The 55110-nt window shown below is 67.3% G+C and carries 57 protein-coding genes and 1 pseudogene (1 of these 58 only partly in view); 30 read left to right on the top strand and 28 right to left on the bottom strand.

Annotated elements, in window-relative coordinates:
• Positions 1–44, bottom strand: partial view of a glutamate racemase gene (locus GBO37_RS07960; RefSeq protein ID WP_252928293.1) — the beginning only. 769 nt of this gene lie to the left of the window's left edge; 44 of the gene's 813 nt are visible here — the first part of the coding sequence; its start codon is at positions 42–44; its stop codon lies beyond the left edge, outside the window.
• 67 nt (positions 45–111) lie between these two features.
• Positions 112–3501: an indolepyruvate ferredoxin oxidoreductase family protein gene (locus tag GBO37_RS07955; protein ID WP_252928292.1), complete on the bottom strand. Its 3390-nt coding sequence runs from the start codon at positions 3499–3501 to the stop codon at positions 112–114.
• 161 nt (positions 3502–3662) lie between these two features.
• Here GBO37_RS07955 and GBO37_RS07950 point away from each other — a divergent pair, with 161 nt between their 5' ends.
• From GBO37_RS07950 to GBO37_RS07930, 5 genes are all read left to right on the top strand, one after another.
• Complete coding sequence (locus GBO37_RS07950) at positions 3663–4568, top strand: LysR family transcriptional regulator (RefSeq protein ID WP_045999125.1); 906 nt, start codon at positions 3663–3665, stop codon at positions 4566–4568.
• Positions 4569–4871: 303 nt separating this feature from the next.
• Entirely contained in the window at positions 4872–7052 is a 2181-nt protein-coding gene (gene purL, locus GBO37_RS07945; RefSeq protein WP_252928290.1) for a phosphoribosylformylglycinamidine synthase subunit PurL, read from the top strand.
• The gene (locus GBO37_RS07940) at positions 7049–8191 is read left to right on the top strand and encodes a bifunctional 2-C-methyl-D-erythritol 4-phosphate cytidylyltransferase/2-C-methyl-D-erythritol 2,4-cyclodiphosphate synthase (protein WP_252928288.1); all 1143 of its coding nucleotides are present in this window, start codon (positions 7049–7051) and stop codon (positions 8189–8191) included. The genes purL and GBO37_RS07940 overlap by 4 nt, the downstream gene beginning before the upstream one ends.
• Positions 8188–8685 (top strand): phosphatidylglycerophosphatase A, encoded by a 498-nt coding sequence (locus GBO37_RS07935; RefSeq protein WP_252928286.1) that lies wholly within the window; start codon positions 8188–8190, stop codon positions 8683–8685. The genes GBO37_RS07940 and GBO37_RS07935 overlap by 4 nt, the downstream gene beginning before the upstream one ends.
• Positions 8682–9152, top strand: a complete 471-nt coding sequence (locus tag GBO37_RS07930; protein ID WP_139599035.1) for a CinA family protein — start codon at positions 8682–8684, stop codon at positions 9150–9152. The genes GBO37_RS07935 and GBO37_RS07930 overlap by 4 nt, the downstream gene beginning before the upstream one ends.
• Here GBO37_RS07930 and GBO37_RS07925 read toward each other — a convergent pair.
• The 12 genes from GBO37_RS07925 to GBO37_RS07870 form a co-directional block, all read right to left on the bottom strand.
• Positions 9149–9484 carry a hypothetical protein gene (locus GBO37_RS07925; RefSeq protein WP_252928285.1) on the bottom strand — a complete coding sequence of 112 codons (336 nt, stop codon included), beginning with the start codon at positions 9482–9484 and terminating at the stop codon, positions 9149–9151. The two genes, GBO37_RS07930 and GBO37_RS07925, sit on opposite strands and share 4 nt — an antisense overlap.
• Positions 9484–10035: a low specificity L-threonine aldolase gene (locus GBO37_RS07920; protein WP_252928283.1), complete on the bottom strand. Its 552-nt coding sequence runs from the start codon at positions 10033–10035 to the stop codon at positions 9484–9486. The genes GBO37_RS07925 and GBO37_RS07920 overlap by 1 nt, the downstream gene beginning before the upstream one ends.
• The gene (locus tag GBO37_RS07915; protein ID WP_045984124.1) at positions 10032–10472 is read right to left on the bottom strand and encodes a YcgN family cysteine cluster protein; all 441 of its coding nucleotides are present in this window, start codon (positions 10470–10472) and stop codon (positions 10032–10034) included. The genes GBO37_RS07920 and GBO37_RS07915 overlap by 4 nt, the downstream gene beginning before the upstream one ends.
• Entirely contained in the window at positions 10472–11401 is a 930-nt protein-coding gene (locus GBO37_RS07910) for a bifunctional riboflavin kinase/FAD synthetase (RefSeq protein ID WP_045999121.1), read from the bottom strand. Before GBO37_RS07910 ends, GBO37_RS07915 begins: the two co-directional genes overlap by 1 nt.
• Positions 11402–11430: 29 nt before the next feature.
• Positions 11431–11874 carry a MaoC family dehydratase gene (locus GBO37_RS07905; RefSeq protein ID WP_127898588.1) on the bottom strand — a complete coding sequence of 148 codons (444 nt, stop codon included), beginning with the start codon at positions 11872–11874 and terminating at the stop codon, positions 11431–11433.
• A 141-nt stretch (positions 11875–12015) separates the two neighbouring features.
• On the bottom strand, positions 12016–12885 hold the full coding sequence (locus tag GBO37_RS07900) for a TIGR01459 family HAD-type hydrolase (protein WP_217846154.1): 870 nt from the start codon (positions 12883–12885) through the stop codon (positions 12016–12018).
• Positions 12885–13802, bottom strand: a complete 918-nt coding sequence (locus GBO37_RS07895) for a manganese-dependent inorganic pyrophosphatase (RefSeq protein WP_252928281.1) — start codon at positions 13800–13802, stop codon at positions 12885–12887. The genes GBO37_RS07900 and GBO37_RS07895 overlap by 1 nt, the downstream gene beginning before the upstream one ends.
• A 138-nt stretch (positions 13803–13940) precedes the next feature.
• The gene (locus tag GBO37_RS07890; protein WP_042246772.1) at positions 13941–14450 is read right to left on the bottom strand and encodes a CarD family transcriptional regulator; all 510 of its coding nucleotides are present in this window, start codon (positions 14448–14450) and stop codon (positions 13941–13943) included.
• A 292-nt stretch (positions 14451–14742) separates the two neighbouring features.
• Positions 14743–15081: a ferredoxin FdxA gene (gene fdxA / locus GBO37_RS07885; RefSeq protein ID WP_045999118.1), complete on the bottom strand. Its 339-nt coding sequence runs from the start codon at positions 15079–15081 to the stop codon at positions 14743–14745.
• Between the two features lie 31 nt (positions 15082–15112).
• Positions 15113–15406 carry an RNA-binding S4 domain-containing protein gene (locus tag GBO37_RS07880; protein WP_045999117.1) on the bottom strand — a complete coding sequence of 98 codons (294 nt, stop codon included), beginning with the start codon at positions 15404–15406 and terminating at the stop codon, positions 15113–15115.
• Position 15407: 1 nt separating this feature from the next.
• Positions 15408–18338 carry a helicase-related protein gene (locus tag GBO37_RS07875; RefSeq protein WP_252928269.1) on the bottom strand — a complete coding sequence of 977 codons (2931 nt, stop codon included), beginning with the start codon at positions 18336–18338 and terminating at the stop codon, positions 15408–15410.
• A 9-nt stretch (positions 18339–18347) separates the two neighbouring features.
• Entirely contained in the window at positions 18348–18860 is a 513-nt protein-coding gene (locus GBO37_RS07870) for a tetratricopeptide repeat protein (RefSeq protein WP_252928268.1), read from the bottom strand.
• Positions 18861–18990: 130 nt separating this feature from the next.
• Here GBO37_RS07870 and GBO37_RS07865 point away from each other — a divergent pair, with 130 nt between their 5' ends.
• Entirely contained in the window at positions 18991–19275 is a 285-nt protein-coding gene (locus GBO37_RS07865; RefSeq protein ID WP_042246766.1) for an SCP2 sterol-binding domain-containing protein, read from the top strand.
• Between the two features lie 8 nt (positions 19276–19283).
• Entirely contained in the window at positions 19284–20222 is a 939-nt protein-coding gene (locus GBO37_RS07860; protein WP_252928267.1) for an alpha/beta fold hydrolase, read from the top strand.
• 37 nt (positions 20223–20259) lie between these two features.
• Here GBO37_RS07860 and GBO37_RS07855 read toward each other — a convergent pair whose 3' ends face one another.
• From GBO37_RS07855 to alr, 6 genes are all read right to left on the bottom strand, one after another.
• Complete coding sequence (locus GBO37_RS07855; protein WP_084693645.1) at positions 20260–21189, bottom strand: hemolysin family protein; 930 nt, start codon at positions 21187–21189, stop codon at positions 20260–20262.
• Positions 21186–21683, bottom strand: a complete 498-nt coding sequence (ybeY, locus tag GBO37_RS07850; protein ID WP_252928266.1) for an rRNA maturation RNase YbeY — start codon at positions 21681–21683, stop codon at positions 21186–21188. The genes GBO37_RS07855 and ybeY overlap by 4 nt, the downstream gene beginning before the upstream one ends.
• The gene (locus GBO37_RS07845) at positions 21676–22752 is read right to left on the bottom strand and encodes a PhoH family protein (protein WP_252928265.1); all 1077 of its coding nucleotides are present in this window, start codon (positions 22750–22752) and stop codon (positions 21676–21678) included. The genes ybeY and GBO37_RS07845 overlap by 8 nt, the downstream gene beginning before the upstream one ends.
• 135 nt (positions 22753–22887) lie before the next feature.
• A complete protein-coding gene (locus GBO37_RS07840; protein WP_252928264.1) occupies positions 22888–23610 on the bottom strand; it encodes an ABC transporter ATP-binding protein in 723 nt (240 codons plus the stop codon).
• Positions 23607–24365, bottom strand: coding sequence for an MlaE family lipid ABC transporter permease subunit (locus GBO37_RS07835; RefSeq protein ID WP_252928263.1), 759 nt, complete (start codon positions 24363–24365; stop codon positions 23607–23609). Before GBO37_RS07835 ends, GBO37_RS07840 begins: the two co-directional genes overlap by 4 nt.
• Positions 24362–25378, bottom strand: a complete 1017-nt coding sequence (alr, locus tag GBO37_RS07830) for an alanine racemase (RefSeq protein WP_252928261.1) — start codon at positions 25376–25378, stop codon at positions 24362–24364. The genes GBO37_RS07835 and alr overlap by 4 nt, the downstream gene beginning before the upstream one ends.
• Positions 25379–25548: 170 nt before the next feature.
• On the opposite strand from alr, the gene GBO37_RS07825 reads away from it, so the two are divergent.
• The 7 genes from GBO37_RS07825 (at position 25549) to GBO37_RS07795 (ending at position 31111) form a co-directional block, all read left to right on the top strand.
• The gene (locus GBO37_RS07825; RefSeq protein WP_252928260.1) at positions 25549–27081 is read left to right on the top strand and encodes an acyl-CoA carboxylase subunit beta; all 1533 of its coding nucleotides are present in this window, start codon (positions 25549–25551) and stop codon (positions 27079–27081) included.
• Between the two features lie 205 nt (positions 27082–27286).
• Positions 27287–27442 (top strand): hypothetical protein, encoded by a 156-nt coding sequence (locus GBO37_RS07820; RefSeq protein ID WP_252928258.1) that lies wholly within the window; start codon positions 27287–27289, stop codon positions 27440–27442.
• Positions 27443–27529: 87 nt separating this feature from the next.
• Positions 27530–27943: a hypothetical protein gene (locus tag GBO37_RS07815; protein WP_045983965.1), complete on the top strand. Its 414-nt coding sequence runs from the start codon at positions 27530–27532 to the stop codon at positions 27941–27943.
• Positions 27944–28070: 127 nt separating this feature from the next.
• Entirely contained in the window at positions 28071–28313 is a 243-nt protein-coding gene (locus GBO37_RS07810; RefSeq protein ID WP_045999109.1) for a hypothetical protein, read from the top strand.
• A 75-nt stretch (positions 28314–28388) separates the two neighbouring features.
• Complete coding sequence (locus tag GBO37_RS07805) at positions 28389–28601, top strand: hypothetical protein (protein WP_042246739.1); 213 nt, start codon at positions 28389–28391, stop codon at positions 28599–28601.
• Between the two features lie 99 nt (positions 28602–28700).
• The gene (locus tag GBO37_RS07800) at positions 28701–30746 is read left to right on the top strand and encodes an acetyl/propionyl/methylcrotonyl-CoA carboxylase subunit alpha (protein ID WP_252928256.1); all 2046 of its coding nucleotides are present in this window, start codon (positions 28701–28703) and stop codon (positions 30744–30746) included.
• Complete coding sequence (locus GBO37_RS07795; RefSeq protein ID WP_252928254.1) at positions 30743–31111, top strand: hypothetical protein; 369 nt, start codon at positions 30743–30745, stop codon at positions 31109–31111. Before GBO37_RS07800 ends, GBO37_RS07795 begins: the two co-directional genes overlap by 4 nt.
• A gap of 10 nt (positions 31112–31121) precedes the next feature.
• Here the strand turns inward: GBO37_RS07795 and GBO37_RS07790 are convergent, their stop codons facing one another.
• The gene (locus tag GBO37_RS07790; protein WP_252928252.1) at positions 31122–31508 is read right to left on the bottom strand and encodes a DUF4174 domain-containing protein; all 387 of its coding nucleotides are present in this window, start codon (positions 31506–31508) and stop codon (positions 31122–31124) included.
• A 47-nt stretch (positions 31509–31555) separates the two neighbouring features.
• Between GBO37_RS07790 and GBO37_RS07785 the strand changes: the two genes are divergently transcribed.
• Complete coding sequence (locus GBO37_RS07785; protein WP_252928250.1) at positions 31556–32233, top strand: hypothetical protein; 678 nt, start codon at positions 31556–31558, stop codon at positions 32231–32233.
• Here the strand turns inward: GBO37_RS07785 and GBO37_RS07780 are convergent.
• Positions 32199–32390 carry a hypothetical protein gene (locus tag GBO37_RS07780; RefSeq protein ID WP_045984253.1) on the bottom strand — a complete coding sequence of 64 codons (192 nt, stop codon included), beginning with the start codon at positions 32388–32390 and terminating at the stop codon, positions 32199–32201. The genes GBO37_RS07785 and GBO37_RS07780 overlap by 35 nt on opposite strands.
• A gap of 93 nt (positions 32391–32483) precedes the next feature.
• A complete protein-coding gene (locus GBO37_RS07775; protein WP_252928248.1) occupies positions 32484–33071 on the bottom strand; it encodes a DUF4174 domain-containing protein in 588 nt (195 codons plus the stop codon).
• Positions 33072–33128: 57 nt separating this feature from the next.
• Here GBO37_RS07775 and scpA point away from each other — a divergent pair, with 57 nt between their 5' ends.
• The 4 genes from scpA (at position 33129) to GBO37_RS07755 (ending at position 38124) form a co-directional block, all read left to right on the top strand.
• A complete protein-coding gene (scpA, locus tag GBO37_RS07770; RefSeq protein ID WP_252928246.1) occupies positions 33129–35261 on the top strand; it encodes a methylmalonyl-CoA mutase in 2133 nt (710 codons plus the stop codon).
• Between the two features lie 126 nt (positions 35262–35387).
• On the top strand, positions 35388–36212 hold the full coding sequence (locus tag GBO37_RS07765; RefSeq protein ID WP_045999103.1) for a hypothetical protein: 825 nt from the start codon (positions 35388–35390) through the stop codon (positions 36210–36212).
• Positions 36209–36727 (top strand): hypothetical protein, encoded by a 519-nt coding sequence (locus GBO37_RS07760; RefSeq protein WP_252928244.1) that lies wholly within the window; start codon positions 36209–36211, stop codon positions 36725–36727. The genes GBO37_RS07765 and GBO37_RS07760 overlap by 4 nt, the downstream gene beginning before the upstream one ends.
• Positions 36728–36834: 107 nt before the next feature.
• Positions 36835–38124 (top strand): homoserine dehydrogenase, encoded by a 1290-nt coding sequence (locus GBO37_RS07755; protein WP_127898606.1) that lies wholly within the window; start codon positions 36835–36837, stop codon positions 38122–38124.
• 82 nt (positions 38125–38206) lie between these two features.
• On the opposite strand, the gene GBO37_RS07750 is transcribed toward GBO37_RS07755, so the two are convergent.
• Positions 38207–39139 carry a class I fructose-bisphosphate aldolase gene (locus GBO37_RS07750; protein WP_045999101.1) on the bottom strand — a complete coding sequence of 311 codons (933 nt, stop codon included), beginning with the start codon at positions 39137–39139 and terminating at the stop codon, positions 38207–38209.
• Between the two features lie 204 nt (positions 39140–39343).
• Here GBO37_RS07750 and GBO37_RS07745 point away from each other — a divergent pair, with 204 nt between their 5' ends.
• Entirely contained in the window at positions 39344–39604 is a 261-nt protein-coding gene (locus tag GBO37_RS07745) for a hypothetical protein (protein ID WP_252928242.1), read from the top strand.
• 28 nt (positions 39605–39632) lie between these two features.
• Here the strand turns inward: GBO37_RS07745 and pgk are convergent, their stop codons facing one another.
• Positions 39633–40835 (bottom strand): phosphoglycerate kinase, encoded by a 1203-nt coding sequence (pgk, locus tag GBO37_RS07740; RefSeq protein WP_139085664.1) that lies wholly within the window; start codon positions 40833–40835, stop codon positions 39633–39635.
• A 176-nt stretch (positions 40836–41011) separates the two neighbouring features.
• Between pgk and GBO37_RS07735 the strand changes: the two genes are divergently transcribed.
• The 7 genes from GBO37_RS07735 to glmM all read left to right on the top strand — a co-directional run bounded on the left by GBO37_RS07735 (position 41012) and on the right by glmM (position 49005).
• Complete coding sequence (locus tag GBO37_RS07735; RefSeq protein ID WP_042251774.1) at positions 41012–41518, top strand: peptidylprolyl isomerase; 507 nt, start codon at positions 41012–41014, stop codon at positions 41516–41518.
• Complete coding sequence (locus GBO37_RS07730; RefSeq protein ID WP_252928240.1) at positions 41511–42188, top strand: peptidylprolyl isomerase; 678 nt, start codon at positions 41511–41513, stop codon at positions 42186–42188. The genes GBO37_RS07735 and GBO37_RS07730 overlap by 8 nt, the downstream gene beginning before the upstream one ends.
• A 174-nt stretch (positions 42189–42362) precedes the next feature.
• A complete protein-coding gene (locus tag GBO37_RS07725) occupies positions 42363–44906 on the top strand; it encodes a putative PEP-binding protein (RefSeq protein WP_252928238.1) in 2544 nt (847 codons plus the stop codon).
• 324 nt (positions 44907–45230) lie between these two features.
• Positions 45231–45827: a cell wall hydrolase gene (locus GBO37_RS07720; RefSeq protein WP_252928236.1), complete on the top strand. Its 597-nt coding sequence runs from the start codon at positions 45231–45233 to the stop codon at positions 45825–45827.
• A 41-nt stretch (positions 45828–45868) separates the two neighbouring features.
• Positions 45869–46666, top strand: a complete 798-nt coding sequence (locus GBO37_RS07715) for a dihydroneopterin aldolase (RefSeq protein WP_252928234.1) — start codon at positions 45869–45871, stop codon at positions 46664–46666.
• Positions 46667–46675: 9 nt separating this feature from the next.
• Entirely contained in the window at positions 46676–47665 is a 990-nt protein-coding gene (gene folP / locus GBO37_RS07710) for a dihydropteroate synthase (protein WP_252928303.1), read from the top strand.
• Positions 47662–49005: a phosphoglucosamine mutase gene (glmM, locus tag GBO37_RS07705; RefSeq protein ID WP_252928230.1), complete on the top strand. Its 1344-nt coding sequence runs from the start codon at positions 47662–47664 to the stop codon at positions 49003–49005. Before folP ends, glmM begins: the two co-directional genes overlap by 4 nt.
• A 73-nt stretch (positions 49006–49078) precedes the next feature.
• Here the strand turns inward: glmM and GBO37_RS07700 are convergent, their stop codons facing one another.
• On the bottom strand, positions 49079–50197 hold the full coding sequence (locus GBO37_RS07700) for an FAD-dependent oxidoreductase (protein WP_252928228.1): 1119 nt from the start codon (positions 50195–50197) through the stop codon (positions 49079–49081).
• A gap of 72 nt (positions 50198–50269) precedes the next feature.
• Positions 50270–50692 (bottom strand): RNA polymerase-binding protein DksA, encoded by a 423-nt coding sequence (gene dksA, locus GBO37_RS07695; protein ID WP_045984066.1) that lies wholly within the window; start codon positions 50690–50692, stop codon positions 50270–50272.
• Positions 50693–50866: 174 nt separating this feature from the next.
• On the opposite strand from dksA, the gene GBO37_RS07690 reads away from it, so the two are divergent.
• On the top strand, positions 50867–51709 hold the full coding sequence (locus GBO37_RS07690) for a MoxR family ATPase (RefSeq protein ID WP_252928226.1): 843 nt from the start codon (positions 50867–50869) through the stop codon (positions 51707–51709).
• A gap of 105 nt (positions 51710–51814) precedes the next feature.
• A complete protein-coding gene (locus tag GBO37_RS07685) occupies positions 51815–53101 on the top strand; it encodes an O-acetylhomoserine aminocarboxypropyltransferase/cysteine synthase family protein (RefSeq protein ID WP_252928224.1) in 1287 nt (428 codons plus the stop codon).
• Positions 53102–53151: 50 nt separating this feature from the next.
• Here GBO37_RS07685 and GBO37_RS07680 read toward each other — a convergent pair whose 3' ends face one another.
• Positions 53152–54132 (bottom strand): SIMPL domain-containing protein, encoded by a 981-nt coding sequence (locus GBO37_RS07680; RefSeq protein WP_252928223.1) that lies wholly within the window; start codon positions 54130–54132, stop codon positions 53152–53154.
• A 201-nt stretch (positions 54133–54333) separates the two neighbouring features.
• On the opposite strand from GBO37_RS07680, the pseudogene GBO37_RS07675 reads away from it, so the two are divergent.
• Positions 54334–55110: pseudogene (locus tag GBO37_RS07675) on the top strand (hypothetical protein); the annotation flags it as partial.

The raw sequence follows: 55110 nt of genomic DNA, 5'->3' as shown, positions 1-55110 counted from the left end.
ACCGTCAGCCCGCCCAGACCCGAATCGAACACCCCAATCGCCATCCCAGAACCTCCCGCGTCGCGTGCCGCCCTTCATAGGGCGACACGCCGCTTTTGGAAATGACCTGGATCATTCCGCCGCTTCACGGATGGGTGGGTGCCCCGCCTGCAGCTGCGCCAGCAGCTCGGCCCGCCGGGTCGCGGCAAGATCCGCGGCCTTGTCCTTGACGGGACCAAAGCCGCGTACGCCCAGGGGCAGTTCCGCCAGTTCAATCGCCACCGGCATCATCGCATCCGTGACCGAGGCGAAGACGCGGGTCATGTCAGTCTCGTATTCGCGAATCATCGCCCGCTCGCGCCTGCGTTCGGCGCTGTAGCCGAAGGGGTCCAGCGGCGTCCCCCGCAGCCCCTTCATTCCGGCTAGAACCCGAAACGCGCGCAGCATCCACGGACCGAACTCCCGCTTTCTGGGGCGGCCATTCGCGTCCTTGCCGGTCAGCATCGGCGGCGCCAGATGAAGGGACAGGGTCACGTCCCCCTCCCACCGCGCCGCAACCTGTTCGGCGGTGGTCAGATGCAACCGTGCAACCTCGTATTCATCCTTATACGCCAACAGCTTGTAATAGCTTCTTGCGACGCTGTCGCGAAGCTGTGCGGGCGCGGCATCGACCAGCTTGCGGTACCGGGCGGCAAGCCGCTTGTTCTGATAGCCGACCAACCGTTCAGCGCGATAGGCTACGGGATCGACCGGCAACTGCGTGACCTCGGCGGGCTTGCGCATCTGTTCGGGATAGACAACCGCCCAACGGCCGATCTGGAATGCCCGCTGGTTGGCGTCGACCTGCGCGCCGTTCAGGCGGATCGCCTCCATGATCGCCTCCAGCGACAACGGGATCAGTCCACGCTGCCAGCACGCACCCAGCACCAGCATGTTCGAATAGATCGAATCCCCCAGCAGCCGCAGCGCCAGATCGTTCGCATCGAAGAACGCCACCCGGTCGCCCAAACGGGCCTGCAGCGACAGGCGCAGCCGGTCCGACGGTACCTGGAAATCGCGGAACCGGGTAAAGTCGCCGGTGATGATCTCGTGGTCGTTCACGACCGCGCCGGTGCGGCCCTGGGTCATCAGGCCCACGGTCTTGGCCCCCGCCGTCACCACCAGATCGCCGCCGATGACACAGTCCGCCTCGCCCACGGCAACGCGGATCGCGCTGATGTCGGCGGGGCGTTCAGCCAGGCGCAGGTGGATATGCACCGCGCCGCCCTTCTGCGCCAGGCCCGCCATCTCCATCATGCCGGCGCCTTTGCCGTCCATGTGGGCGGCCTGCGCCAGCACGGCGCCGATTGTCACGACACCGGTGCCGCCGACGCCCGTGATGACGACGTTATGCGTCCCGTTGATCGTGGGCAGCATGGGCTGCGGCAGATCGGGCAGGTCGAACGCCTCGGCCTTGGGCTTGCGCAGGTTGCCGCCCTTGACCGACACGAAGCTGGGGCAGAACCCGTTGACGCAGCTGTAATCCTTGTTGCAGCTCGACTGGTCGATCTGCCGCTTGCGGCCCAGTTCCGTGTCCAACGGCACGATCGAGACGCAGTTCGACTGGACCGAACAATCCCCGCAGCCCTCGCAGACGTCGGGATTGATGAAGATCCGGCGGTCCGGGTCGGGGAACTGTCCCTTCTTGCGCCGCCTGCGCTTCTCGGCCGCGCAGGTCTGGACGTACAGGATGGCGCTGACGCCCGCGACCTTTTCCAGATCGCGCTGGACGGCCATCATCTGCGCACGTTCCTCGAACCGCAGGCCCTTGGGGAACTGCGCCTGGTCGACGTCCTCCTTTTCGTCGTGAACCACGACGACCGTGCCGACGCCCATCGCCACCAGTTCGCGGGCGATCTGCGGGGCGGTCAGGCCGCCCTCGTTCGGCTGTCCGCCGGTCATGGCGACGGCATCGTTGTACAGGATCTTGTAGGTGATGTTGGTCCCCGCAGCCAAGGCCGCGCGGATCGCCAAAGACCCGGAATGATTATAGGTTCCGTCGCCAAGGTTTTGAAAAACATGGCCTCTTTTGCTGAACGGCGCCTCTCCGATCCAATTCGCACCCTCGCCGCCCATATGGGTGAAACCCTCGGTCTCACGGCCCATCCACTGCACCATGTAATGGCAACCGATCCCGGCATAGGCGCGGCTGCCTTCGGGCAGCCTGGTCGAGCTGTTATGCGGACAACCCGAACAGAACCAAGGGGTTCTGGTCGCAATCTCGGGGGCGTTGTCGTTGCGGCGCACCTCGTTCAGCCGCTCCAGCCCGGCGCGCAGACGCTCGGTGCCGCGACCCTCCTCGATCAGGATGCCGCCGATCTTCTGGGCAATCATCACAGGGTCCAGCGCATAGCGGGTCGGGAACAGCTCCTCTCCGGTGCGGTCGTGCTTCCAGCCGTGGACGCGACGCCCATGGCGGTTGTCAAAGATCGCCTCCTTCAGCTGCACCTCGATCAGCTTGCGCTTCTCCTCGACGCAGATGATCAGTTCCAGGCTCTCGGACCATTCCTGGATCGACTTCATGTCCATGGGCCATGTCTGCCCGACCTTGTAGGTGGTCAGGCCTAACCGCTCGGCCTCGGCCTCGTCGATGCCCAGCAGGGACAGGGCGTGGACCAGATCCAGCCAGTTCTTGCCCGCGGCGACAAAGCCGATCCGCGCGCCGGACTTGCCCCAGACCTTGCGGTCGATGCGGTTCGCACGGCTGAACGCCTCGGCCGCCCACCGCTTGTGGTCGATCATCCGGGCTTCCTGTGCGACGGGCGTGTCGCCAAGGCGAATGTTCAGCCCCCCCTCGGGCAGCATGCGATCCGGAAGGGTGAACGCCATTCGATGCGGATCGCCGTCGACCACCGATGTCGCCTCGACCGTGTCCTTCATCGTCTTCAGACCCGTCCAAACCCCTGCATAGCGCGACAGCGCGAACCCATACAGGCCGTAATCCAGGATCTCCTGCACCCCGGCAGGCGACAGCACGGGGATATAGGCGTCGATCATCGCCCAGTCCGACTGGTGCAGCACGGTCGAGCTTTCGCCCGTGTGATCGTCGCCCATCGCCATTACGACGCCGCCGTGGCGCGACGATCCGGCCATGTTGCCGTGGCGCATGACGTCGCCCGACCGGTCCACCCCCGGACCCTTGCCGTACCACAGCGCAAACACTCCGTCGTGACGCCCCTCGCCGCGCAGTTCGGCCTGCTGGCTGCCCCAGATGGCGGTTGCGGCCAGATCCTCGTTCAGACCGGGCTGGAACAGGACCTGCGCCGCCGCCAGGCGCTTGGCCTCGCGCGTCATCTGCAGATCGACACTGCCCAGGGGAGAGCCGCGATACCCGGTGACCAGTCCCGCCGTATCAAGCCCCGCGGCTTTGTCGCGTGCTGATTGCATCAGCATCAGCCGAACAAGTGCCTGCGTCCCGTTCAACAACACGTGACGTTTCGACAGATCGAACCGATCGGCTAGCGAAAATTCCTGCTTGCTCATCACCCTCTCCTCCCATGACCAAAGGCCTCCGCGGTCATTATAGGTCAGAAATGCTGACCAACGAAGCGGAAATTCTTTCCTTGACGTGACCTTGCCGGAATCGCAGGGGAAGGTTAGGTCTGCAAAAATCGCATGGCTGTCATGACAGGATTATAACAGGGATGGACTGGGACAAGCTTAGAATATTTCACGCTGTGGCCGATGCCGGCAGCCTGACGCATGCGGGCGACGTGCTGCACCTGTCGCAATCGGCGGTCAGCCGCCAGATCCGCGCGCTGGAGGAGTCGCTTGGCACGACGCTGTTCCACCGGCACGCGCGGGGGTTGATTCTGACCGAACAGGGAGAGCTGCTGTTCGAGGCGACCTCGTCCATGTCGCGCAAGCTGGACAGCGCCTCGGCCCGCATCCGCGACAGCGAGGAAAACGTCTTCGGCGAACTCAAGGTGACGGCCACCGTGGGCTTTGGCACGCTGTGGCTGGCACCCCGCCTGGTCAAGCTGTACGAAAAGTATCCTGACCTGCGCATCGACCTGCTGCTGGAGGAGCGCGTCCTTGACCTGCCCATGCGCGAGGCCGACGTGGCCATCCGCATGAAGGAGCCGAGCCAGTCCGACCTGATCCGCCGCCGGCTGCTGAACATCCGGATGCGCCTGTACGCCAGCCCGGATTACATCGCGGCGCATGGCGCGCCGGAATCGCTGGCCGACCTGTCCAATCACCGTCTGATCTGCCAGAAACCCGACCAGCCTCAGGTGGCGGCCGGCGCGCGCCTAGTGCAGGAGCTGATGTCCCAGAACGTCGGATCGACCCTGACGGTGAACAACTATTTCGGCGTGCTGCAGGCAGTGCTGGCCAATCTGGGCATCGGCGTCCTGCCCGACTATCTGACCGCCGACCACCCGAACCTGATCCGCGTGTTCCCGGACACCGAGTCGGGAGAGGTGCCGGTCTTCCTTGCCTATCCCGAGGAAATGCGCCAGACGCGCCGCGTCGCGGTGTTCCGCGACTTTGTCCTGGAAGAGATCCAGGCCTATCGGCGCCATCAAAGCGAGGCCGGGCAGGTCTGACCTGCCCAAACCGTAGGCAAAACCGGGATAATGCACGCGCAGCGTGCAGCCATTACGCCAGCGCATGGCGGCTATGCTGCAGCTGCAGCGCCATTTGTCTTGAAGAGTTCACAGACTGCACATAGATCGGGCTTAGAAGGCGATGATCAGCGTAATCGCTCATCACCTTCTACCTCCCTGTTGGACTTAGGCCGGGCCTTGTGCCCGGCTTTTTTTTGTCCCGCGCCCGGGTTCTGCGGCCTTTCCATGGACGCCGCCAGCGCCTAGAAGACGCGTGATTTCATGCGCAGGAAGGGTCGTGTCATGCAGGAACCACAGCTTACCCCGGAACTGATTGCGGCCCATGGGCTGAAGCCGGACGAGTATGCCAGCATCCTGCAGATCATCGGGCGCGAACCGACCTTCACCGAACTGGGCATCTTCAGCGCCATGTGGAACGAGCACTGTTCCTACAAGTCGTCCAAGAAATGGCTGCGTACCCTGCCCGTCGACGGCCCCCAGGTGATCTGCGGTCCCGGAGAGAACGCGGGCGTGGTCGATATCGGCGACGGTCAGGCGGTGGTCTTCAAGATGGAGAGCCACAACCATCCCAGCTATATCGAACCCCATCAGGGGGCCGCGACCGGCGTGGGCGGCATCCTGCGTGACGTCTTCACCATGGGCGCGCGCCCGATCGCGGCGATGGACGCGTTGTCCTTCGGGCGCACCGATCACCCCAAGACCCCGCATCTGGTCAAGGGCGTGGTCGAGGGGATCGGCGCCTATGGCAACGCCTTCGGCGTGCCGAACGTCGGCGGAGAGGTTCGTTTCCACCCGAGCTATGACGGCAACTGCCTGGTCAACGCCTTTGCGGCGGGCCTGGCCGATGCCGACAAGATCTTCTATTCGGCGGCCTCGGGCGTGGGCATGCCCGTCGTCTATCTGGGCGCCAAGACCGGGCGCGACGGCGTCGGCGGCGCGACCATGGCCAGCGCCGAGTTCGATGACACGATCGAGGACAAGCGTCCCACCGTGCAGGTCGGCGATCCGTTTACCGAGAAATGCCTGCTGGAGGCGTGCCTTGAGCTGATGGCGTCGGGGTCGGTGATCTCGATCCAGGACATGGGGGCCGCGGGCCTGACCTGTTCGGCGGTCGAGATGGGCGACAAGGGCGGCCTGGGGATCAAGCTGATCCTGGACAGCGTGCCCCAACGCGAAACCAATATGACCGCCTATGAGATGATGCTGTCGGAATCCCAAGAGCGGATGCTGATGGTGCTGAAGCCCGAGAAGGAGGCCGAGGCACGGGCGATCTTCCAGAAATGGGACCTGGACTTCGCCATCGTCGGAGAGACCATCGCCGAAGATCGCTTCCTGATCGTCCATCGCGACGTGGTCATGGCCGACCTGCCGCTGTCCAAGCTGTCCTCCAGCGCGCCGGAATATGACCGCCCCTGGGTCGAGACGCCTGCGGCCACGCCCGCGCCGGCCCTGCCCCCGATCGCGCCCATCGCCGGCCTGCGCGCGCTTGTCGGCAGCGCGAACCACGCGCACCGTGCTTGGGTCTGGGAACAGTACGACACGCAGGTCGGGGCCGACACGATCCGCCGTCCCGGAATGGGCGCGGGCGTCGTTCGCGTGCACGGGACCCGCAAGGCGCTGGCCTTCACCAGCGACGTCACCCCGCGATATGTCAAGGCGAACCCGTTCGAGGGCGGCAAGCAGGCCGTGGCCGAGGCCTATCGCAACCTGACCGCGGTGGGCGCCCTGCCCCTGGCCACGACCGACAACCTGAACTTCGGCAACCCCGAAAAGCCCGAGATCATGGGCCAGCTGGTCGGTGCCATCAAGGGCATCGGAGAGGCCTGCCGCGCACTGGACTTTCCCATCGTGTCGGGCAACGTGTCGCTTTACAACGAAACCGACGGCAAGGGCATCCTGCCGACGCCGACCATCGGCGGCGTCGGCCTGATCGCCGATCTGGACGATCTGATCGCGGGCCTGCCCGCGCAGGGTGACCTGGCCCTGGTGATCGGTGCCACGCGCGGCCACCTTGAACAGTCGGCCCTGGCGTGGGAGGCGTTCCGCATCGAATCCGGCGACGCGCCGCATGTCGATCTGGACGACGAACGCCGCAACGGCGAATTCCTGCGCGCCAACCGGGGCCACCTGGCATCGGCGACCGACCTGTCGGACGGCGGCCTGGCGCTTGCCGCCTTCGAGATGGCCGAGGCCGCGGGCCTGGGCGTCACGCTGGACAGCGGTGACATCGCCCAACTGTTCGGCGAGGATCAGGCCCGCTATCTTGTCGCCTGCCGCCCCGACGCCGCAGGCGCCCTGACCGCCGCGGCCCAGGCCGCAGGCGTCCCCATCGCCACCGTTGGCCGCTTTGGCGGCGACAGCGTGACCTTGGGCGACGACAGTGCGCCGCTGGCCGAACTGTCGAGCCTGTATCGGACGGCCTTTGCGGCTGCGATCCAGGGCGACATGCCCGATCACGCATGATCCGCGCGCCTGCGGGCTTTGCCGCGCTGATCACGGCGGCGGGACGGGGCACGCGGGCCGGGGACGGCCTGCCCAAGCAGTGGCGCGATCTTGCCGGGCGTCCTGTCCTGGACCGAACCCTGGCGGCCTTTGCGGGCTTTGAACGGATCGTTCTGGTCGTTCACCCCGATGACATGGGGCAGGCCATCGCCCGATATGCTGGCGGCATCACCATCGTCGCGGGCGCCGAGACCCGCGCCGCCAGTGTCCGCGCCGGCCTGACCGCCCTGCAGGGCCAAGCCAGTCATGTCCTGATCCATGACGGGGCACGCCCGCTGGTCGCACCATCGGTCATCGACGACGTGATCCGGGCGCTGCAAGAGGGCGCGGACGCCGCCGCACCCGCGTTGCCCGTGTCGGACGCGCTGTGGCGGGGGGACGGCGCGCGTGTCGCGGCCATCGCGCCGCGTGACGGGCTGTTCCGGGCGCAGACGCCGCAGGGTTTCGTTCTGGACAGGATCCTGCAGGCGCATCGCGATCATCCGGGGGATGCGGCCGACGACGTCCAGCTGGCACTTGCCGCGGGGATGGAGGTTGCCATCACCCAAGGTTCGGAAGACAATCTGAAGATCACCTTTCCCGCCGATTTCGCGCGGGCCGAACGCATTCTGGGGACCGACATGGATATCCGCCTTGGCAATGGCTACGACGTGCACGCCTTTGGACCCGGGGACCACGTCACCCTGTGCGGCGTGCAGGTGCCGCATGACGCGGGCCTGCTGGGCCATTCCGATGCCGATGTTGGCATGCACGCGCTGACCGACGCCATCTATGGCGCCTTGGCGCAGGGCGACATCGGGCGGCATTTTCCGCCCTCGGACCCGCAATGGAAGGGTGCCGACAGCGCGATCTTTCTGGCCCATGCGGCCAGCATGGCCCGCGACAAGGGGTTCCGCATCGGCAATGCAGACGTGACTCTGATCTGCGAGGCGCCCAAGATCGGGCCCCATGCGCTGGCGATGGCCCACCGCCTGTCCGAAATCATGGGCGTTGAGGAAGCGCGCATCAGCGTCAAGGCCACTACGTCCGAACGCCTTGGCTTTACCGGCCGACGCGAGGGGATCGCCGCCATCGCGACCGCCACCCTGATCAAGGAATGACCATGGATCGCATGCTGGCCACCTGGTTCGGCGCAGGCCTGCTTCGCCCCGCCCCCGGCACCTGGGGGTCGGCGGTCGCCGTTGCGATGGGGTTGATCCTGCACCGCATCGGGCATTTCCCGCTTCTGGCGCTGGCCMCGGGGCTGGTGATCCTGCTGGGGTTCTGGGTCGTGCCGCGCTACACCGTCGGCATGGACGACCCCGATCGCAGCGAGATCGTCATCGACGAGGTCGCTGGCCAGTGGCTGGCGCTGATGGCGCCGTCCTTCGGGTTCTGGCACGCGGGGCTGCCCGCCGACAGCTTTCCCTATCCGGGTTGGGTCGCGGCCTTCCTGTTCTTCCGGCTGTTCGACATCTGGAAGCCATGGCTGGTCGGCCGCGCCGATCGCCGCCATGACAGTGCCGGCGTGATGCTGGACGATCTGTGGGCGGGGATCTTTGCGGCGCTGGCCACGATGGCCGCCGCGGCCTTTGCCCATACGGTGCTGATGTGAGCCAGGCGGCGCAGGTCCTTGACGCCGCCCGCGCCCGGCGCGTGATGATCGCGACGGCCGAAAGCTGCACCGGCGGCCTGATCGCCGGCGCCCTGACAGAGGTTCCGGGATCGTCCGACGGATTCGACCGGGGCTTTGTCACCTATTCGAACGCGGCCAAGATGCAGATGCTGGGCGTGCGGGCCGAAACCCTGGATACGCATGGCGCGGTCAGCGAACAGGTCGCGGCCGAGATGGCCCAGGGTGCGCTACGCCAGTCCGATGCCGGGATCGCCGTCTCGGTCACCGGCATCGCGGGCCCCGGCGGATCCGAGCACAAGCCCGAAGGGCGGGTCTGCTTTGGCATCAGCCAGCCCTTTGGCACCTTCACCCAAACCGTCGAATTCGGTGCGATCGGCCGTCACCGCGTGCGTGCGGCAACCATCGAACATGCGCTGCAACTGTTGCTGGACGCGCTGCGAAACTAGCCGCGCAGGATCGCGGACATCGCCGCGACGTCCGCATCGGGCGTATCCCACGCGGTGACCAGGCGCAGCGGCACGGGGTCGGCACCCTGCACCGTCTTGTCGGGCCACAGGTGATACAGCACGCCAGCCGCCTGCGCCCGGTCATGGGCCGCCTTCGGGATCGCGGCAAAGACGCCGTTCGACTGGACCGGCTGCAACAGCCGACCCCCGCCATCGACGACCGCCTGTCCCAGGACCTGCGCCTTGGTGTTCGCGCGATGCGCGAGGTCCAGCCACAATCCATCGGTCGCCAGGGCCAGCATCTGCGCTGCAAGATAGCGGTTCTTGGACATCACGTGGCCGGACTGCTTGCGACGGTAATCGAACCCTCCATGTGCAGCGGCAATCCCGCCGCATGGGCGACGGAGGCCAGCGCCGCGACCTGGTCCGGGTCATAAACCGTGCCCCATTCGGTGGCATTCGTGATCGACACCAGCGCGCTGCGCCCGCCGTTCAGGCCCACCCCGGCACCGACCTGCAGCGTCTGCGCCAAGGTGGCCGCATCGATCCGACCGCCCTCGCCCGGCAGGGTCACCAGCTTTGCCCCGTGAGAGAAGAACTCGGGCGCGGCACATTCACTGGTCTCGATATGCGCGTCGTCGTGGCAGTAGATGCGCCCGAAGGACGGCGACAGCTGCGCACAGACAAGCGCATTCGCCGCCGTCCCGGTGGCGACAAAGCGGACGACGGCCTCGGGTGCCTCCAGCAGTTCGCGGATCGCGGCCTCGGCCCGCGCGGTGACCGGGTCGGCGCCATAGCCCATGACGGCGCCGGAATTGGCGTCGGCCATCGCGGTCAGGACGGCGGGATGCGCAGCATACGAATTGTCCGAGGCGAAATTCATGACAGATCCTCGATGATGTGGTCCTCCCAATCGTCCTCGGTGACCGACAGCTCGCTGACGGTCCAGCCACGGACGCTGACGCCTGCTTCGTGCACCGTCTCGGTCGAGCCCGAGATCAGGTGGTGCCAGTCATACAGCGGCCGCCCCTCATGGCGCAGGCGATAGGCGCAGGTGACGGGCAGCCACCAGGCGACCTCCTTGATCTTGGCGGGGGTCAGCACGACGCAGTCCGGGACATAGTCGTGGCGGTTCGGGTAGCTGCTGCACCGGCAGGCATCCCCGTCCAGCAGCTTGCAGGCGACGCGCGTGAAGGCCAGCTCGTTCGTGTCCTCGAACTCGATCTTGTTCAGGCAGCACTTGCCGCAGCCGTCGCACAGCGCCTCCCACTCGTCGGGGGCCAGGCGGGGCAGCGGCAGTTCCCAGAAACGCTCGCGCATCAGCGGCCCGACAGCAGGGCGCGGGCCTGCGCGCCGTCCTGCTCCATCTGGTCGATCAGCGCCTGCAGGCTGTCGAACCTGGCCTCGTCGCGCAGGAAGTCGACCAGGGCGACCGACAGGTGCTGTCCGTACAGATCGCCCGAAAAATCGAACAGGTTCACCTCAAGATTCGGGGTGTTCACCCCGAACATCGGCCGCACCCCAAGCGAGGCGACGCCCTTGCACGGGCCGCGGTCCGGGCCGGTCAGGATGTCGACCAACACCGCATAGACGCCAAGGCGCGGCAGGTGCAGCCCGTCCATCGCCAAGTTCGCGGTGGGCCAGCCCAGTTCCCGGCCCCGCTTTTCGCCGTGGATGACCTCACCCTCGATGCGGTGCCAATGGCCCAGCATGCGCTCGGCCTCGTGGGTCAGTCCCTGCGCCAGCGCCGTGCGGATCGCGGTCGAGCTGTATTCGGCCTCTCCCGCGCCGATCAGCGGCACGATGGTCACGCCGAAGCCGTATGTCCGGCCCAGATCCTGCAGCGTCTGCGCCGTACCCGCGCGGTTCTTGCCGAAACAGAAATCCGCACCCACGGTGACATGCGCGATGCCCAGCCCGTCGGCCAGGACCTCCTGCGCGAAGGCCTGCGGGGTCAGGCCCGCCAGCACCGGGCCAAAGGGCAGTTCGTAGAGGTGCTGAACACCAAGGCGGGACAGGCGGTTGGCCCGTGCCTCGGAGTTCATGAGGCGAAAGGGCGGCGCATCGGGGGCGAAATACTCCCGCGGGTGCGGCTCGAAGGTCAGGATGCCCAAGGGCGCGTCGCTGGCGGCGCGGGCGGCGTCGATGACCGCGCGGTGACCCTTGTGGACGCCATCGAAATTGCCCATGGCAACCGATGCGCCGCGTGCCTCGGCCTTCAGCCCGGTCCAGTCGCGATGGATCTGCAATGCGCCCCCAACAGGGCGCCACGCACCCCTCAGTCGAACTTGCGGCTTGGGGCCAGCACGACCGCCTCGCCTTTCAAGACGACCGTATCGCCGACGAGGCAGCGGGTTGCAAGCGTGACCCGCCGTTTCGCATGGTCGATGGCCTGAACCTCGACCTCGGCGCGAACCATGTCGCCGGGACGCACGGGGGCCATGAACTTCAGCGTCTGGCCCAGATAGACGGTACCGTGACCGGGCAGCTGTTCGCCGATCACCGCAGAAATCAGTCCCGCGGTCAGCATGCCGTGGGCGATCCGGCCTTCAAAGATCGTATCCTGCGCATAAGCGTCGTCCAGATGGACCGGGTTCCGGTCGGTCGACACCTCGGCGAACAGCTCGATGTCGCGATCGGTCACCTGCTTTTGCAGGTGCCGGACCATGCCGATCTCCAGATCCTCGATGACGATGGTTCCGCGTGGAAGATTGTCCAACATCTTGCTGCTCATCCGGAATGCCATGATCCATGCCTCATGCTGCATAGCAGCACAAAGCATGGATGGCAACAATATTTCCGAATGCCTTCGGTATGCGTTCCATTGTTGCGCCGCGGCCCGCGCATCGCGGGCCGCGTCGCCTCAGCGCAGCCGCCCGATCGCGAAGGTCGGCGCCCGTCCCTGCGATCCCAGCCATTCAGGCAGCATCCCGGCATCGGGCTGTTCGACGTCCGGGCCAAAGGCATCCGCGGCCAGACCGCCGGTGACGAAGATCGAATCGATCCCCTGCGCCTCGGCACCCGCGATGTCGGTGGCGATGCCATCGCCCACCGCAAGATACCGCGCGTCGGGGCCCAACCCCATCAGCGCCCGCGCCCGGTCATAGATCGGCGCATGCGGCTTGCCGTAATACAGCGCCGTCCCGCCAAGCGACTGATAGAAATCGGCCAATGCGCCCGCGCAATAGATGCGGGTCTCGCCCATGTCGACGACGATGTCGGGGTTCGCGCACAGCATCGGCAGACCACGGTCGACCGCCCCCTGGAACCGGTCGCGGTAATCTTCGGGCGTCTCGTTCAGCTCGTCGAACGGACCCGAGGCGATGATCCCCTCGGCCTGCTCCAGCGGGACGCGCCGGATGGGCGCCGCATTGCGATGGGCGTCAGGAATGTCGGTAAAGAACCCATGGTCCTTCTCGATCCCGATATGCCAGACGTTCCGCCCGACGGCGCCTGCGAACATCGCGTCCTGCGCCGCGTCGCCGGAACTGACGACCAGATCCCAGGCATCGCGCGGCACGCCCATGCGGTCCAGCTGAGCGATCACGTACTGGTTCGGGCGCGGGGCGTTGGTCATCAGGCAGACTTGGCCACCCTGCGCGCGGAACGCCTGCAGCGCCGCGACCGCAGCCGGAAAGGGCTGCTTGCCGTTGTGCAGGCAGCCCCACAGATCGCAGAACAGCGCGTCATAGCTGGCCGATACCTCGGCCAGCGACGAAATGATGCGGGTCATCAGACGGCCAGGACCGGGATGATCTGCTTCTTGCGGCTCATGACGCCTGGCAGGACGACGGTATCACCGGTGACCGTGACGCCAAAGCTGCGCTCGGCCACGAACTTGACATAGTCGTTGGGCACCAGCAGCGTCGCCTGTTCGCGCAGGATGTCGACCACGAACAGCATGACCTCGTCCGCACCATCTTCGGCAGCAACGGCAGGCATGGCGGCGATCAGGGCATCCTTGCGGTCCAGGATCACCTGCGGCGCGGTCGTCTCCAGGACCGAGATGCGCAGCTGCTTGCCGCCCAGTTCGTATTCCTTGCTGTCCATCTTCAGCAGCGCGGCCTCGCTGAAGGCGCTGACATCGGATTTCGCGGCGAACATCTCGGCGGCGAACTCGGCGATGTCGACGCCCAGGTCGGCGGCCAGCTTCTCGGCCACGGCGCGGTCATGCGGGGTCGTAGTCGGGCTGCGGAATTCCAGCGTGTCCGACAGGATGCAGGTCAGCATCGCGCCCTTGATCCCTTCGGGGGCCTGCGCCAGATCGTCGCCGATCAGGTCATGCATGATCGTCGCGGTGCAGGCCAGCGGGCGGATCGTGATGTTGATCGGTGCACGGGTCTTGATGCCGCCGGCCAGCAGGTGGTGGTCGATGATCTCGATCACCTCGGCATGCTCCAGGTTGGCGGGCAGTTCGGCGGGGTTGTTGGTGTCAACGATCACGCAGACGTCGTCGGCGGCCACGTCGTCGATGATGCGCGGCTTGGACAGGTTCCAGCGGTCCAGCATCCACAACGCCTCGGTATTCGGCTCTCCCTGCAGCACGGCCTCGGCCGGGGTCTTGCGGCACTCGTTCAGATACCAGGCCCAGATGATGGGCGAGCCGGTGGAATCCGTGTCGGGGGAAGTGTGGCCGAAGACCTTGATCATGATGCGCCTCGAAGGGTGTTGGGTATGGATGGCCGCCTTATAGGCAGGCGGGGCAGCGTTGTCCACGTTCGGCACAACGGTCCACCAAAGCGAAAGGGCGCCCGGTCGGGGCGCCCTTGGGGTTGTCGTGGTCAGCGCTCAGGCGGCGCGTGTCAGCAGAACCTCGCCCACCCGCTTCTGCGCACCGCCTTCGTCCAGACCGCCGACGGCCGCGACTTCGCGGGTCAGGCGGTCGAGGGCGGCCTCGTACAGCTGACGCTCGGAATAGGACTGTTCGCGCTGATCGTCGCAGCGGTGCAGGTCGCGCACGACCTCGGCGATGGACAGCAGGTCGCCGGAATGGATCTTCTGCTCATACTCCTGCGCCCGGCGCGACCACATCGCGCGCTTGACGCGGGCCTTGCCCTTCAGGGTCTCCAGCGCGCGGTCGATCAGGTCAGGGGTCGACAGGCTGCGCATGCCGATCTCGCTGGCGCGGGCAGTGGGCACGCGCAGGGTCATCTTGTCCTTGTCGAACGAGATCACGAACATCTCCAGCCGCAGGCCCGCGACCTCCTGTTCCTCGATCGAGACGATACGACCGACCCCATGGGCCGGATAGACAACAAAGTCATCGGGGCGGAATTCGTTCTTCTTCGATTTCGACATCTGGCTTCCTCTGACATGCGCCCGCGAGACGGGCACAAAGGGCCGCAGGGGGGCAAGGCCACCCTCGGTCCGTTTTCGATCATGTTTGACGACCCCTGCCTGCAGTCGGCACGGATCCGGCAGTTTGGGATGCGACACAGTCCTGTTGACAAGCAGCAGCACAAGGCGCGACATAAGGAACTATAACACAAAAATGACGCCAAAAAAAGCACCGCCTTTCGGGCGGCGCATCGGCATTGTCTAGGCCTTTAATGACGGCGAAACAGGACCTTGCAGGCCCTGCCCGGTCGAATCAATCGCCTTCGCCGGGCGTTTCCGAGAAATACTTTTCCAGCTTGCCTTCCTGACCGTCCATCTCGGCGGCGGTCGGCAGGGGGTCCTTCTTCCGGGTGATAACCGGCCACAGCTCGGAATATTTGCGGTTGAACTCAACCCAGCTTTCCATCGCCGGCTCGGTATCCGGGCGGATCGCGTCTGCGGGGCATTCCGGTTCGCAGACGCCACAGTCGATGCATTCGTCGGGATGGATGACCAACGTGTTCTCGCCTTCGTAGAAGCAGTCCACGGGGCACACTTCGACGCAATCAGTGTATTTGCACATGATGCAGTTGTCAGTCACGACATAGGTCATCGGGGCGCTTTCGTCTGGTCTGTTCGGGCTGTCACCTAGACATTCCCGGGGGATCAATCAAGTCTTCGCGATACAGCAGCTGCGCCTCGGGGGCCGGGCCGCGCCGGTCCGACAGGCCCAGCACGGTCAGCACCCGCACACGCTGATAGGCGGATACCGTCAGCACGTCGCCGGGCCGCACGGCGCGCCCCGGCTTGCGGCAGGGCTGGCCGTTGACCCGGATGCCGCCCGCCTCGATGCGGGCGGCGGCCAGGCCGCGCGTCTTGAAGATCCGCGCATGGCACAGCCATTTGTCCAGCCGAAGGCCGGCGGCGGCCTCGGTCAAGTCAGGTCTTGTCCTTCAGCTGGGCCAGGATGGCAAAGGGGCTGTCCGGATCGGCCTTCTTCTCGGGGCGCGAGGAGAAGGTCTGGGGAGCCTGATGCGACGGCTTGCCGCCCTTCTTGGGGCCACCGAACTTGCCGCCGGGCTTGCCGTTGCGATCGCGACGTTCGCCCTGTGGGCGATCCCCTGCCGGGGCCGCATCCTTGGACTGACCGTCGCGCGGGACGCCATCGCGGCGCGGGCCGCGGCGCTGGCCCTGCGGGCGATCACCCTGGGGACGCTCGGCCTGGCCGCGGTCACCCTGCGGGCGACGGTTGCCGCGCGGCTTGGGCGCCCATTTGAAGGTATAGTACACCTCCATCTCAGGGGGTGCGACCTCGGCGGCGGTCTCGGGCTCCGCGTCGACAGCATCGGCCTCGGGGGCGTCTGCCTTGCGCTTCTCGGCCTGCTCGGCCTCCCACTTGGCGCGGGTCTCGGCGGCCAGGACCGATTCCTCCTCGGTCATCGGCGCGTCAGAGCCGTCAGCCTCGGGCGTGGACACGACGGCCGGGGTCTCGGTCGCCTTGACCTTGGCACGCTCGCCCTTGTCGGCGGAATAGCCCAGGCCCTGCATCAGGCCCGAAAACTGCTCCAGCGTCATGCCGGTGATCGACAGCATGTCGGGATTGGCCTCGAACCCGCCGCGGGTGTCCTGCGCGCGCAGCAGATCGGCCAGCCGCTCCAGCATGTCGATGCGGATCGCCCGGTCGCCCGCGGGGCGATAGCCCGACAACGCATAGACCTGATCGGGCACGACCGGAAGATGCGGGATGGTGACCAGACCCGGCGGCGGGCTTTCCGGGAATTCGGACAGCCCCTCGTGCAGCGACCACAGGACCAGGCGCAGGCGCGTCGGCGCGGGCTTCAGCAGCGCGGGCAGGAAGATGGTGAACTGGCCAAAGCGGACGCCATGCTTGCGCAGCATGCCCCGGGATTCCTGGTCCAGTTCCTTGACCTCGGCGGCGATGCCGTCGCGGGGCAGGATCCCAAGCGCCTCGACCAGCCGGAAGGCAAAGCCACGGGCCAGACCGGTCAGCGCCTCGTCCTTCTGCAGGGTCAGCAGCGGCTCGTACAGCGCGGCGATCTTGCGGTCGATGAAATGCTGGGCCCGGCGGCGGACCTTGTCGGCGATCTCGGGACCGGCCTCCTCGTCGACGAAGACCTCGACGCCGGGATGCAGCGGATCGGCGCCCTTGACCAGCTTGCCGACCGCCTGGCTGCCCCACATCAGGCCGCCCTGTTCGGTATAATCCATCTCGGTGTCGGGCGCGTTGTAGAAACGGTCCGCACGCAGATGGAATTCGGGCTTGAGCGCGTCATAGCTGGCGCGGCTCAGCATCCTGGCCTCGTCCGCCGATGCGGTCTGGTCGGGGCGGAAGCGGAAGCCCTCCAGGCGGCCGGCGAATTCGCCCTCGACCGTCACTTCGCCCTTGTCATTCACTTCGGCCACCAGGCTCTCCTTCTGCTTGAGCCGGCGCAGAAGCACGGATGTGCGCCGGTCCACAAATCGTTGGGTCAGGGCCGCGTGCAGCGCGTCCGACAGGCGGTCTTCTACAGCGCGCGTTTCCCCGCGCCAATGCTTTTCGTCCGCCACCCAGCCCGTTCTTTGCGCGACATAGGTCCAGGTGCGGATATATGCCAACCGCTTCGAAATGGCGTCGATGTCGCCAGCGGTCCGGTCGATGCGTTCGATGGCCCGGCCAAGCCAATCCGCCGGGATATGTCCATCCTGCAGGAAACCGAAGATCCGCGCCAGCAAAGTCGCGTGTTCCATGGTCGAGATCCCGCGGAAATCGGGCACTCGGCACACGTCCCACAGCAGGCGCACGTCCTTGCCGCCGCGGATGCGGTCCTTGATCTCGGGGAAGTCGCGCAGGATCTTCAGCGTCGCCACGTCGTCGGCCTCGCGCCCGCGGGCCAGCAGTTCGTGGCCGGGGCCGGTCTCCAGGCTTTCGACCAGCCGGTCCATGCTGCCGAAATCCAGCTTGCCGTTACGCCAGACCAGCCGGCTGATGGGGGCGAACCGATGGTTCTCCAGCGCGTCGATCAGCCCCTCGTCCAGGGGCTCGGCCTCTCCAGTGACACCGAAGGTCCCGGATTCGGTGTGCCGCCCTGCCCGGCCGGCGATCTGTCCCATCTCATGGGGAAACAGCGGGCGGACCCGCTTGCCGTCGAACTTGTGCGTGGCGCTGAAGGCCACATGCTTGATGTCCAGGTTCAGGCCCATGCCGATGGCGTCGGTGGCCACTAGGTAATCGACCTCGCCGTTCTGGTACATCTCGACCTGGGCATTGCGCGTGCGCGGCGACAGCGCCCCCATCACGACCGCACAACCCCCCTTCTGCCGACGGATCAGCTCAGCCATCGCATAGACGTCGTCGACGCTGAAGCCCACGATCGCGCTGCGTGGCGGCATCCGGGACAGCTTCTTCGATCCTGCCCATGACAGGGTCGAGAACCGCTCCTTGCGCTCGAACTGGGTTTCGGGAACCAGGGCCGCGATGGTCGGGCGCATGGTGCTGCTGCCCAGGAACAGAGTCTCGACGGTGCCGCGCATGTGCAGCAGTCGGTCGGTGAAGACGTGCCCGCGCCCGGGATCGGCACACAGCTGGATCTCGTCGATGGCCACGAAATCCGTGGCGATGTCGGGCATCGCCTCGGTGGTGGCGACCCAGTACTGGACGCGGTCGGGAACGATCCGCTCCTCTCCGGTGACCAGGGCCACGACCGAGGGGCCACGCGCGGCCACGATCCGGTCATAGACCTCGCGCGCCAGCAGGCGCAGTGGCAGGCCGATCACCCCCGACCGGTGGTTCAGCATCCGCTGGATGGCGTAGTGGGTCTTGCCCGTATTGGTCGGGCCCAGGATGGCGGTGATCCGCCCGCGCGTCGTCATGTTCATGCCTTAGATATCGGTGCCGATGCGCTTGTGTTCCAGACGTGCCTGGCCATCGATGGCTTCCTGCTGGTGGGGATGGATCGCCAGGCTGGCGCGATAGGCCGCCAGGGCGCGGACGTCGTCGCCCATCTCCTCCAGCATGGCGCCCAGCTGGGTCAGCGCCGCAAAATGGCGCGGCTCCAACTCCAGCGTGCGGCGCAGGTCGGCCAGCGCGGGCCCGAACTGGCCCGCCGTCGCATAGGCCGCGGCCCGCATCTGGAAGCCTGCCGCAAAGTCGGGGGCATGGTCGGTCAACGCGGTCAGATGACCGATGGCCGAGGGGATGTCCCCCATGTCCAGCGCCGCCTCTCCCCGCTGCAGCAGCAGGTCCATCGCCGGGGATCCGGACCGCGACCATTCGCGCAGGATGTCGCTTTCCGCGATGCGCCAGCCTTCGCCCTCGGGCTGGGCCAGGCGCGCGAAGGCGTCGTCCAGCCCCTGGCCTGCGGCCGCGATCGGTACCACGCTTGCAATAACCACGAAAATCGTCAGAACTTTGTGACGCAATGCCGTGACGGCAGAGTGGAAATTCAAGCGGACCGCGTTCATATGTCTGGTGTAGCCCAGGCCGCAGGTCGGGCGCCAGACAAAGCGCACCAGGAGACGTGAAATGAGCGAAGTCGTGACCAAGGCCGTCCAGAAGCTGGGCGAAAAGATCGACAGCTTCGATTCTGTCGCAAAGTTCGTCATCACCGGCGAAGGCGCGATCATGATCGACGAAGACGGCGTGCGCGCCGGCGACGAGGATGCCGAGGTGACCCTGACGGCAAGCCGCGAGACATTCGAAGGCATCCTGAACGGCGACGTGAACCCCGCGACCGCCTTCATGATGGGCAAGCTGAAGATCGACGGCTCGATGGGCGTCGCGATGCAGCTGGGCCAGAAGCTGTCCTAAGCGCCCGCGTGCAGCAGGCACCCTTCCATCAGCTTCCGGACGACCGGTCGCAGCCCGCCCGCGCCTTCTGGGCGCAGGCCGGCGATGGGGTCCGCCTGCGCATGGCGCATTGGCCCGCGGATGCGGCACGCGGCAGCGTGCTGCTGTTCCCCGGGCGGACCGAATACGTCGAGAAATACGCCCCCGTCGCCCATCGCCTGATGGCCGAGGGTTACGACGTCCTGTCGATCGACTGGCGCGGTCAGGGCATGTCGGACCGCCTGCAGCCCAATCCCCGCCCCGGCCATATCCGCGATTTCGCGGATTACCAGCACGACGTGGTCGAGATGATCGTGGCGGCGGAACAGCTTGACCTGCCCCGTCCGTGGCATCTGCTGGCGCATTCGATGGGCGGCTGCATCGGGTTGGCCGCGCTGGAGGGCGGCATGGCCGTGCAGAGCGCGGTGTTCTCCGCACCCATGTGGGGCATCAATCTTCGCCGGATGCAGCAGGGCGTGGCCTTGGGCATCGCCTATCTGGCCGGACGCGTGGGGCGTGGCGGCCTGACGGCACCGGGCAGCGGCGGGGCGGCGACGACCTATCCTCTGGACGAGAGCTTCAACGCCAACCTGCTGACCGGCAACGGTGACGAATGGGCGCGGCTGGTGCGCGAGGCCGTGGCCTGGCCCGACCTGACCATCGGCGGTGCCACCTTCGATTGGGTTGGCAGGGCACTGAACGAATGCGCCCGCCTGTCGCGCATTCCATCGCCCGACATGCCGATGCTGGTGTCTGTCGGCAGCGAGGAAAAGGTCGTGTCGTCGCAGGCCATCCGGGACCGTGCCGCGCGCTGGCCGCAATCGGAGCTGCTGACCATTCCGGGGGCCAAGCACGAAATCCTGATGGAAACGGATGCGCTGCGCGATTTGTTCTATGAGGCGATGCTGGCCCGGTTCGAGGCCAGCTGACGCGACACGGAGCGGGGGCTGTACGCCCCCCGCCCCGTCAGGACTGGGCGCTTTTCCGATCGGACGGCGTGCTGATGCTGGGCATGCGCAGGCGGATCCGCTTCAGGCGACGCGGATCGGCATCCACGACCTCGAACTCGGCGCCCGAGGGATGGGCGATCACCTCTCCACGCAGCGGCACGCGCCCCGCCAGCATGAAGATCAGACCGCCAAGCGTGTCGATATCCTCGTCCTCGTCGCCGATCAGGCGCAGGCCGGTCTCAGCCTCGACATCGTCCAGCGCGGCACGGGCCTGGATCAGCCACTGGCCGGTCTTCTCGTGCACCCACAGGCCGCCCTCGACCTCGTCATGCTCGTCCTCGATCTCGCCGATCACCTGTTCGATCAGGTCTTCGATGGTGACCAACCCGTCGACGCCCCCGTATTCGTCGATGACCAGCGCCATGTGGATGCGCTTGGTCTGCATCTGCTGCAACAGCACCCCGATGGGCATCGAGGGCGGAACGTACAGCAACGGCCGCAGCATCGGGCGCATGGTGAACTTGCCCCCCGCGCCGAACCCGTGCTTCAGCGCCAGGTCCTTGAGATGGATCAGGCCAAGCGGACTGTCCAGCGTGCCGCGAAAGACCGGCATCCGTGAAAACCCGTGCTCACGGAACATCTCGACCAGATCCTCCAGCGACAGGTTCGCAGGGGCGGCCACGATCTCGACCTTGGGGATGGCGACGTCATCGACCCGCATGCGGCGCAGATTGACCAGGCCGGGGGTGCCCACGACATGGCGGTCCTGATGATCGTCGTCCGCGCCGCTTTCGGACCCTGTCAGGGCCGAGAGCACGCGGCCAAAAAATCCTTTGCCATTACCGGCCTCCTTCTCCTCGGTGGCGCCACCGTCGACGGCGATCGCCGTGACCTCCTCGATGGCCGGCTGAGGAGCGGGCTCGGATAATCGGCTTTCGGAATTCATCGGTCTTTCTCCTGGTAAGGGTCTGGAATGCCAAGCCGGGACAGGATGGCGCGCTCCGTCGCCTCCATCAGTTCGGCATCGGGATCGTTCAGATGGTCGTAACCCAGCAGATGCAGGGTCGCATGGACCAGCAGGTGCTGGACGTGATGGTCGAAGGGCGTGCCCTGATCCTCAGCCTCGGCCGCGCAGGTATCATAGGCGATCGCGATGTCGCCCAGTTCCTCCTCGTCCGGCATCTCGGGCGCCTGACCGGGATCATGCGGCAGATGCTCGACCGACGGCCATGACAGCACGTTCGTGGCCCGGGGCTTGCCGCGGAAATCGGCGTTCAGCGCGGAGATGCGGGCGTCGTCGCAGCCCATGACGACCACCTCCCCGCCCAAGCGGTGGTGGTCCAGCGCGGCGGTGACGGCAAGGGCCGCCAGGTTCTCTAGACCGGCGGCCTGCCATCGGTCATCCTCGATGACGCAGTCGACGGAAATCTCGTCAGGCATCGTTTCTGAATGCGCGGCGGGGAACGTACTGGCCGCGCGGCTCCTCTGTTTCACCGCGGGCAAGGGCGGCGTTGTCCTCGACCTCATACGCCTTGATGATGCGCGCGACAAGCGGGTGGCGCACGACGTCATCGGCGGTGAAATAGCTGAAGCTGATGCCCTTGACGTCCTTCAGGATGCGCTCGGCGTCCATCAGGCCCGACATCATGCCGCGCGGCAGGTCGATCTGGGTGCGGTCGCCGGTGATGACCATCCTCGAGCCTTCGCCAAGACGGGTCAGGAACATCTTCATCTGCATGCTGCTGGCGTTCTGCGCCTCGTCCAGCACGACGAAGGCGCGCGACAGGGTGCGCCCGCGCATGAAGGCCAGGGGCGCGATCTCGATGCGCTTCTCTTCCATCAGCTTCTGCATCTGCTTTCCGGGAAGAAAGTCGTTCAGCGCATCGTAAAGCGGCTGCATGTACGGATCGACCTTCTCCTTCATGTCGCCCGGAAGGAAGCCCAACCGCTCCCCTGCCTCGACGGCGGGGCGCGACAGGATGATCTTGTCAACATGGCCGCCAATCAGCATCGTCACACCCACGGCCACCGCCAGATAGGTCTTGCCGGTGCCCGCAGGCCCGATGCCAAAGGCCAGCTCGTTCTGGAACAGCGACCGGACATACGCCTTCTGCGCATCCGTACGCGGCTCGACCGATTTCTTGCGGGTTCGCAGTTCGTAGTTGCCCTGCGCGAACATCTCCAGCTGTTCGGCCGGGGTCACGTCGGCGGCAGGTTCGACCCCCATGCGCAATGCGGCCTCGACCTCATCGGGGCCGACGGGGCGGTGCTGTTCCAGCCGCGCATATAGGCCACGAAGCAGGTTCGCGGCCTCGGACTGGGCCTCGGGGCCGCCGACCACGGCAATCTGGTTGCCGCGACGCAGGATATGGACGCCAAGTGCCTCCTCGATCCGGGCCAGATGGCGGTCGTTGGGACCGCACAGGTCGATCAACAGCCGGTTGTCGGGGAATTCAAGCAGGGTTTCGGCAGTAGCCGCGGTGACGGGTGGCGTCGGGGTCAGGCCCAAATGTCTCTCCTGGTCAATCTGGTCGGTCCATGGTGGCAAGCCAGTCGGATTCGCACAAGTTCATGTTCGAGGTAAATGGGGCGCAACTGCCCCCGTTTGTGGCAGAACGGCCAAGCCTGTGCAAAAGTTGCATCCTTATCGCGCATGATCACCGGCCCCGGCGGACGGGATGCCCAGAAAACCGGCCAAGGCGGGCGCGCGGTCCATGTCCGCCATTGGGCCGTCATGCGCGATGCGACCATCCGCCAACAGCGCGACACGGTCGCCGATGATCCGGCAGCTGGCCATGTCATGCGTGATGGTGATCGCGGTGGCCCCTGTTTCGGTCACGATGCCGCGGATCAGCGCATCGATGGCCCGCGCGCGGATCGGGTCCAACCCGGTGGTCGGTTCGTCGAAGAAGATCACCGCCGGGTCGTCGGCGATGGCGCGGGCCAGGCCGACGCGTTTGGCCATGCCGCCCGACAGCTGCGCGGGCATCAGATTGGCGATGTCCGAAGCCAGCCCTACGCGCGCCAGCTTGTCCAGCGCGATGGCACGGGCGCGGCGGTCGTCCATCCGCTGGCGCAGGCGGAATGCGACGTTCTGCCAGACCGACAGGCTGTCGAACAGGGCCGCCCCTTGGAACAGCATCCCGAACCGCGCCATGAAGCGTGCCCGGTCCAGCGGCTGGCCGTTCCACAGCACCTGCCCCGCATCGGGGCGCTCCAGCCCCAGGATGCATTTCAGCAGGACCGACTTGCCGGTGCCGGACTGGCCGATCACGCACAGGCTCTCGCCCGTGGCAACGCTCAGATCGACGCCGTCAAGAACCTGCTTGGCGCCAAAGGATTTGCTGAGGTTGCAGGTCCGGATCATTCGAAGAACAGCCCGGTCAATGCAAAGTTCGCAGCCAGGATGCCGACGGCGGCGGCGACGACCGCATTGGTCGTGGCCCGTCCGACGCCTGCCGCGCCGCGCCCCGACCGCATGCCGAACCAGCATCCCGACAACGCGATGACCAGTCCGAAGACCGCCCCCTTGATCAGGCCAGAGGTGACGTCCCAAGGCTCTAGGTACGCCCAGCTGTTCGCGATGTAGCTGGCCGAATTGAACCCAAGCGACATCGTGCCCACCAGCCAGCCGCCCATGATGCCGATGATGTCGCCCGTGGCCACCAGCACTGGCATGCACAGGATCGCCGCCCACAGCCGGGGCGTGACCAGCCAGCGGACCGGGTCGGTCGACAGAGTCACCAACGCGTCGATCTGTTCGGTGACGCGCATGGTCCCGATCTCGGCGGCGATGCTGCTGGCGACGCGGGCGGCGACCATCAGGCCGCCCAGGACGGGCCCCAGTTCGCGAACCATGCCGATGGCCACGATTGCCGGGACGACGTCGCCGGCCTGAAACCGCTCTCCGCCCGAATGGATCTGCAGGGCCAGCGCCGCTCCGGTGAACAACGCCGTCAGCCCTACGACCGGCAGCGACAGCCAGCCGATCTGCATCACCTGGCGCAGGATTGCACGGGGTGTCCCGAACCCCGACAGCCCCCGCATCGCGAACAGCGCCACCGCCCCGATGGTCCGGGTGGCGCGTAGGGCGGGTCGTCCGATCGCCCGGATGGGCGTCACAGATAGGTCCGCTGGTAGCGCAGCCCAAGCGAGGTCAGCACCTCGTATCCGATGGTGCCGGCGATGTCAGCCAAGCGGTCGATGGGTTGATGCGCACAGATCAGGTCAAGCCGGTCGGGTACCGCATCCAGATCGGTGACGTCCACCGTGATCAGGTCCATCGACACGCGCCCGACGACCGGACAGGCCACATCGGCGGCGAACAGCTGCGCGCCCTTGCCCGACAGCGAACGCAGGATGCCGTCGGCATATCCCGCATCGACGGTGGCGATGCGACAGTCGCGCGTCGCGTGCCAACTGGCGCCATAGCCGACCATCTCTTCCCTCCGCACGTCACGGGTCTGGATCACGCGCAGCGACAGCGTGACGACGCCGCGGGCCTGCGCAAAGGGCAGCCCGCCGTACAGACCCACGCCGGGGCGCACCATGTCGAAGTGATAATCCGGTCCCAGCAGAATACCCCCGGTCGCGGCCAGCGACCGCGGCACTTCACAGCCATCGGTCATTGCGCGGAACGTGGACAGCTGCGCCGCATTGGCGGGGTGGTCGGGCTCGTCCGCGCAGGCCAGGTGCGACATGATGAAGGCCGGTCCGGCGGCCAGCGCCTCGTCCCGGATGGCGCCCCATTCGGCGGCCTCCATGCCAAGGCGGTTCATCCCGGTGTCCAGCTGGATGGCGAAGGGCTGGCCGGGGCGCATGGCGCGATCACGAAAGAACTGTGCAGGACTGTTCAGGACCGGGGTCAGCCCGGTCAGGTCCGCGCCCTCCATGTGCCCCGACAGCACGTTGATGCGCGCGTCCCGCGGCAGCAGCGGCCGGATCGCCCGTCCCTCAKGCGCCAAGGCCACGAAGAAATCGCGCACGCCGGCGGCATAGAGGGCCGGGGCGACGCGGTCGGCGCCCAGGCCATAGGCGTCAGCTTTGACCACGGCGGCGGCACGCGCGCCGGGGGCCAGTGCGGCCAGTGCCGCGTGATTGGCCACGATGGCCGCGATGTCGATCTGCAATCCCATATGCGTGGCTTGCCCCCCTGTCCGGCCCGCGTCAAGAGGCTGCCGCAGCATGTGTTTGCACATATGCACTTAGCATGAAAGCTCGCATCTGTATTTTGCAAATTCCCCCGAATTGTCTTTGCCGCACCTGCATCGCAGTCTAGCCTGGGACACCGGATCAGGAGGGCGCGATGAAGGACATTCTGCAGCAGCTGGAAGAACGCCGACAGCAGGCCCGGCTTGGCGGCGGCCAGCGGCGCATCGACGCCCAGCACGCCCGCGGCAAACTTACGGCCCGCGAACGCATCGACCTGCTGCTGGACGAGGACAGCTTCGAGGAATTCGACATGTTTGTCGCCCATCGCAGCACCGATTTCGGCATGCAGGACGACCGCCCGGCAGGCGACGGGGTGGTGACCGGATGGGGCACCATCAACGGCCGCATGGTCTATGTCTTCTCTCAGGACTTCACCGTCTTCGGCGGATCGCTGTCGGAAACCCACGCCCAGAAGATCTGCAAGGTCATGGACATGGCGATGCAGAACGGCGCGCCGGTGATCGGGCTGAACGATTCGGGGGGCGCGCGCATCCAGGAGGGCGTGGCCAGCCTTGCGGGTTATGCCGACGTGTTCCAGCGCAACGTGCTGGCATCGGGCGTCGTGCCGCAGATCAGCGTGATCATGGGTCCCTGTGCAGGTGGCGCGGTCTATTCGCCCGCGATGACCGACTTCATCTTCATGGTGCGCGACACGTCCTACATGTTCGTGACCGGGCCCGACGTCGTCAAGACGGTCACGAACGAGGTCGTGACCGCCGAACAGCTGGGCGGTGCGTCCACGCATACCCGGAAATCCTCCGTCGCGGACGGCGCGTTCCAAGACGACGTCGAGGCGCTGTCGGAGATCCGCCGGCTGTTCGACTTCCTGCCGCTGAACAACCGCGAAAAGGCCCCGACCCGGCCCTTCTTCGACGACCCCGCGCGGATCGAGCCCAGCCTGGACACGCTGATCCCCGATAACCCGAACCAGCCCTATGACATGAAGGAGCTGATCGCCAAGGTCGCGGACGAGGGCGACTTCTACGAGATCCAGAAGGATTTCGCGGGCAACATCATCATCGGCTTTATCCGCATCGAGGGACAAACGGTGGGGGTCGTCGCCAACCAGCCGATGGTGCTGGCCGGTTGCCTGGACATCGACAGCTCGCGCAAGGCCGCGCGCTTCGTGCGGTTCTGCGACGCGTTCGAGATCCCGATCCTGACGCTGGTCGACGTTCCGGGCTTTCTGCCGGGGACCGGCCAGGAATATGGCGGCGTCATCAAGCATGGGGCGAAACTGCTGTTCGCCTATGGCGAGGCGACGGTGCCCAAGGTCACGGTCATCACCCGCAAGGCCTATGGCGGCGCCTATGACGTGATGGCGTCGAAGCATCTGCGCGGCGATTTCAACTATGCCTGGCCCACAGCCGAGATCGCGGTGATGGGCGCCAAGGGCGCGGTCGAGATCCTGTATCGCAGCGAACTGGGCGATGCCGACAAGATCGCCGCCCGCACCAAGGATTACGAGGACCGCTTTGCCAACCCCTTCGTGGCCGCCGAAAAGGGCTTCATCGACGAGGTGATCCAGCCCCGGTCGACGCGTCGCCGGGTGGCCCGCGCCTTTGCCAGCCTGCGCGGCAAGCGGCTGACGAACCCGTGGAAAAAGCACGACAACATTCCGCTGTGACTGACGGGGACGGGCGCGCGATGCACAAGGTCGTGAATGATGCAGCCGAGCCACAGGGGGGCGGCGCTTTGGCGCCCGCCTTCCCGCGTCCCTGTCTGATCGCGGCGGGCTTCTCTATCATGCCGCGCAGGCCGGCAGATCAACAAGCCGACCACAACCCGAGCAGCCGGGCGCAACACCGCCCGCCCTACAGGAGCATGTTTCCATGTCGAAAAAGATCATCCTCGGCCTCGTGCTGGTTTCCGCCTTCGCCGCGTGCCAGCGCCAGCAGCCTGCCGACGTCTATGTCCCGACCGCCCCAGCCGCGCCCATGGTCAACCCCGTCACGACCGAGCCTGTCTACAACAGCAAATTCAGCTAAGACGAGACGTCCGACAATTGCGCGCGGGCGGCCAGCCTGCCCGTGCGCAGCGATCCGGCCCGCGCGCCCCAGCACAGGGGCCCTGCCATGCTGAAGCATCGCGGCTTTCCCGGGCGTCTGCCCGGCACCGATTTCCAGTTCGTCATCCGGCGCGAGAATCGCAAGAAGGGCGCCACGCCCATCACGCGCCGCGAACGGTTCAAGGACCGCAGGCCCGCCGACAAGCGCGCCGATGCGGGCTTTCTTTCGGCGCTGATCGCGCATTTCGGCGACGAACCCTTTCCCCGCGGCAATCTTGATGCCGGTCGGCTGTCCTGGCTGATCGGCCGCGAGGTCAAGCCGGTGGGCCAGTTCGACCCTGCCGATTACGACCAATTGCTGCAGGTCGACATGGCCGAGGCGGAGGCCGCCTTCCCCGAGCTGTTCGTCAAGGATGCGCCCCAGGAGTTCGACTGGGACGACCAGGACGGCTGGGACGACGACGAGGCCGACGACGACTGATGCGCAGGTTGATGCTGAACCCCTTGAAGTCACACGCAGGTCAGTTTGACGCAGGCATCAGCTATGCGATAACCCCTTACCACCTCCCATCGGCCCCCGACGGGCCCATTACGACAGGTTTCTTATCATGCAGAAATTCTTCTCGCTTCGCGTTGCCGGCCTGGCCCTGGTTGCCGCCGGTCTTTCGGCTTGCGCCCCCGGCTATCAGGGCGGCGGCATCTCGCCCGACGCGCAGCGCGCCGCAGGCGGTGCCGTTGCCGGTGCCGTCATCGCGAAGGCCCTGGACGAAGACCTGGCAACCGGCGCCGCGATCGGTGCCGTCGGCGGCGCGCTGTGCGACGACGCCGGTGTCTGCCAGCGTCGCTACTGATCGCTGCGGCAACCTCTCACCCTATCGGCAGCCCGCGCCTGACGCGGCTGCCGCCCAACCCACGGGATCTTCACCATGTCCAAATTCCTTGCCATCGCTGCCCTGGTCGGCACCACGGCCATCGCCGGCTGCACCCAAGGCATCAACCCGACCGACACTGACCGCGCGCTCATCGGCGCCGGCGTCGGCGCGACCGTCGCATCGGTCGGCGGTACCAACGTCGTCAAGGGCGCGGCCATCGGCGGCGCCGCTGGCGCGCTGTGCAACGACTTCCGTCTGTGCCAGTGACCTGCTGATCGGCGCGCCCGTCGCGCCGACCGTCTGCAAAGCCGTCCGAAGCCCCGCGCTTCGGGCGGCTTTTTCACGTTCCGTCCTGGGGGGGAGCCCATGTTCAAGAAGATCCTGATCGCCAACCGGGGCGAGATCGCCTGCCGTGTCATCAAGACCGCCCGCAAGATGGGCATCGCCACCGTCGCCGTCTATTCCGACGCCGACCGCAATGCGCTGCATGTGCGCATGGCGGACGAGGCCGTCCATATCGGCCCGGCCCCCGCCAACCAGTCCTATATCGTGATCGACAAGATCATGGACGCGATCCGCCGGACCGGCGCCGAGGCCGTCCATCCCGGATACGGCTTTTTGTCCGAGAACATGAAGTTCGCCGAGGCGCTGGAGGCCGAGGGCGTCGTCTTCATCGGCCCCCCGTCCGGCGCGATCGAGCAGATGGGCGACAAGATCACATCGAAGAAGCTGGCGCAGGCCGCGGGGGTCAGCACGGTTCCGGGTCACATGGGCCTGATCGCGGATGCGGACGAGGCCGCGGCCATCAGTGCCCAGATCGGCTATCCGGTGATGATCAAGGCCAGCGCGGGCGGCGGCGGCAAGGGCATGCGCATCGCCTGGTCCGACGAGGAGGCGCGCGAGGGTTTCCAGTCCTCCAGGAACGAGGCCGCCAACAGCTTCGGCGACGACCGGATCTTCATCGAGAAATTCGTGACGCAGCCGCGCCACATCGAGATCCAGGTCCTGGCCGATCAGCACGGCAACGCAGTCTATCTGCACGAGCGCGAATGCTCGATCCAGCGCCGCAACCAGAAGGTCATCGAGGAGGCGCCGTCGCCCTTCCTGGACGAGGCCACCCGCGCCGCGATGGGTCAGCAGGCCGTGGCCCTGGCCAAGGCCGTCGGATACACCAGCGCGGGCACGGTCGAGTTCATCGTGGACGGAAGCCGCAACTTCTATTTCCTGGAGATGAACACCCGCCTGCAGGTGGAACACCCTGTGACCGAGCTGATCACCGGCGTCGACCTGGTCGAGCAGATGATCCGCGTCGCGGCCGGAGAGCCGCTGCCCTTCGCGCAGTCCGACCTGACGATCACCGGGTGGGCGATGGAGAGCCGGCTGTACGCCGAGGACCCCTATCGCGGTTTCCTGCCCTCCATCGGACGTCTGACCCGTTACCGCCCACCGGTCGAGGTGGCGGCGGGGCCGATGCTGACCGGGGGCAAGTGGCTGGCCCATGGCGCGCCGACGGGTCCGGCCGCGGTCAGGAACGACACCGGCGTCTATGAGGGCGGCGAGATCAGCATGTTCTATGACCCGATGATCGCAAAGCTGTGCACCTGGGCACCGACCCGCGGTGAGGCGATCGAGGCGATGCGCACCGCGCTGGACGCCTTCGAGGTCGAAGGGATCGGGCACAACCTGCCCTTCCTGTCGGCGGTGATGGATCACCCGAAATTCGTCGCGGGCGACATCACCACCGCCTTCATCGCCGAGGAATATCCAGACGGGTTCCACGGCGCGGCCCTGCCCGAGGACGAGATGCATCGCATCGCCGCCGCCGCCGCCGCCATGCACCGCGTGGCCGAGATCCGGCGCACCCGTATCAGCGGCCGCCTGAACAACCACGAACGCCATGTGGGCGACGATTGGGTGGTGTTCGCGGACAAGCAGGACTGGCCCGTCCGCATCACCGCCGATGCCCATGGCGCAAATGTCGCCATCGCGGGGCGCACGATCCGGGTCGAGGGCGATTGGCGCCCCGGCCAGTCGCTGGCGCGGCTGGAGGTGGACGGACGCCCCCTGGTGCTGAAGGTGGACAAGATCGCCGCCGGGCTGCGCCTGCGTGCGCGCGGGGCGGACCTGCGCGTGCATGTGCGTCGGCCCCGTGCGGCGGAGCTGGCACGTCTGATGCCCGAAAAGCTGCCGCCCGACACGTCCAAGTTCCTGCTGTGCCCGATGCCCGGCCTGATCGTGACGATCAATGTCGCCCAGGGGGACGAGGTTCAGGAGGGTCAGGCGCTGGCCACCGTCGAGGCCATGAAGATGGAGAACATCCTGCGCGCCGAACGCCGGGGCATCGTGAAATCCGTCAATGCTACGCCGGGCGAAAGCCTGAAGGTCGACGACGTGATCATGGAGTTCGAATGATCCCCGCCCTGCCCGCCTATCTGCTGTCGGCCGGACTTGGGCTGGCGGGCGCGGCGGGCATCCTGTCGGCGGTGGCGGCGCAGACCGTGCCCTTGCTCGGCACGCAGGTGCCGCTGGCCTATCTGCTGCCGCCGATCGTCGGGCTGGCGTTCTTCCAGCTGGTTTTCGGGGCATGCACCGGACGCTGGCGCGGGTGGCGGTTCTGGGCGGCGGCCATCCCGCTGTCGGCGGTCATCTGGGGCGCGGCATTGATGGCGCTGCTGGGCGGTCATGCGTCGTGGCAGGCCGCGCTTGGCGTGGCGGCTGCGGGTCATGTCGCCGCAGGTCTGGCGGCGCTGTCGCTGACACGGGGGCGCGTGGCATGATGCGCGGGCGCTATCGCATCTCCTGCTGGCGCATCGGCATGCTGTCGATCAGGGACAGGATGTCCTCTGCCGCGACGGGCATGGCCGACCGCATCTTGATCCCGCCATCCTTGCCGATCAGCAGAACCTGGAACCCCTGCCCATCGCGCAGTGCGTCTGCACCGGATCCGTCGGTCAGGATGACTACCTCGCGTTCTGCCAACTGCTCCGCATGTGCCTGCAGGTCGGCGATCTGCCGTGCGACCTGCGCCTCGGGTCCGAGGACGACGACAGGGCGCGCCTGCCAACGCAGCGCGGCAAGCGTGTCCGCCTGCAGCGGCGCGGGGCCGCGGGCGGTGTCGGCGGGTGCCATGACAGGCCACAGGGCCAGGACGGTAGACAGGCAGAATCGGTGCATGATCGCTCCTTTCGAAACAGGACGCGCTTGGCGCGGGACGGGTTCCCATGGCTCCGCTTGACCAATGGCTCAGCCCGCAGCTGCAGCAGGCGGTCGTCACCGGCCTTTTTGTGGCCATCGGTTGGATCGTCGTCGCGTCCCAGACCCGCCGCCGCGACGCCACGCTGCGCCGCGCGCGCGAGACCGACCTGCAGCGCGCCCTGCTGGCAGAGATCCGGGCGCATGTCTTTGCCCTGGAGCAGCAGGTGCCGTCGCCGCAGGACGCCGCCCTGCTGGTGTCGCGCATCGAGTCGGGAGATTTCGTGCCGACCCTGCCGCAGCAAGCCAACGACCGCATCTTTGCAGCCGTGATTTCCGACATACACATCCTGCCCGCGCCGGTCATCGACCCGATCGTGCTCTACTATCGGCTGCTCTCGATCATGGGCGCGCTGGCCACCGACCTGCGCCGGATCGCGCGCAGCGACGGCAAGCGGGCGGCGCAGATGATGGCCGATTATCTGGAGCTGATGGAAGAAACCCGCGATACCGGCCTGCAGGCGATGCGGGTGCTGACCGAATGCCTGCGCGGCGGTGCCGACGCGGTCGAGGCGATGCTGGACGAGGACGAGGCGCAGGCCGCGGCACAGATCGGTGCGCGCCTGCCGCAGGAACTGGCGCAGATGCGCGAACGGCTGTCGGCGACCGAGGTCAGTAGCCGATCTTCGGACCCGAGAGACCGGTGATGGGACGCAATCCGATGGCGCGCACGATTTCGTTCGCACGGCTGACGGCGGTCGGTTTCGGCTTTGCTTCGCTGCGCAGCACGGGTGCGTCGGGTCGGGCGGACGCCTTGGGCGCGCGCGGTTGCGACAGGCTGCGGTCGGAACGCGAATTGGCCATGATCAACCCTCCTGCTGATCCGGCAACCGTGCCGGATACCGGTCATGATATAGGGAACGCGCCGCAAATCCACAAGTTTCGCGGCCCTGCGCCTTACCGCATCACGCTGCCGCGCCCGATCTCCTGCCGGCGCAGGGGCAGACGGTCGATGGCGCGGCCGATCTCTCGGGCATCCCATGGGACGGGGCGGCGGATCTTGACCTGTCCGTCCTTGTCGATCAGCACCACCGAGAACCCCTGCGGGCGCAGCTGCTGTCGCCACGCGCTGTTGGCCGACGGGTCGCTGTCGAGGACAAGCACCACGTCGCGCGACGCCAGCGCCCGACCGTCACGGCGCAGCGATGCCACCTGGTCGACAAAGGCCGGGTCGTCCGCAGTGTCGGCAAAGATCACCACGGGGCGCGCCGTCCACAGGAACTGGTCCGGGTTGACCGTCGCGGCGTCCAGCACCTGCGGAGAGCCGTCGTCCAGGGGGGACGCGTCCGGCAACGGGTCGGGCTCGACGCGCTGCGCGACTGGGGGCAGACGGGCGGGGTTGCGTTGCGGCACCGTGTCGCGCGGCCGCGTCGTGGCCGCCGCCCCGTCTGGTGTCCGGACGGCGGCGCCATCCGGCGGGGGGGCGTCGCGCGCGGGGCCCATCGCCGCAAGCGCCATCACGAATATCATAAATTTCAACTTCATCGGCACCTCGTCATGTCTTGAATATAGGGCAGGACCGTCGGCAGGAAAGGATGGATCATGACAAAACCCACGCTGGAGGACTGGCGCAAGCTGGCACAGGGCGAACTGAAGGGGCGCGACCCCGACAGCCTGACCTGGGACACGCTGGAGGGGATCGCCGTCAAGCCGGTCTATACCCGCGACGACCTGGAGGGGATGGACCACCTGGACGGCCTGCCCGGCATCGCGCCGTTCACCCGCGGCCCGCGCGCCACGATGTATGCAGGCCGCCCCTGGACCATCCGGCAATATGCTGGATTTTCCACGGCCGAGGAATCGAACGCCTTCTATCGCCGCGCGCTGGCCGCGGGGCAGCAGGGCGTGTCGGTGGCCTTCGATCTGGCCACCCACAGGGGCTATGACAGCGACCATCCGCGGGTCGAGGGCGATGTGGGCAAGGCCGGCGTCGCCATCGATTCGGTCGAGGACATGAAGATCCTGTTCGACGGCATCCCGTTGGACCGCGTTTCGGTGTCGATGACCATGAACGGCGCGGTCATCCCGATCCTCGCGAACTTCATCGTCACCGGAGAGGAGCAGGGCCATTCCCGTGCCGTGCTGTCCGGGACCATCCAGAACGACATCCTCAAGGAGTTCATGGTCCGCAACACATATATCTATCCGCCCGAACCCAGCATGCGGATAATCGCGGACATCATAGAATACACCTCGGCCGAGATGCCCAAGTTCAACTCGATCTCGATCTCGGGCTATCACATGCAGGAGGCCGGGGCGAACCTGGTCCAGGAACTGGCCTATACCCTGGCCGACGGACGTGAATATGTGCGCGCGGCCATCGCGGCGGGGATGGACGTCGATGCCTTCGCGGGGCGGTTGTCGTTCTTCTTTGCCATCGGCATGAACTTCTTCATGGAGATCGCCAAGCTGCGCGCGGCGCGCCTGCTGTGGCACCGGATCATGTCGGAATTTGAGCCCAAGAAACAGGGCAGCCTGATGCTGCGCACGCATTGCCAGACGTCCGGCGTGTCCCTGCAGGAGCAGGACCCTTACAACAACGTCATCCGCACCGCCTATGAGGCGATGTCGGCGGCGCTTGGAGGCACACAATCGCTGCACACGAACGCGCTGGACGAGGCGATCGCCCTGCCTACGGATTTCAGCGCCCGTATCGCGCGGAACACCCAGCTGATCCTGCAGGAGGAGACGGGCATCACCCATGTCGTCGATCCGCTGGCCGGGTCCTATTACATCGAGAGCCTGACGGCGGAACTGGCGGAAAAGGCCTGGGCGCTGATCGAGGAGGTCGAGGAAATGGGCGGCATGACCAAGGCCGTGGCCAGCGGCATGCCCAAGCTGCGCATCGAGGAGACCGCGGCCCGGCGTCAGGCCCTGATCGACCGGGGCGAGGACGTGATCGTCGGCGTCAACAAGTACCGCAAGGAGGCCGAGGATCCGATCGATATCCTGGACATCGACAACGTCGCCGTCCGGGACAGCCAGATCGCCCGCCTGACCCGCATCCGCGCCACGCGGGACGAGGGCCGCGTCACCGGGACGCTGGCCGAACTGACCCGCCGCGCCCGGGAGGGCGGCAACCTGCTGGAGGCCGCCGTCGAGGCCGCCCGTGCCCGCGCCACCGTCGGAGAGATCAGCATGGCCATGGAAGACGAATTCGGACGCCACCGCGCCGAGGTGCGCACCCTGGCCGGCGTCTATGGCGCGGCCTATGAGGGGGACGAGGGCTTTGCCCAGATCCAGCGCGACGTCGAGGCATTCGCCGTGGAGGAAGGCCGCCGCCCACGCATGCTGGTTGTCAAGATGGGCCAGGACGGTCACGACCGCGGCGCCAAGGTGATCGCCACGGCCTTTGCCGATATCGGGTTCGACGTGGACGTGGGACCGCTGTTCCAGACGCCCGAAGAGGCCGCCCAGGACGCCATCGACAACGACGTCCACGTGATCGGAATCAGCAGCCAAGCCGCCGGCCACAAGACACTGGCACCCAAGCTGATCCAGGCCCTGAAGGATGCTGGCGCCGGCGATATCCTGGTCATCTGCGGCGGCGTGATCCCGCAGCAGGATTACGACTTCCTGCGCCGTGCGGGGGTCAAGGCGATCTTCGGCCCCGGCACGAACATCCCATCCGCAGCCGCGGACATCCTGCGGCTGATCCGCGAGACGCGACCCTGAGATTTGCGTCCCGCGACGGCGGGGGGCCAGCCCCCCGCACCCCCCGTGGCCTGCGCGGAACCGTGAGGTCTGCTTGCCTCGCGGTGCGCGCTGTGAAACCCTGCACCCAAAGCGAATGGGTGAGACATGGACGACGGGCGCAACGGATCGGTCAAGCAGATCATCTGCATCAAGTGGGGTGCCAAGTTCGGTCCCGAATATGTCAACCGCCTGCATGCGATGATCGCCCGCAACATCACGCCGCCCTTCCGGCTGTTCTGTTTCACCGATGACGGGACCGGCCTGCATCCGGATGTCGCTGTGCGCCCGCTGCCCGATTTCGCCTATCAGGCCCCGGTCAACACCCGCGGAAAGTGGCCCAAGTCGCGGTTGTGGGGGGACCTGGGCGACGTCACGGGGGTGGTGCTGTTCCTGGACCTGGACGTGATCGTCACCGGCAGCCTTGACGCGTTCTTCGAACATGGCGATCCGGACGACACGATCCTGGGCCTGAACCCCAACACGCCGTTCGAGAAGATGGGCCAGACCTCGGTATATCGGATGCGGGTCGGCAACCTGGCCCCGCTGCAGAAGATCTTTGCCGCAGACCCACAGGCCGCCGCTGACAAGTACAAGTACGAACAGCGCTTTGTCACCCGCAACGCCCCGGGCGGGGTCAAGTTCTGGCCGCGCGGATGGCTGGCCCATTTCCGCTTTCACTGCGTGCCGACATTCCCCCTGAACTATCTGCGCGATCCCAAGATTCCGCGCGGGACGCGCATCGTGATGTTCCCCGGCAGCCTGAACCCGCCCGACGCGATCCTTGGCCGATGGGACGAGGCCGACGAGGCCCGCGCCCCGCTGGATCACCTGCGCGCGGCCTTCACCGGCCAGCGGCGCGAGGGTTTCCTAAAGCATCTGCGCCATTATGTCCGGCCGACCCCGTGGGTGGCGCAGCTTTGGCGTGAATGATGCCCCTGCCCCGCGCGCCCGATCGTCTGCCCGATGAGATGGCCGCGGCATTGGGCCATGCCGTCGCGGCCTTCGGCTTTCTTGAGGAGGCGCTGAAGCGCGCGATCTTTTCACTGACCCGCAAGGGTCTGGGCCAAGATGCGCAGGACCACGCCCTGGAGGCCTGGCTGCGCCGCATGGAGGAGATTGCCGACGACACCCTGGGCACGCTGATCGACAGCTTTCTGGCCGCCGCCCGCCGCAGCGAGGGGGTCGAGCTGGGTGCGCTGCCACCGACGCTGACCGACCTGCGGCGGATGCGCAATCTGCTGTGCCATGCGTCTTGGCGGCCGGGGGCACGGCCCGGCATGTGGCACCCGACCTTCATCAACACCCGCGGGGAACGCCATCCTCATGACATGGGCGCGGAAGACGTCCTGCAGGTCCGCGACCTGACCCTGCAGGCGGCGCGCCAGGTCGTGTCGGTGATGCGGCGGACCGGGATCGATGGGGAATGGGCGGGCGCCGACCCGTGATCGGTTCGTCGGCACGCATGCCACAGGACCGCGCCGCGACCGCATCGCGCGTTGCAACACGCGGACCGGCGCGCTAACACCCGCAAAATCAAGGATGAGAGGCACTCATGTCGTCCCCCCTCCGCCTCGGCATCGCCGGGCTTGGCACCGTCGGGATCGGTGTCGTCAAGATCGTTCAGAAACACGCCGACCTGCTGGCGATGCGGTCGGGTCGCCCGGTGGCGATCACCGCCGTCAGCGCACGCGACCGCATGAAGAACCGTGACGCGGACCTGTCGTCCTATCGGTGGGAGGCGGACCCGATGGCGGTCGCCACCGCCGATGACGTTGATGTTTTCATCGAACTGGTCGGCGGGGATGCGGGCGTCGCGCGCGACAGCATCGAGGCTGCACTGCGGTCCGGCAAGGATGTCGTGACCGCGAACAAGGCACTGCTGGCCATGCACGGTCAGCACCTGGCCAAGCTGGCCGAGGATCTGGGCCGCGTGATCCGGTTCGAGGCCGCCGTCGCGGGCGGCATCCCGGTGATCAAGTCGATGACCGAGAGCATGGCCGGCAACCGCATCACCCGCGTGATGGGCGTGATGAACGGCACCTGCAACTACATCCTGACCCGGATGGAGAGCGCGGGCCTGCCCTATGACGCCGTCTTCGAAGAGGCCCGCCAGCTTGGCTATCTGGAGGCCGACCCGACGCTGGACGTGGGCGGCATCGACGCGGGCCACAAGCTGGCGATCCTGTCGTCGATCGCCTTTGGCACCCAGGTCAACTTCGACGCGGTCGAGATCGAAGGCATCGAACGCGTCAGTATCGACGACATCCACCGGGCCCGCGACATGGGCTACCGCATCAAGCTGCTGGGCGTCGCGCAGATGACTGCCCGCGGGCTGGAACAGCGGATGTCGCCCTGCCTGGTGCCCGCCGACAGCCCGCTGGGGCAGCTGGTGGGCGGCACCAACATGGTCGTGATCGAGGGCGACAGCGTAGGCCAGATCGTCCTGCGCGGCGCGGGCGCGGGCGAAGGCCCGACCGCCAGCGCGGTCATGTCCGACATCGTCGAGATCGCGCGCGGCGTCCGCATGCCGGTCTTCGGACAGCCTGCCGGATCGCTGACCGCGGCCCAGCCCGCCCGCACGGCCGTGCCCGCAGCCTATTACATCCGTCTGGAGTTGCAGGACAAACCCGGTGCCTTGGCCAAGGTCGCTACGGTCCTGGGCGATGCCGGCATCTCGATCGACCGGATGCGCCAGTACGGCCAGCACAGCCCGGCCAGCGTCCCGGTCCTGGTCGTGACCCACAAGACCACGCCCGAAGCCATCGACTACGCCATCGAGGCCCTGCCCCGCACCGGTGTCCTGGTCAGCGACCCGGTCGAGCTGCGCATCGAGGAAGTGTGAAAAAGGGGGCCATCGGCCCCCGTCCCGCGCCGCAAGGCGCTGATCGCGTCGCGCCCCCGTTTTCGGGGGCGCGTCCGTTTGGTCAGGCGTCCTTGCCCAGATAGATGTCGACCAGCTTGCCCAGCATCGCCAGCGCATCCTCGCGCGACCGCTGAAAGCTGTTGCGCCCGATGATCGAGCCGTTGCCGCCGCCGTCGCGGATCGCGCGCGCGTCGTCATAGACCGCATCGGTCCCCTTGGCCGCCCCGCCCGAGAACACCACGATGCGGCGTCCGCCAAAGCTGGCCTGCATGCAATGCTCGACCCGCTTGGCCTGGCTGGACACGTCGATCGCCTTCTCCTCGTAGACCTTCTTGGCCTCGGGCAGCATCAGGTGGTCGGTCGACAGCTTGATCTTGATGATATGCGCGCCGATCAGCGCCGCGATCTGGGCGGCATAGGCGGCCACGTCGATCGCGGTCTCGCCGTCCTTGGTGATCGCCTCGCCGCGCGGATAGGACCAGATGACGGTCGCCACGCCCTTGGCGGCGGCTTCCTTGCGCATGGCCACGATCTCCTCGAACATGTCCAGCGCCATGTCCGACCCCGGATAGATCGTGAAGCCGATGGCCGCGCAGCCAAGCCGCAGCGCGTCATCCACGGATGCGGTGATCGCCTGGTTCTTGCCCGCCGTGCCCGACATCAGGCTGTTGGCGCTGTTCACCTTCAGGATGGTGGGGATCTGGCCTGCAAAGGTGTCCGCGCCCGCCTCGATCATGCCCAGCGGCGCGGCATAGGCGTTCAGCCCGGCATCGATCGCCAGCTGATAATGGTAATGCGGGTCATAGCCGGCCGGGTTCGGCGCAAAGGACCGTGCGGGACCATGCTCGAACCCCTGGTCCACGGGCAGGATGATCATCTTGCCGGTGCCGGCCAGCTTTCCGGTCATCATCATGCGGGCCAGCTGCGCCTTCACGCCCGGCGTCTCGCCCTCGTAATTGGCCAGGATGCGGCGCACCGTGTCGGTCATCTGCATGGGTCTCTCCTATCATTGTCGGCTGCTGGATAGCATGCGCCGGACCCGCGGCAATGCTGGTTACGCTAACAAATTCAGGCAGATGCGGTTTTCCGCCGCGTCGTGGCGCGAGCGATCCCTAAAAGCTTAATCACAGATGAATCGATTTTCTGACGAATTGTCCGCATCCTGCATGGCAGGGACAGACCCCGACAGGAGGATGCCATGTTCATGACCACGACCCTGGCGCATTATCAGCTGCCGATCTTCGGCATCGGGTCCAGCGCGCTGGAAACCCGCATCGGCGCGGACCAGCGGACGGTCTGGATGCGCCCCATCACGGCGGGTGCCAGCCAGACCGAACTGCTGCCCGCGTACACGGTGCAATCGGCGGAACGCGTCACCCCGCCGATGGCCTATGCCCAGTGGCTCAAGATGCTGTGGGCCTATGAAGACGGCGCCAAGGCCGCCCAGTCCGGAGGCTGAGGCGCGCCGCCACCGGCGCGCCGTTCGCTCAGCGCTTGGCGGCTTCCAGTGCTGCGACGCCCGGCAGGGTCTTGCCCTCCATCCATTCCAGGAACGCGCCTCCGGCGGTCGAGATGAAGGTGAACTCCTCCGCCGCACCCGCCTTGTTCAGCGCCGCGACGGTGTCGCCCCCGCCCGCGACCGACACAAGCTGTCCCTGCGCGGTCAGTTCGGCCGCGGCGCGCGCGGCGGCGTTGGTGGCGGCGTCGAAGGGCTCGATCTCGAAGGCCCCCAGCGGGCCGTTCCAGATCAGCGTCTTGCAGGCGGTCATCGCCTGACGCAACGCCTCGACCGTCTCGGGGCCGGCATCCAGGATCATCGCATCGGCCGGGCACTGATCGACGGGCAGCGTCTCGGATGCCGCGCCTGCCTTGAACTCGCGTGCCACGACGATGTCCACAGGCAGGTGGATCTTGCAGCCGGTGGCATCGGCCTTCTCCAGGATGGCAAGGGCGGTATCGGCCATGTCGCGCTCGGCCAGCGACTTGCCGACCTCGACGCCCTTGGCCACCAGGAAGGTGTTGGCCATTCCCCCGCCGATCACCAGATGGTCGACCTTCTCGACCAGGTTCGTCAGCAGGTCCAGCTTGGTCGAGACCTTGGCACCACCCACGACCGCCATCACCGGCCGTTGCGGATCGCCCAGCGCCGCGTCCAGCGCCTTCAGCTCTGCCTCCATCAGGCGACCTGCACCCGCATACATCAGCCGCGCCAGCCCCTCGGTCGAGGCATGGGCGCGATGGGCCGCCGAGAAGGCATCGTTCACATAAGCACCGCCCAGCGCCGCCAGCGATGCGGCGAAGGTGCCATCGTTCTGTTCCTCGCCTGCGTGAAAGCGGGTGTTCTCCATCAGGGCCACCTGCCCCGGCTGCAGCGCCGCGACGACGCGCTTGGCGGGACCGCCGATGCAGTCGTCGGCGAAGACGACCGGCTGGCCCAGCGCCGCCTCCAGCGCTGGAACGATCTGGCGCAGGCTCATGCCCTCGACGCGCTGTCCCTTGGGGCGATCGAAATGCGCCAGCAGCACGGGGATGCCGCCCTTGGCCTGGATGTCCTTGACCGTCGGTACGATCTTGTCGATGCGGGTGGTGTCGGTGACCTGGCCGTCCTCGACGGGGACGTTCACGTCGACCCGGGTCAGCACGACCTTTCCGTCAAGATCCATGTCGTCGATGGTGTTGAACTTTGCCATGTCGCATCCTTCAGGGTCCAAGAGTTGGCGAACTTGTCCCGCATGGCAGGCGCGGCGTCAACCGCGCCCGGTGGATGCGCGCGCCCCTGCCGGTCGGACCCCATAACGGTTTCGCGCGTTGCGCAGGGCAGCGACAGACCCTAGATCAGGGGTCGCACCTGACAAAGGAGGGCCTCATGGCCGAGATCAAGGACCCGGAAAACACCATCGTCATCCAGCTCAAGGACGGCCCCGTCGTCATCGAGCTGCTGTCCGACGTGGCCCCCAAGCATGCCGAGCGCATGAAGGAACTGGCACGCGCCGGCGCTTATGACAACGTGGCCTTCCACCGCGTCATCGAGGGCTTCATGGCCCAGACGGGCGACGTGGCCCATGCGAACATGGAAAAGGACTACAACCCCGGCCGCGCCGGCACGGGTGGATCGGACAAGCCGGACCTGCCGGCCGAGTTCTCCAAGCTGCCCCATGACCGTGGCACCATCGGCGCCGCGCGGTCGCAGAACCCGAACAGCGCGAACAGCCAGTTCTTCATCAACTTCAAGGACAACCATTTCCTGAACGGCCAGTACACCGTCTATGGCCGCGTCATCGAGGGGATGGAGCATGTCGACAAGATCGCCCGTGGCGAGCCGCCAGTGAACCCGGACCGCATGATCAGCGTCAAGGTGGCCGCCGATGCGTAAGGCCGCGCTGATTCCGGCCCTGCTGATGCTGGGCACCGCCGCGACCGCGCAGGGGACCAACCCGCAGGTCGAGGATACCGACGGCCCGAACATGGTCATCGAGGTTGCCGATGCCGAAGGCACGTCCAAGGGCACGATCGTGCTGGACCTCCGCGAGGATCTGGCGCCCAACCACGTCGCCCGCCTGGTCGAGCTGACGAATTCGGGTGCCTATGACGGCGTGGTGTTCCACCGCGTCATCGACGGCTTCATGGCGCAGACCGGCGACGTCGAGAACGGCCGTCAGGACGGCGACACGGCGATGGCCGGGATGGGCGGTTCCGACCTGCCAGACCTGGAGGCCGAGTTCACCGAACAGACCTTCGACCGCGGAACGGTTGGCATGGCCCGTGCCATGGACCCCAACAGTGCCAACAGCCAGTTCTTCATCGACCTGGCCCCGGCGCCGTTCCTGGACGGTGAATACACCGTCGTGGGTCAGCTGATCGAAGGCTGGGACGTGCTGGACTCCATCAAGAAGGGCGACGCTGCCACCAATGGATCGGTGACCGAGCCCGACTACATGATGACCGTGACCATCGCGGACGGTGACACGGCCGCCCCCGCGGAGGAGGCACCCGCTGCCGACGCCCCGGCCGAGGAAGCCCCGGCGGAAGACGCCGAGGGCTGATCCCCATGCGATCCGATTAGGGGGCCACGGTCYCCTGATCCCCCTCCCTGCGGGGATATCCCTTCTTTCATCGACGATCCGGCGCCATGCGCGAACGCGCCGCATGGTCCTCTGCTGCACTGCCGCATAATGGCCTTGCGGGACTGCGGTCGCCGCCCCTAGGATGCCGGGGTCATGACCAGCGCACCCCCACCCGCCACCGCATTGCAGATCACGCCCTCGGCCCCGATCAGCCGCGAGCTGCATGGGTGGCGTGCGAAATGCCTGCAGCGGCTGGTCCGGATGCAGCTTCCCGTCCCGCGCAGCTTTGCGATCCCTGCCGATACCGTCCGCATGATCGCCCAGGGACGGCGCATCCAGCCCGACGCCCTGTTGGACATCTTTGCGGGCAGCGGCTTGGTCAGCGTGCGCCCCTCGGCCGCGATGCCGGAATGGGGCGGGCCCGGAACCGTCCTGAACGTCGGCGTCAACGATGCGCTGCACGCGCGGCTGGCCGAGGTGATCGGGCGCGACAATGCGGATGCGGTCTATCTGTCCTTCGTCCAAAGCTATGCGATCCATATCGCGCGGCTGGACCCTGACCTGTTCACGCAGGACGGCCCCGATGCCCTGGCGGCCAGCCTGCGCCACTACCAGGACGAGATGGACCAGCCCTTCCCCCAGGACCCCACCGAACAGCTGTCCGAGGTGCTGCGCAGCATGGCGCGTGCATGGGACGGGCCGACCGCCCGCCTGCTGCGTCAGGCCAAGGGTGCGCCCGCCGATGCGCCCTTGGGTCTGGTGGTGCAGGAAATGGCGCTGGCGCTTGGTCCGGGCATCTGCGGATCGGGCACGATCCAGTTCATCGACCCCGTCACCGGCACCCCGCGCGTCACCGGACGCTTTCGCGGCCAGCGCCACGGCGCGACCGTCGGGGCGGGCGCCGAGACGCTGTTCCTGACCCGCGACGACCGCGGCCCCGCGCTGGAGGACACCGCGCCCGAGATCTTTGCCGACCTGGTCCGCTTCGGCATTGCCGCCCGCGAGCGCCTGCGCGAGGAGATGCAGATCGAGTTCGTCGTGACCGAGGGCCGGATCAGCGTCATCGACGCCACCCGCGTGGCCCGTGGCAGCCGCGCCGGCGTCCGCATCGCGGTCAGCCTGGCGCGCGACGGGATCATCCCCCCCGAGGAGGCGCTGATGCGCGTCGAGCCCCGCGCCCTGGCCGACCTGCTGCACCATCAGGTCGACCCGCGCGCGCCCCGCGACGTGATCGCGCGCGGCATCGATGCCAGCCCCGGGGCCGCCACCGGGCGCATCGTCTTTTCCGCCGCCAGCGCGCAATCCGCCCATGCACGGGGAGAACCCTGCATCCTGGTACGGCGCGAAACCGTGCCCGAGGACATCCGCGGCATGCACGCCTCGGTCGCGGTGCTGACCGAGCGGGGCGGCACGACCAGCCATGCGGCGGTGATCGCCCGCGGCCTGGGCCTGCCCTGCATCGTGGGCGCCAGCGGCCTGACGATCGACGCCCGCGCCCGCACCGTGCGTGCCGGATCCCGCATCCTGCACGAGGGCGACGAGATCACCATCGACGGCAGCTCTGGCGAGGTTCTGGCGGGCGCGGCCGTCCTGCTGCCCCCCGCGCTGGACGATGCGTTCACGCAGCTGATGGACTGGGCCGCGGATGCGGGCGGCATGGGCGTGCGCGCCAATGCCGACACCCCCGAGGACGCCCGCGCCGCCCGGCGGTTCCAGGCCCAGGGCATCGGCCTGTGCCGCACGGAGCACATGTTCTTCGACGCCGAACGCCTGCCCGCCATGCGCGAGATGATCTTTGCCGACACGCCCGAGGACCGGCGCCTGTCCCTGGACCGCATCCTGCCCATGCAACGACAGGATTTCGCCAGCCTGTTCGAGATCATGGCAGGCCTTCCCGTCACCATCCGGTTGTTCGACCCGCCACTGCACGAATTCCTGCCCCATGACCGCGAGGGGCTGCGCGAGCTGGCCGAATCGCTGGACCTGCCGCTGTCGGACGTGACCCGGCGCGTGGAGGCGCTGACCGAATTCAACCCGATGCTGGGCATGCGGGGGGTCCGTCTTGGGATCACCGTTCCCGAAATCTATGACATGCAGGCCCGCGCCATCTTCGAGGCAACCGTCCAGGCCAGCCGCAAGGGCGACCCCGTCGTCCCCGAGATCATGATCCCGCTGGTCAGCGCCATGCGCGAGGTCGAGCTGGTCAAGACCCGCATCGACGCCGTCGCGGCCGCCGTCAGGAACGAGATGCGCACCGATTTCACCTATCGCCTCGGCGTGATGGTGGAAACGCCGCGTGCTGCCCTGCGTGCCGGCGACATCGCGGCCCACAGCGCCTTCCTGTCCTTCGGCACGAACGATCTGACGCAGATGACCTATGGCCTGTCGCGCGACGATGCCGGGCGCTTCATGGGGACCTATGTGGGCCAGGGGGTCTATGCCGAGGATCCCTTCCATGTCCTGGATCAGGACGGGGTCGGAGAGCTGTTGCTGATCGGCGTGCAGCGGGCCCGCGCGCAGGCTCCGGGCATCACCCTGAGCGTCTGCGGAGAGCATGGCGGCAACCCCGAATCCATCGCGTTCTGCCATCAGGCGGGCGTGGACTACGTGTCCTGTTCACCCTTCCGCGTGCCGGTCGCGCGGCTTGCGGCGGCGCAATCGGCCATCAGAAACCGCCCGCCTGTGCCCCGGTCGTGATTCTGCAACTGCAAGTTGCTGATTTGGCTGGACATAACATCTGACCCTTACACCCATGTGCCGGAAGTTGCCGGTTTCCGCGCAACGGCGTGGCGGATTGCTGCCCAAAACTGCCCCGAACGGGCCGGTTCCGGGCCTCACGCCGAAGTGGGATGGCACCGCAGATGCCGAAAATCCTAATCACATCGTCAGCCCGCCCGGCGTGACAGACCATCCCTGTCGACCGGGCATTAACGCCCCGTCAACACGGGACCTTGTATAGGACTGTACATGCCCAAGCTGTCGAAACGGCTGGCGCACGCTCTCTTGTGTGCGGCAACAGCCATGCCCCTTCTGACGACCACTGCCCTTGCCGGGGGAAACGGATCGCTTTTTTCCGCCGATACCGGCATGTTCGGCGCTTTGCAAGCCGCCGCGAACGCTCCGCGGCCCACGCCGTTGCTTTATACCGACGCGATGCCCGTCACGGTCGAGATCACTCCCGATGAGCCCGTCGAAACCCTGCATCTGGCCAACACGCGCAAGGTGATTTCCCGCGCCGATCTGGACTGCATGGCAGAGGCCCTCTACCACGAGGCCCGCGGCGAAGGTCGTCAGGGTCAGATGGCCGTGGCCGAGGTCATCCTGAACCGCGTCGACAGCGGCTCCTTTCCCCGCACCGTCTGCGGCGTGATCAACCAGCCCAGCCAATTCAGCTATACCATCGGCGGCGCCAAGCCGATCCGCAACAAGGCCGCCTATCTGCGCGCCCAGGACATCGCGGCCGAAGCGCTGGCCGGCGCACCGCGCCAGCTGACCGGTGGCGCCACCTATTTCCACACTCCGGCGGTCAGCCCGTCCTGGTCGCGCCGTTTCCAGCGCACCGTCCAGATCGGCCGCCACATCTTCTATCGCACCAATCAGCGCGTCGCCTCGAACTGAGGTCTGCGGCGGGGGTTGCCCGCGCCGCGGATTTGCTGTGAATGGCGGATATGGAACATCCCGACCGCATCTTTCTGCGCGACCACGTCCTTTCGGCCGAGATCGGCGCCTTTCAATCGGAACGCGGCCTGGATCAGCGCCTGCGATTCAACCTCACCGTGGATCTGCGAGAGACCGTCGCGGGCAGCGGCGATCATGTCGACGCCGTGCTGTCCTATGACGTACTGACGCAGGCGGTGGATACGGCATTGGCCGATCAGCGCTACAACCTTGTCGAGACGCTGGCCGAACGCATCGCCGCCGAGGTGCTGGCCCATCCCCGCGCCGCCCGCATCACCGTCAGCGTCGAAAAGCTGGACCGCGGTCCGGGCGCCCTTGGCGTGTCGATCATCCGTCATCGGGGCCGCGTGCCCGCCACGGGCGTGGCCGCACAGGTGGCGATCCTTGTGCACGCCCCCGGCGCACCGCTGGCCACGGGGGCGGTCGTGATCGTTCCGGGCGCCCTGCCCATGACCGATGACGGGCCGCATGCCCGCCGCCTGGCGCTGTTGTCGCTGGATCAGGCCGCATGGCGGCTTGGCGGCGACCTGGGCATCGAGGTGGCGGAGACCCGCACCGAACTGGACGCGGCGATCCAGCTGCGCCAGCCGGTGATCTGGGCGCCCACGCGTCTTGCCGCCGATGCCCCGGATGCAGGCGACGGTCCCGACAGCCTTGCGCTGTGGCTGGCGGGGCGTCTTGGGGCCCATCACATCGATTTCGCCGGCCCTGCCGACAGGCCGCTGCCGGTCGTACCGGACGGGTTGGCGGTCAGCGTCGCGCATCTGCGCACCGCCTAACATCCGATGATGCAGGACGGCCTCTACTATCGCCCCATCCCGCAGGATCAGGGCGGCCGTTGGCCCCTCGCCGGGGGGTGGACCAGGTTCACGCATCTGGAATGCCTGCAACGCGGCGCGGCCCCGCGCATCGTCGACAGCGCACCCGATCGCGTGATGGTGGCCCTGACGGCCCCGCGGCCGTCCGTCCTGGGCCTGACGCTGGACCGACCGCGATTGATGGGCATCGTCAATGCGACCCCCGACAGCTTCTCGGACGGCGGCCGGTACGATCCTGCAACCCAAGCGCGTGCCTTGGCGGCGGATGGGGCGGACCTGCTGGACATCGGCGGCGAATCCACCCGTCCAGGAGCCGAGGAGATCGCCGTCCCGGACGAGATCGCCCGCATCCTGCCCGCAATCGACGCCGCCCGCGGCCTGTTGCCAATATCGGTCGATACGCGCAAGGCCGCGGTCGCGCAGGCGGCGCTTGCCGCCGGTGCCGGTATGGTCAACGACGTGTCGGGTCTTGATTTTGATGCGGGACTGGCACCCCTGGTGGCCGGTGCCGGGGTGCCTGTCTGCCTGATGCATGCGCAGGGGCTGCCAGCCACCATGCAGGACGACCCACGTTACGACGACGTGCTGCTGGACGTCTATGATGCCTTGGCCGCACGCATCGACCGGGCGGTCCGGGCGGGCATTCCCGCTGATCGCATCGTGATCGATCCGGGCATCGGCTTCGGCAAGACGGAGGCGCATAATCTGGCGATCCTGCGGCGGATTTCGCTGTATCATGGGCTGGGCTGCCCGATCCTGCTGGGCGTGTCGCGCAAGCGTTTCATCGGCCGGATCGGCGGGGCCGACCTGGCGGCAGAGCGCATGCCCGGCACGCTGGCCCTGACGGTCGCGGCCGTGGCCCAGGGGGTCCAGATCCACCGCGTCCACGATGTCGCGGAACACGCACAGGGGCTGCGCCTGATCGCGGCCCTCAACAAGAACGGGAAGGCAGGGACATGAGCAGGAAGCTTTTCGGCACCGACGGGGTCCGCGGGCGCGCCAACACCTATCCGATGACCGCCGAGATGGCGCTGCGCCTTGGCGCCGCCGCCGGCCGTTATTTTCGCCGCGACGGGCGCAACCGGCACCGCGTGGTGATCGGCAAGGACACGCGCTTGTCGGGCTACATGCTGGAAAACGCGCTGACGGCGGGGTTGACCAGCACGGGCATGAACGTGCTGCTGCTGGGCCCGGTGCCGACGCCGGCCGTCGGGTTCCTGACGCGGTCGATGCGGGCCGATCTGGGGATCATGATCTCGGCCAGCCACAACCCGGCCGAGGACAACGGCATCAAGTTCTTCGGTCCCGACGGCTTCAAGCTGTCCGACGAGGCCGAGGCCGAGATCGAGGCGCTGGTCGCGGGCGCGCTGGACCCCGTCGCCCCGGCCAGCATTGGCCGGGCCAAGCGGATCGACGATGGTCGGGGCCGCTACATGGAATATGCCAAGACGACCTTCCCGGCCAAGCTGCGGCTGGACGGGCTGAAGGTGGTCTTGGACTGTGCGAACGGCGCCGCCTATCGCGCCGCGCCCGACGTCCTGTGGGAGCTGGGCGCGGATGTGATCCCCCTGGGCGTCGAGCCGGACGGATTCAACATCAACGACGGCGTCGGAAGCACGCATCCCCAGGCCTGCGCCGATGCGGTCCGTGCCCATGGCGCGCATCTGGGAATCAGCCTGGACGGCGATGCCGACCGGGTGGTGATCGTGGACCAGACGGGCCGCGTGGCGGATGGTGACCAGATCATGGCGCTGTTGGCCGGGCGGTGGGCCGAACAGGGCCGGCTTGCAGGCGGCGCGCTGGTCGCCACGGTCATGTCGAACCTGGGGCTGGAGCATTACCTGACCGCACGCGGCCTGCGGCTGGAGCGGACGCAGGTCGGTGACCGCTATGTGGTCGAGCGCATGCGCGAGGGCGGCTTTAACCTGGGCGGCGAACAGTCTGGTCATATCGTGATGACCGACTATGCCACCACCGGCGACGGGCTGGTGGCCGCGATGCAGGTGCTGGGCGCGATGGCCGAGACGGGTCGGCCGGCAAGCGAACTGGTCGCGCAGTTCGAACCCGTGCCGCAGATGCTGAAGAACGTCCGCTATGCCGCGGGTGCCGATCCGCTGGCGGCCGAGCCGGTCAAGCGCATGATCGCGGATGCGGAGGCGCGGCTGGCCGGGTCTGGCCGGGTGCTGATCCGGAAGTCGGGGACCGAGCCGCTGATCCGGGTGATGGCCGAGGCCGAGGACGAGGCCGTCCTGCGCGAGGTCGTCGACGGCATCGTCGCGGCGGTCGAACGCGCGGCCTGAGCTGCGTCCCGCGGTGGCCGGGGGGCTATGCGCCCCCCCGGCCCCCCCGTCGCGGAGGGGTGCCGATGGCGGATCAGGGTATTTGTCCCACGGGATCGAAGTCATAGAGCCAGTCGAAACGGCCGGGCATCAGCGACGGCGCCAGACGGTCCGCCACGCGCAGCACCGAATGCGCGCCGATCCGCATGACACCCCCGAAATGATAGTTGCGGGCATTGGCGTTCGCCGCATCGACGATGCGGGTCACGCGCGGCTGGCGCAGCGTCTGATAGCGGGCCAGGGCCTGCGGCTGATCCGGGATCGCATCCAGGCAGGCGGCAAGCGTCCAGGCGTCCTCGATGGCCATGCCTGCGCCCTGGGCCAGAAAGGGCAGCGTCGGGTGGGCCGCATCGCCCAGCAGGGCAAGCCGGTCGTCATGCCAGCGCGCCGCGACCGGATGGCGGAAGAGACCCCACAGATGCGTATGGTCCACCTGGGCCAGCCAGCCCGGCACCGGCCCGCCCATGCCCGCAAAGGCCGCGCGCAGGCGGTCGGGGTCGCCGGGATGGGACCAGCCCTCGTCCTGCCAGTCCGGGCGTTCCTCGACGGCCACGATGTTGCGCAGGCCGCCGGGCAGCGGATAGCTGACCAGATGCCTGCGCGCGGCCATGAAGACCTGCGCGACGGGCGCGCCTCCGGGATCGGGGATCAGGGCGCGCCATGCGGTCTGGCCGGTGAAGAACGGCACCTGCTGGCCGTTCAGTGCTGCCCGATACGTGCTGCGCAGCCCGTCGGCGGCGATGGTCAGGCAATCGGCATCAGCCGCCGTCACGCCAAGCTGGATCGTCACGCCCGCCTGCCGTGCCGCATCGGCCAGCAGACCGATCAGCCGGGCGCGGTGGATCAGCAGAAAGCGCGCCTCCGGGCGGTGCGCCCGAAGGTCCATGCGCAGCACGCGCCTCCCGCGTTCGTCGTTCAGCTGTACCGCGTCCGTGCGCAGCGCGGTGCCATCCAGCGCGGTTCCCAGGCCAAGCGCATCCAGCACCCGCACCGCATTGGCCGAGATCTGGATCCCCGCGCCGACCTCGCCCAGTTCGGGCGCGCGTTCCAGGACCGTGACCTGCGCCCCGCGTCGCGCCAGGGCCAGCGCCGCCGTCAGGCCGCCGATTCCGGCGCCGATGACGGTCACGGGGCGGTTCTCAAGCGCGGACATGGATCGGACCTCCGGATATGACAAGGCCCCGCACCGGGCGGGGCCTGGCGCGGCGCGGCGCTGACGGATGGATCAGTCGTCGCGGTGAACGCGTTCCTTGCGCTCGTGACGCTCCTGCGCCTCCAGCGTCATGGTTGCGATGGGACGGGCATCCAGACGACGCAGGCTGATCGGCTCGCCGGTCATCTCGCAATAGCCGAAATCGCCGGTCTCGATGCGGCGCAGCGCGGCGTCGATCTTGCTGACCAGCTTGCGCTGACGGTCGCGGGTACGCAGTTCCAGCGCGCGGTCGGTCTCCTCGCTGGCGCGGTCGGCCAGATCGGGAACGCTGCGGGCGCTGTCCTGCAGTCCTTCCAGGGTCTCGGCCGACTGGCTGAGCAGTTCCTGCTTCCAGGCCTCGAGCTTCCGCCGGAAATATTCGAGCTGACGCTCGTTCATGAAGGGTTCGTCCTCGGCGGGACGATAATCCTGGGGAAGGAAGGTCTGGGCTTTCATTACGTCCTCCGGCGGCGCCGGGCGGAGCAAAATTACCGGCACCTTGCGCGGTCCCTTAAAGTATGACGTGCTGCTTGTCACTAGGGTTCAGGGCGCTAATGATGCGCGGCGTGCAATTCGCCGCAACTTTGCGGGCAGTTGCGGCCAAGCACCTTGCGCTAAAGGAGAGTTTTCATGCAGTTCACGGGAACCGACCGCTATGTGGCCCCGCCCGACCTGGCCCTGGCGGTGAACGCCGCCATCACGCTGGAACGCCCGCTGCTGGTCAAGGGAGAGCCCGGAACCGGAAAGACGGAGCTGGCCCGGCAGGTCGCCGCCAGCTTGGGCATGCCCATCATCGAATGGCACGTGAAGTCCACGACCAAGGCGCAGCAGGGGCTGTACGAATACGATGCGGTCAGTCGGCTGCGCGACAGCCAGCTGGGCGACGCGCGGGTGAACGACGTGTCGAACTATATCCGGCGGGGCAAGCTGTGGCAGGCCTTTGCCGCCCCCGCACGGGTCGTGCTGCTGATCGACGAGGTCGACAAGGCCGATATCGAGTTTCCGAACGACCTGCTGCAGGAACTGGACCGGATGGAGTTCCATGTCTACGAAACCGGAGAAACGGTGCGCGCCGCGCACCGGCCCGTGGTCATCATCACCTCGAACAACGAAAAGGAGCTGCCGGACGCGTTCCTGCGGCGGTGCTTTTTCCATTATATCCGGTTTCCCGATGCCGCGACCCTGCGCGCCATCGTCGAGGTGCACCACCCGGGGCTGAAACCCCGCCTGCTGGACAGCGCGCTGTCCCAGTTCATGGAGTTGCGCGACGTGCCGGGGCTGAAGAAGAAGCCCTCGACCAGCGAGTTCCTGGACTGGCTGAAGCTGATCCTGGCCGAGGACCTGTCTCCCGAGGATCTGGCCCGCGATCCTGCGACGATGCTGCCCAAGCTGCACGGCGCGCTGCTGAAGAACGAACAGGACGTGGCCCTGTTCGAGAAGCTGGCCTTCATGGCGCGCCGCCAAGGCCGCTGAGGAGAGGATTTCCCCTGCCCCGGTCCCCCGCCGGAGAAGCCTTTTCCCGATTGCCGCCCGCCCGGCCCGGCGACTAGGCTTGCGCCACATCGGAGGGAGGACACCATGAGCGATCAACAGGGTTTCGACACGCGGGCGATCCATGCGGGGGCGGCCGCCGATCCGGCGACCGGGGCGCGGCAGGTGCCGATCTATCAGACGACGGCCTATGCCTTCCGCGACGCCGACCACGCCGCGCGCCTGTTCAACCTGCAGGAGGTCGGATACATCTATTCGCGCCTGACCAACCCGACCGTCGCGGCGCTGCAAGCGCGCGTCGCGGCGCTGGAGGGGGGTGCGGGCGCGGTCTGCTGTTCGTCGGGCCATGCGGCGCAGATCATGGCGCTGTTTCCGCTGATGGCGCCCGGGCGCAACATCGTGGCCTCGACCCGGCTCTATGGCGGCACGGTGACCCAGTTCAGCCACACGATCCGGCGGTTCGGATGGTCGGCCAAGTTCGTCGACTTCGACGACCCCGGGGCGCTGCGCGCGGCGATCGACGACGACACGCGCGCGGTCTTCTGCGAATCGATCAGCAATCCCGGCGGGTCGGTCACCGACATCCCGGCGGTCGCGGCCATCGCGGATGCGGCAGGGATCCCGCTGATCGTCGACAATACGCTGGCCACCCCCTATCTGTGCCGCCCGATCGAGATGGGCGCGACGCTGGTCGTTCACAGCTTGACGAAATACATGACCGGCAACGGCACGGTCACCGGCGGCGTGGTCGTGGACAGCGGCACCTTCGACTGGTCCGCCAGCGACAAGTTTCCCAGCCTGTCGGCCCCGGAACCTGCCTATCACGGGCTGAAATTCCACGAGACCTTCGGCAACATGGCCTTCACCTTCCACGGCATCGCCATCGGGCTGCGCGATCTGGGCATGACCATGAACCCGCAGGGCGCGCATTACACGCTGATGGGGATCGAGACGCTTGGCCTGCGGATGGAACGCCATGTCGCCAACGCGCAGAAGGTCGCCGCCTGGCTGGAGGCCGACGACCGGGTGGAGCGGGTGACCTATGCCGGCCTGGACAGCTCTCCGTGGAACGCGACGGCGCGCCGGCTGTATCCCAAGGGCGCCGGGGCGCTGTTCACCTTCGCGATCAGGGGCGGCTATGCGGCGGCGGTCAAGCTGGTCGATGCGTTGTCGCTGTTCAGCCATGTGGCGAACCTGGGCGATGCGCGGTCGCTGGTGATCCATTCGGCCTCCACCACCCACCGCCAACTGACCGAGGATCAGCAGCGCGCTGCCGGTGCCGCCCCCGAGGTCGTCCGCCTGTCGGTGGGCATCGAGGATGCGGACGATCTGATCGCCGACCTGGATCAGGCCCTGGCCAAGGCCACGGCCTGACGAAACGGGCCGGGGGTCGCCCCCCGGCCCGTCCCTGCATTGTCGTCCGGTCAGTTCGCCGGGGTCTCGGGCAGCGGCTCGACGATGCCGGGCACGATCGGTTCGTCCGGCGCGGGCGCGCCGTCGCCGGGCATCGGCGGATGAACGGGGCTGCCGTCAGGCCCGCCCGCCGGACCACCCGCGGGACCTCCATGTTCGGGGCCACCATGCTCAGGCCCACCATGCTCGGGGCCGCCATGACCGCGGTCGCCGTGATGCATGCCCATGCCGTGCGGCGGCATCGGCGCACAGGCACCCTCTCCGGCCAGCGCGTATTCGATCTCGACCTGGGCGGCCATCTCGACCTCTCCGGCCTGGACGGGCACGGCATCGGCCATCGCGGCCTCCATGCGCATCATCGGGCGCGGTCCGCCCGTGCCGGTCTGAATGTCGCGCAGCGTCAGCACCGGGCCCAGGTCGACGCCCGCCGCCTCTGCCAGCAGCTCGGCCTTGCGGCGTGCGTCGGTCACCGCATCGCGGCGGGCCTGATCCTGCGCCTCGGCGCCATCCTCGCGGCTGAAGGTGATGCCGTTTATCTCATTGGCACCCGCGGTGACGATGGCATCCAGAACCTCGCCCAGACGGGCCAGGTCGGACACGCGCACCGCAACGGTGTTCGTCGCCTGATAGCCGGTGACGGTCGGGGCCTGGTTCTCGCCATACTGCATCAGCGGGTTCAGGTTCAGCCCCGAGGTCTGGATCTGCGCCTCGTCGATCCCGGCACCGGTCAGCGCCTCGATCACCGCGCTCTGCTGGGTGCTGTTCTGCTCCATCGCGGCGGCGGCGCTGTCGGCCTGTGTGGTCACGCCCAGCTGGACGGTCGCCATGTCGGGGGCGATGCGGGACTGCCCCTCGCCGGTGACGGTCAGGCGCGACGGACCGGCCGGACCGCAGGCCATGGGCGCGGCAAGGGCGGGGGCGGCCATCAGGGCGGTCATGGCCACGGACAGGGCCAGCCGTCTGGCAGGGGGGGCACGGAAGATCGGTCGCATCAGGGGATCCTTTCTGATCGCGTGTTCGCTCAGGCGTTGATGCCCTGACCGATGCCCGCTTCCTAGCCCTTTCACGCGCAAAACCGATCACAGATATGGCAGTTCTTCTTTCAACGTTCCACAATTTGCGGTAGTGGTGATTGGTGAACAACGACGTCGCGGGCACGACCACGCGACGCACCCCGAGCAGTGAAGACAGCCATGAACCAGCACGCCGCGCCACCCGAATTCGCCATGAGCTTTACCCAGGAGGCGGTCCGGCTGGAATGCCGCAACGGCCCGGATTGGCGGCCCCTGGGCCATGCCCGCTTCGCCGGCGGCGACATGGCCGCCGTGCTGAACGGGCTGCGCGAGCAGGCGGGCGGCCAGGCCGGGGAACTGGACACGGTCCTGGTGATCCCCGACGATCAGATCCTGTACACGGTGCTGACGGTCCCCTTCGGCTCGGACACCGCTGCAACCATTGCGCGCGCGCTGGAGGCGTCGACCCCCTATCGGGCCGAGGAACTGGCCTTCGACTGGTGCCCCGCCACGAACGGTGACATCGAGACGTTGCGTGTGGCCGCCGTCGCCCGCCGCACCCTGCACGAGGCCGAGGATTTCGCCCGCGCCCAGGGCTTTCGCCCATCCGGATTTCAGGCGCGGCCGGGCGACGACCGGTTCCAGGGCAATCCCGATTTCGGCCCCTCGCGGCTGGTGCAGGAACAGTACAACCGCCGGCCCTTCAGCGAGCCGGTCCTCAGCCAGGCGCGCGTGACCGCCCCGCAGATCGAGATCGAACAGCCCATCGTCGCCGCGGTGCCGGTCATCTCGCGCATCATCCCGCATGTGGTCGCGGTCCCGGCAGCGGTCGCGGTCCAGCCCGCCACCGACACCGTCGCGCCCCCGACGGTTGAGACGCCTGCCGCGGTGATCCGCCACGGCAGCGGGCCTCTGACCGCAAAGCGCCTGTCGCCTCGCGCCGAGGCCGTGCACAGC

Source organism: Paracoccus sp. 08, assembly GCF_024105395.1.
GTDB lineage: Bacteria > Pseudomonadota > Alphaproteobacteria > Rhodobacterales > Rhodobacteraceae > Paracoccus > Paracoccus marcusii.
The sequence above is the reverse complement of the archived record's forward strand: the minus strand, read 5'-3'. Positions and strand labels throughout refer to the sequence as shown.

Excerpts from the sequence above, each read along its gene's own strand:
- GBO37_RS07955 (WP_252928292.1), bottom strand. The coding sequence starts at position 3,501 with ATGAGCAAGCAGGAATTTTCGCTAGCCGATCGGTTCGATCTGTCGAAA.
- GBO37_RS07950 (WP_045999125.1), top strand. The coding sequence starts at position 3,663 with ATGGACTGGGACAAGCTTAGAATATTTCACGCTGTGGCCGATGCCGGC.
- purL (WP_252928290.1), top strand. The coding sequence starts at position 4,872 with ATGCAGGAACCACAGCTTACCCCGGAACTGATTGCGGCCCATGGGCTG.
- GBO37_RS07940 (WP_252928288.1), top strand. The coding sequence starts at position 7,049 with ATGATCCGCGCGCCTGCGGGCTTTGCCGCGCTGATCACGGCGGCGGGA.
- GBO37_RS07925 (WP_252928285.1), bottom strand. The coding sequence starts at position 9,484 with ATGTCCAAGAACCGCTATCTTGCAGCGCAGATGCTGGCCCTGGCGACC.
- GBO37_RS07920 (WP_252928283.1), bottom strand. The coding sequence starts at position 10,035 with ATGAATTTCGCCTCGGACAATTCGTATGCTGCGCATCCCGCCGTCCTG.
- GBO37_RS07915 (WP_045984124.1), bottom strand. The coding sequence starts at position 10,472 with ATGCGCGAGCGTTTCTGGGAACTGCCGCTGCCCCGCCTGGCCCCCGAC.
- GBO37_RS07905 (WP_127898588.1), bottom strand. The coding sequence starts at position 11,874 with ATGTTGGACAATCTTCCACGCGGAACCATCGTCATCGAGGATCTGGAG.
- GBO37_RS07900 (WP_217846154.1), bottom strand. The coding sequence starts at position 12,885 with ATGACCCGCATCATTTCGTCGCTGGCCGAGGTATCGGCCAGCTATGAC.
- GBO37_RS07895 (WP_252928281.1), bottom strand. The coding sequence starts at position 13,802 with ATGATCAAGGTCTTCGGCCACACTTCCCCCGACACGGATTCCACCGGC.
- GBO37_RS07890 (WP_042246772.1), bottom strand. The coding sequence starts at position 14,450 with ATGTCGAAATCGAAGAAGAACGAATTCCGCCCCGATGACTTTGTTGTC.
- fdxA (WP_045999118.1), bottom strand. The coding sequence starts at position 15,081 with ATGACCTATGTCGTGACTGACAACTGCATCATGTGCAAATACACTGAT.
- GBO37_RS07875 (WP_252928269.1), bottom strand. The coding sequence starts at position 18,338 with ATGACGACGCGCGGGCGGATCACCGCCATCCTGGGCCCGACCAATACG.
- GBO37_RS07865 (WP_042246766.1), top strand. The coding sequence starts at position 18,991 with ATGAGCGAAGTCGTGACCAAGGCCGTCCAGAAGCTGGGCGAAAAGATC.
- GBO37_RS07855 (WP_084693645.1), bottom strand. The coding sequence starts at position 21,189 with ATGAATTCCGAAAGCCGATTATCCGAGCCCGCTCCTCAGCCGGCCATC.
- ybeY (WP_252928266.1), bottom strand. The coding sequence starts at position 21,683 with ATGCCTGACGAGATTTCCGTCGACTGCGTCATCGAGGATGACCGATGG.
- GBO37_RS07840 (WP_252928264.1), bottom strand. The coding sequence starts at position 23,610 with ATGATCCGGACCTGCAACCTCAGCAAATCCTTTGGCGCCAAGCAGGTT.
- GBO37_RS07825 (WP_252928260.1), top strand. The coding sequence starts at position 25,549 with ATGAAGGACATTCTGCAGCAGCTGGAAGAACGCCGACAGCAGGCCCGG.
- GBO37_RS07820 (WP_252928258.1), top strand. The coding sequence starts at position 27,287 with ATGTCGAAAAAGATCATCCTCGGCCTCGTGCTGGTTTCCGCCTTCGCC.
- GBO37_RS07815 (WP_045983965.1), top strand. The coding sequence starts at position 27,530 with ATGCTGAAGCATCGCGGCTTTCCCGGGCGTCTGCCCGGCACCGATTTC.
- GBO37_RS07810 (WP_045999109.1), top strand. The coding sequence starts at position 28,071 with ATGCAGAAATTCTTCTCGCTTCGCGTTGCCGGCCTGGCCCTGGTTGCC.
- GBO37_RS07805 (WP_042246739.1), top strand. The coding sequence starts at position 28,389 with ATGTCCAAATTCCTTGCCATCGCTGCCCTGGTCGGCACCACGGCCATC.
- GBO37_RS07800 (WP_252928256.1), top strand. The coding sequence starts at position 28,701 with ATGTTCAAGAAGATCCTGATCGCCAACCGGGGCGAGATCGCCTGCCGT.
- GBO37_RS07795 (WP_252928254.1), top strand. The coding sequence starts at position 30,743 with ATGATCCCCGCCCTGCCCGCCTATCTGCTGTCGGCCGGACTTGGGCTG.
- GBO37_RS07790 (WP_252928252.1), bottom strand. The coding sequence starts at position 31,508 with ATGCACCGATTCTGCCTGTCTACCGTCCTGGCCCTGTGGCCTGTCATG.
- GBO37_RS07785 (WP_252928250.1), top strand. The coding sequence starts at position 31,556 with ATGGCTCCGCTTGACCAATGGCTCAGCCCGCAGCTGCAGCAGGCGGTC.
- GBO37_RS07780 (WP_045984253.1), bottom strand. The coding sequence starts at position 32,390 with ATGGCCAATTCGCGTTCCGACCGCAGCCTGTCGCAACCGCGCGCGCCC.
- GBO37_RS07775 (WP_252928248.1), bottom strand. The coding sequence starts at position 33,071 with ATGAAGTTGAAATTTATGATATTCGTGATGGCGCTTGCGGCGATGGGC.
- scpA (WP_252928246.1), top strand. The coding sequence starts at position 33,129 with ATGACAAAACCCACGCTGGAGGACTGGCGCAAGCTGGCACAGGGCGAA.
- GBO37_RS07765 (WP_045999103.1), top strand. The coding sequence starts at position 35,388 with ATGGACGACGGGCGCAACGGATCGGTCAAGCAGATCATCTGCATCAAG.
- GBO37_RS07760 (WP_252928244.1), top strand. The coding sequence starts at position 36,209 with ATGATGCCCCTGCCCCGCGCGCCCGATCGTCTGCCCGATGAGATGGCC.
- GBO37_RS07755 (WP_127898606.1), top strand. The coding sequence starts at position 36,835 with ATGTCGTCCCCCCTCCGCCTCGGCATCGCCGGGCTTGGCACCGTCGGG.
- GBO37_RS07750 (WP_045999101.1), bottom strand. The coding sequence starts at position 39,139 with ATGCAGATGACCGACACGGTGCGCCGCATCCTGGCCAATTACGAGGGC.
- GBO37_RS07745 (WP_252928242.1), top strand. The coding sequence starts at position 39,344 with ATGTTCATGACCACGACCCTGGCGCATTATCAGCTGCCGATCTTCGGC.
- pgk (WP_139085664.1), bottom strand. The coding sequence starts at position 40,835 with ATGGCAAAGTTCAACACCATCGACGACATGGATCTTGACGGAAAGGTC.
- GBO37_RS07735 (WP_042251774.1), top strand. The coding sequence starts at position 41,012 with ATGGCCGAGATCAAGGACCCGGAAAACACCATCGTCATCCAGCTCAAG.
- GBO37_RS07730 (WP_252928240.1), top strand. The coding sequence starts at position 41,511 with ATGCGTAAGGCCGCGCTGATTCCGGCCCTGCTGATGCTGGGCACCGCC.
- GBO37_RS07725 (WP_252928238.1), top strand. The coding sequence starts at position 42,363 with ATGACCAGCGCACCCCCACCCGCCACCGCATTGCAGATCACGCCCTCG.
- GBO37_RS07720 (WP_252928236.1), top strand. The coding sequence starts at position 45,231 with ATGCCCCTTCTGACGACCACTGCCCTTGCCGGGGGAAACGGATCGCTT.
- GBO37_RS07715 (WP_252928234.1), top strand. The coding sequence starts at position 45,869 with ATGGCGGATATGGAACATCCCGACCGCATCTTTCTGCGCGACCACGTC.
- folP (WP_252928303.1), top strand. The coding sequence starts at position 46,676 with ATGCAGGACGGCCTCTACTATCGCCCCATCCCGCAGGATCAGGGCGGC.
- glmM (WP_252928230.1), top strand. The coding sequence starts at position 47,662 with ATGAGCAGGAAGCTTTTCGGCACCGACGGGGTCCGCGGGCGCGCCAAC.
- GBO37_RS07700 (WP_252928228.1), bottom strand. The coding sequence starts at position 50,197 with ATGTCCGCGCTTGAGAACCGCCCCGTGACCGTCATCGGCGCCGGAATC.
- dksA (WP_045984066.1), bottom strand. The coding sequence starts at position 50,692 with ATGAAAGCCCAGACCTTCCTTCCCCAGGATTATCGTCCCGCCGAGGAC.
- GBO37_RS07690 (WP_252928226.1), top strand. The coding sequence starts at position 50,867 with ATGCAGTTCACGGGAACCGACCGCTATGTGGCCCCGCCCGACCTGGCC.
- GBO37_RS07685 (WP_252928224.1), top strand. The coding sequence starts at position 51,815 with ATGAGCGATCAACAGGGTTTCGACACGCGGGCGATCCATGCGGGGGCG.
- GBO37_RS07680 (WP_252928223.1), bottom strand. The coding sequence starts at position 54,132 with ATGCGACCGATCTTCCGTGCCCCCCCTGCCAGACGGCTGGCCCTGTCC.